We start from the raw sequence: 48228 nt of genomic DNA on the forward strand, positions 1-48228 counted from the left end.
TCATTGCAGGTAAGAAGAAGCTTGAGCAGGTTAGAGCAAACGAGCTTGTTGCAGCTCAGAAGAAGGCAGAGCAGTCAGGACTTCCTGAGGATGCACAGGCAGCTAAGGATATGGCAGCTCTCTGCGACAGATTCGAGAAGAAGATCTACGATCTTGAGCTTACACGTACAATCGCTATGCAGACAGGCCCTCAGATCCGTATGGTTCAGAGTGCTGACACAGCAATGGCTGAGAAGATCCAGTCCACAATCGTTAACACTATTCCGCTTTGGAAGAACCAGATGGTTATCGCAATCGGAATCGAGCACTCCGCACAGGCAGCTAAGGCTGAGCGCGAGGTTAACGACATGACCAACGCACTTCTTAAGAAGAACGCAGACATGCTGAAGGTTGCTACCGTTGAGGCTGCTAAGGAATCAGAGCGAGGCATAGTTGACATGGAGACACTTAAGCACACCAACGAGACACTTATCACAACTCTTGACGAAGTTATGAGAATACAGACTGAAGGTAAGGAAAAGCGTAAGAACGCAGAAGCAGAGCTTGCACAGATCGAAGGCCAGCTCCGCGAGAAGCTCCTTCAGGCAGCGAAGAACTAAAGCCATCCCCCTTGGGGGGCGCTCAACGTCCGGGGGACGTTGGTTTAGCGCGGACCGAAGCGGAGCGAAGACAGGTGGCACGAAGTGCCGGATGAGGGGCTAGGAAGGACAGAATATGGAACAGAAAATGAAAGACGCAGTACTTAAGGGATTCGAAGAGCAGTATGGCAAAAACGACAGCGTTAAAGCATACTTTGCTCCCGGCCGTGTTAATCTTATTGGTGAACACACAGATTACAACGGCGGGCACGTATTTCCCTGTGCACTGACAATAGGAACATACGGAGCTGCAGCGAAGAGAAACGACAGAAAAATGCGCTTCTTTTCAATGAATTTTGACAACGGAAAAATTATCGAGGCTTCACTTGATGATCTTGAAAAATCCAGAACAGCAGGCTGGACAGCATATCCGGTTGGTGTTGTATGGGCTTTTGAGAAAAGAGGCCTTAAGCTCGATACGGGCTTCGACATGATAATCTACGGCAATATTCCGAACGGTTCAGGCCTTTCATCTTCTGCATCCCTTGAGGTTCTGACAGGATTCATCTTAAGAGACCTCTACGGATTTGATGTTACCAATCAGGATCTTGCACTTATCGGACAGTACTCCGAGAACAATTTCAACGGATGCAACTGTGGAATTATGGATCAGTTTGCATCTGCAATGGGAAAAGAGGAGAATGCAATTTTCCTCGATACTGCGGATCTGTCCTTTGAATATGCACCCATAAAGCTTGACGGTGCGAAGATCATCATCAGTAATACAAATAAAAAGCACAAGCTTACAGATTCTGCTTACAATGCCAGAAGAAGCGCTTGTGAAAAGGCTCTTTCCGAGCTTCAGACAGTTGTTGATATTAAGACACTGGGTGATCTTACTGAAGAGGAATTTGAGGCTCATAAGGACGCCATCAAGGATGATGACAGACGCATCAAAGCTAAGCACGCCGTGTATGAGAACCAGAGAACGATCAAAGCAGTTGCTGCTTTAAAGGCAGGAGATCTTGAGAAATTCGGCGAGCTCATGAAGCAGTCTCACATTTCACTTCGAGATGACTATGATGTAACAGGTATTGAGCTTGATACTCTTGCCGAGGAAGCCTGGAAGATTCCGGGAGTTATCGGCTCCAGAATGACAGGCGGCGGCTTCGGAGGCTGCACTGTCTCAATAGTTAAGGACGAGGCAGTTGAGGAATTCAAGGAGAAGGTAGGAAAGGCTTATCGCGAAAAGATAGGCTACGACGCAACCTTCTACACAGTATCCATCGGCGGCGGCCCTGCAGTAATTTGAAATAAATAAAGCCTTCCCCCTGTGGGGAGGGTGTCGGCGAAGCCGACGGATGAGGGGATCCTTCACCCGACTATTTCACTGACATCTTCCTTCGTTGGAGGAAGGCTATTTTTTGAATTATCACCAAGCTGCGAATTCAGAATGCTGACTATATTACTCTTACTTAATGAATTCAGGCTTTCGGCGATGGGAAGAAGCTTTTCTATCTTAGAATCAGCCTCAGTCTGGGACAGCGACAGCTTGTTTTTATAAAGATCACACAGAAGCTTATAAGTTGCGGTCACGTCGGTTTTGGTAGATACTGCAAATTCAAGGACGGAGACAGCTTCCTTATATAAAGAAGCGTCATACAGCTCTTTTGCCCACTTTTGAAGGTTTGTGACCAGTGTTGTGTAGTTCTGGTCGTAGGCTGTGAGCTCCGTAATGTTGGGAGCACCGTATTCAAGCTTGAGATCGGTGTTGGTAATTCCGGTCAGATTGACGATCCTCTGCTCAGCGAGCCGACGGATGCTTTTTTCACAAAAATCGATCTCATCGTTCCCGGTTACAGCGCCAAAGGGGAGCTTGTCCATAGGGATTGTGACATAGTCCAAATGCTCGAGACTTTTTCGTCTCGTGCTGTTGGCTCGAAGCTCTTTATCCCAGAAGTCTTCTTCCTTTTTGCGTATTTTCTCATTGTTCCTGTGTATCGCTATGTTGGTCATCAGGACGAAGAGGATAAAGGTTGTCAAAAAAGGTAATTTCATTTATAATTTCCTTTCAGAAAATTTAGGAGTATAATACTATGTTGAAGTTTTTTAATTCCGGCAAAAACAGAAAAGTCATTTCTGCAATAATCATTATCGTATTGATTCTTGCACTGGTAATTCCGCTCGCAAGCAGTCTTTCCTTCTGATTATATAACACCGGTATTTGCCAGGAAAGTGGCGAAATGGAGAGATTATGAAAAAATTTATGTTCCTTTGTCTGATGGCGCTTACGCTTGCACTTGTAATTCCGGCAGGTAGCGCTAACGCCGCTTCAGATACTATTCACCAGGGAGTTTTCATTGGTGATGTTGATGTTTCGGGCATGACAACTGAGCAGGCTACAGAGGCTGTAGGCCAGTACATCGAGCAGCTTCGTGCCAAGAATGTAACACTCAGAGGTAAAGGTGAGGGACAGAGCGTAGCAGTAACAGTGGCCGATTTCGGTCTCGGTTGGGCGAATCCCGAAGTAGTTGATGAAGCTTTTGCTCTTTGCAGAAAGGGCAACATTATTCAGCGATACAAGGCGATTAAGGACCTTGAGCACAGTACACAGCGTTATAACATCGAGTATTCCTTTAATGACGATGCGATCTACCAGATTCTGGAAGTAAATTGCGCACCCTTTAATGCTTCCAAGGCTAATTACACTCTGAAGAAAACCGGTGATGGATTCACCATTTCAGAGGGACAGACAGGCTATATTCTTGACGAACAGGCTTCTCTTACCGCTATCAAGGATTATATCCAGGGAAGCTGGGATCACAATGATTGTGCAATTGATGTTGTGATTGAGGAGGATTTGCCTGAGGGTAGCTACGAGGAGCTTAGTCAAGTCAAGGATGTTCTCGGAACCTATACTACAAGCTATTCTTCATCAGGTGCTGCCAGAAGTGCCAATGTAGCAAACGGCTGTAGCCTTATCAACGGAACCACCGTATATCCCGGAGAGGAGTTCTCGGTTCTTGAGACTATAACTCCTTTTACGGAGGCTAATGGCTACTTCCCCGCAGGTTCTTACCTTAACGGAATAGTTGTTGAAAGTGTCGGCGGTGGTATCTGCCAGGTTTCAAGTACACTTTACAATGCTGTTTTGAAGGCAGAGCTTCAGGTTACCGAGCGTCACAACCACTCAATGATCATCAATTATGTTAAACCGTCTATGGATGCTGCGATTGCAGAGACCGGCGGTAAGAACTTCAAGTTTGTAAACAGCACAGAGCACCCTATTTATATAGAGGGTGTAACTACTACAGATAAGCATATAACCTTCACTATCTACGGCGTGGAGACAAGACCTTCCACACATAAGGTTGAGTACCAGAGTGAAGTTTTAGAGGAAACACCGGCAGGTGCTGACCAGATAGTTGCAGACGGCGGATCACCGATAGGTACAGTAAGTACCCAGTCTGCACACATCGGATATAAGGCACAGCTTTGGAAGATTACTTATGAAAACGGCTCCGAGACAAATCGTGAGGTAATCAATACCAGTACTTATAAGATGGTTCCCAGAATTATCACAGTAGGAACCGCAACATCAGATCCGACTGCTGCAGCACAGATTGCAACAGCAATTGCAACCGGTGACATCAACCAGATAAAAGCAGTGGCAGGCGCAATCGCCGCTGTTCAACAGGTTGCCGCACAGGGCGGTGATGTGGAGGCCGCACAGGCAGCAGCTGCAGCTCAGGCTGCATCGGCAGAAGCACAGCTTGCAGCTCAGCAGGCGGCACAGAATCCTGAAGCAGCTCCGGCAACGGAAGCAGCACCCGCGGAACAAGCAGCACCGGCAGAGCAGACAGCTCCCGCAGAACAGGCAGCTCCTACGGAGACACCTGCACCGGCAGCAGATGATACACCTGCACCTATAGATCCCGTGCAGGAGGAAGTACCACCGCCGGCTGACTGATAGATGCGGTGAATCGGAACCCGAGATATTGCCGATATTGGCAGAGTATTCACGGAGAAAATGAATAAATGAGAATCGGAAAAGTAACTGAGAGCGTTTTAAATCGCTCGGTACTTAAACTTATTAAAAGTGATTCCAATAAGAAAAGCGCAGCTGGAAGGTCAGACTGCGCTTATTCTTTAGATGAAAAAGGAAGCACAATTATGACAGCTGTGTCCACATTTACAGCTATTTCGGAGGAGGCGGCTTATTATGCTGTCCACAATGCGGCAAACAACATATTCTGCGACGGCGGAAAACCTCTGATGGCAGTACTTAACGTAATGCTTCCTGTGGATACAGAGGAAGCAGAGCTTAAGGCTATTATGAGAAGAGCCATCGCTGCCACGAATGAGCTTGGAATTGCCGTAGAAGGCGGACATACTGAGGTGACGGATGCGGTTTCAAGGCCTATGATAACCGCGGTTGTTACCGGAGAAAAAAGTAGCCAGTTTTCAGAAAAGAAATCCTACGCAGGACTCGATATTGTCATGACCAAGTGGGCTGCTGTAGAAGGAACAGCTATCCTTGCCAGTGAATGCGCAGAGAAGCTGTCTGAACGCCTTCCTGACTACATGATTCGCGAGGCAAAGGATTTCAAAAAGCTTGTTTCTGTTAGAAGGGATGCGGAGATCGCGCTGGAGAACAGATTAGAGCAACTGGGTTGCAATTCCTGTGAAGAAACGTCAGCTTGTAGGGAGACATCCGGCGTTGTATTTTTACATGATATCTCATCGGGTGGCGTCTTTGCTGCCCTCTGGGACATTGCCGCCAGAGCTCGCTGCGGCATAGAAGTGTACCTAAAAAAGATTCCTATCCGCCAGGAAACCATCGAGATTACAAATCATCTAGGGCTTAATCCATATCAGATGATCTCCGGTGGTTCACTGTTGGTTCTCGCTGACGACGGTGAGGGCCTTGTCAGAGCCTATGAAGAAGCCGGAATAAATGCTGAAATAATTGGTGTTACGACCGACAGTAATGATAAGAAGATCATCAACGACGATGAAGTCCGCTACCTCGATAAACCCCAGCCGGATGAGATCCTTAAGCTTGCAGGTATAACAAGTGCTGATTTTATGGTACAATAATGAGAATATGTGCAGGGCAAAGTATGCCATTTTGCCCGTCTATTTAAATGTTTGGAGGAGAATACCATGGTAAACAGAGATGAATTACTTCGCACAATTGATAAGAACAGCCGTATAGGCGTTGAGGAACTGGCGGTGATTCTGGCCGCGCCGGAGATCGAAGTCGCGAATGAACTCAGAGCTCTTGAGGATGAGGGAATCATCTGTGGTTATCATACAATGATTGACTGGTCCAAAACCAACATAGAGAAGGTAATGGCTCTCATCGAGGTTAAGGTTACACCTCAGAGAGGTATTGGCTTTGATTCCATTGCTGAGAGAATCTATAAATATCCGGAAGTTACAAGTGTATATCTGATGTCAGGCGGTTTTGACCTCATGGTAATGCTTGAGGGCAAGAGCCTTAAGGAAGTGGCAACCTTTGTTACAAACAAACTGTCACCGCTTGATACTGTCCTTAGCTGCTCTACGCACTTCATACTTCAGAAGTACAAAGAGCACGGAACAATTTTGACAAAAAAATATGAAGATACAAGGGAGATAGTCACACCATGAGGAATCCGCTTTCTGAGAAAATCGTTGAAATCAAGCCCTCGGGAATCCGCAAATTCTTTGATGTTGTGAAGTCTATTGACGGCGCAATATCACTTGGTGTGGGTGAACCCGATTTTGATACACCCTGGCATATCAGGGATGAGGGCATTTATTCATTGGAAAAAGGACGCACTTTCTACACGTCCAATTCCGGTTTGAGAGAACTTAAGGTAGAAGTCTGCAATTACTTAAAACGCAGACAGAACATACAATATGAGCCCGACGACCAGGTGCTTGTCACCGTCGGAGGTTCCGAAGCGATTGACCTTGCGCTCAGGGCAATGGTTGATCCGGGGGATGAGGTCTTAATACCACAGCCCAGCTACGTTTCCTATGAGCCCTGCGCAATCCTTGCGGGAGCAAAGCCGGTTATCATCGAGCTTAAGGAAGAAAATGAATTCAGACTTACAGCAGAAGAAATACTCGAGCATGTAACGGACAAGACCAAGATACTTGTTCTGCCTTTCCCCAACAACCCGACAGGGGCAATTATGGAAAAGAAGGACCTCGCGGCCATTGCAAAGGTTATAGAGGAGAAGGACCTCTTCGTAATATCCGATGAGATCTACTCAGAATTGACCTATACAGATAAACATGTGTCAATTGTAGAGATTCCAGGAATGTACGAGAGAACCGTCCTTATCAACGGTTTTTCGAAATCCTATGCGATGACCGGATGGAGACTGGGATACGCGTGCGGACCGAAGGACATCATAGCTCAGATGACCAAAATCCATCAGTTCGCTATCATGTGCGCACCCACGACCAGCCAGTATGCTGCTGTGGAGGCACTGAAAAATGGCGATGAAGACGTTGCCATGATGCGTGAGCAGTACAACCAGAGGAGAAGATATCTTGTAAAGGAGTTCAGAGACCTTGGACTTCCGTGCTTTGAGCCCTTCGGAGCTTTTTACATATTCCCGTGCATCAAGGAATTCGGGATGAGCAGCGATGAGTTTGCAACTAAGCTTCTCCAGGAGGAAAAACTGGCAGTGGTACCCGGAAACGCATTCGGAGACTGCGGCGAGGGCTTCATAAGAATATCCTATGCATATTCACTTGATGACCTTAAAAAGGCAATGGAGAGATTAAAGCGGTTCATAGATAACCACAGATAATCAAGAGGCAGTTATGGAAGATAACAGGGAAAACGTGGACGACGTAAAGCTTGATCCTGAGAAAAGCCCGATAGCCAGGGCGGATTTCCTAAGAGAAAAAATCAAGCAGCGCCCCATAAACAAGAAAAAGCTTCTTAGAAGAACTCTTATAACTATGACATTGGCGGTGGTATTTGGCGCGGTGGCGTGCCTGACCTTCGTTTTTCTGGCGCCCGTTATAAACAACAGGCTATATCCGGAGGAGACCCCCACACCCGTGGCACTCACAGAGGAGACGGTTGCGGATGAGATGCAGCCTGAGGATATGTACGCTGATGACAATGCCATTGCGGCCGAAGCTGCCAGCGTTGCCATAGACATGGCATCATCCGAGCTTTCCAAGATGAAGAGCGAGATGACTTCGCACCAGGCAGATCAGACCGATTACATGGATATGTACGCTTCTTTAAAAAGTGTTGCCACAAGTGCTGAGAAGAGCCTTGTGACAGTGACGTCAAAAACCTCGGACACCAACTGGATCAACGATCCCTACGAGAGTGAAGGACAGACCTGCGGCGTGATCGTGGCGGACAACGGGGCTGAGTACCTGATCCTGGTTCAGACTTCGGCAATCAGCGATGCTGAATCGATTCAGGTCACTTTCTGCGATGAAACCGTGGGCAGCGCATATTTGAAGCAGAGCGATGCGGTTACAGGGCTTGGTATTGTTGCGGTAAAATACAAGGATATTTCGGAAAACACCAGGGCGGCAATAGGCGTAGCGCCTCTTGGAAGCTCCAAGACCGGCGGAGTGATCGGAACCCCTGTAATTGCAGTGGGAAGACCCATGGGCACCAGAGGATCCATGTGCTACGGCTTTGTCACATCTGCTAACTCGGATCTTGATCTTGCTGATTCAAATTACAAGCTCCTTACAACGGACATGAACGGAAGCACCAACGCAAGCGGTGCCATCATTAATCTTTCCGGCTCCGTTGTGGGATTCATCGACATGAAGTACAACACGCAGGCTATGCCTAACGTCCTTTCGGCTGTGGGAATTACAGAGCTTCGGGCACTTATCGAGGATCTGTCCAACGGAAAAGGGAGAACCTTTGTGGGCATCCATGGACAGACTGTCCCAAAGGACCTTCAGGAGGGAGAGAACATCCCTGCAGGTGCCTATGTAATACGCACGGAAATGGATTCACCGGCGATGCTTTCGGGAGTTCAGAGCGGAGATATAATAACCGCAGTGAACGGAGAGGAAGTGGCAGGATTTGACACCTTCGTATCAAGAATCAGAGATGTCAAGCCCGGAACTCAGGTGACACTTACATTAATGAGACAGGCAGCCGAGGGCTACGCCGAACTCACAATTGATATATCATCGGACAACTCAACCGATAATGCGGAATAGAACATTTAGCCTTCTCCCTCTGGGAGAAGGTGGCGCGAAGCGCCGGATGAGGGACCTAGAAACAACAGGAGAACTAAATGAAATTCATCAAAGATTTAAACAACGGCGACAGGGTTGCCGACATCTACTTTTGCAAACACATGCAGGCAGCAACAACAAAAAACGGAAAGACCTACTATTCCGTTACCTTGCAGGATAAGACAGGAACTGTCGACGCAAAGGTCTGGGAGCCCAACAGCGAGGGAATTGACGACTTCGATTCCCTGGATTATATAGACGTTTTCGGTGAGGTGACAACCTTCAACAACGCGCTTCAGATCAACATCAAGAGAGCGCGCCTTTGTCATGAGGGCGAGTACGATGAGTCGCTCTATCTGCCGGTATCTTCGAAGAACAACGACGAAATGTACAAGGACCTTCTGGCCATCATTAATACTGTTGGCAACCAGTATCTGAAGGCGCTTCTTGAAACACTTTTCATTAAGGATGAGGAATTTGTGAAGGCATTTCGCAAGTCTTCTGCGGCAAAATCGGTTCACCACGGCTTTGTGGGCGGACTTTTGGAGCACACCCTGAGCGTTACCAGAATGTGCGACTATTTTTCCAAGGCATATCCTGCCATAAACAGAGATCTTCTTATAACAGCCGCAATCTGCCATGATATAGGAAAAACGAGAGAACTCTCACTTTTCCCTGAGAATGATTACACGAACGAGGGCCAGTTCCTGGGGCACATCGTCATGGGCAGTGAGATGGTTGCAGAGAAGATTAAAGACATTAATGATTTCCCTGTACTCTTAAAGCAGGAGCTTCAGCACTGCATTTTATCGCACCACGGGAAATATGAGTATGGCTCACCCAAGATGCCCGCTATCATTGAAGCCATGGCGCTTCACCTTGCGGACAACACGGATGCCAAACTCGAGACATTTACTGAGATACTTAATAACACGAATGAAGTGGGTTGGCTCGGGTACAACAAGCTTCTCGAGAGCAACCTGTTTGACACCAGGGTTGAATCATAATGAATGAAAAAGTTTTACACGTATTAGAATACGACAAAATAATTGAAGAATTGAGTAACCATGCGACCTCTGAGCCCGGAAAAAGGGCCTGCAGGGAGCTGTTACCATCCTCTGATCTTCGTGAGATTCAGAGGAATCTGAAGAAAACCGACGCCGGTATCTCCAGAATTTTCAAGAAGGGATCCGTTTCCTTCGGAAGCAACAAAGACATAAGCGGGTATCTGAAGGCTCTGAAAATAGGGAGCAGCCTTGATGCACCGCAGCTCCTTAATATTGCGAGCTTTTTGGATAATGTAAACAGAGTGAAGAGCTACGGAAGATCAGATAAGGAAGAGGATAACAGAGATGTCCTTTCTGATCTTTTTGACGGACTTGAACCGCTGACTCCGGTTGCGGGTGAGATCAGACGCTGTATTATTTCAGAGGATGAGATATCTTCGGATGCAAGCCCTGCACTTCGCCATATAAGGCGCGACATCCAGATCACAGGCGACAGAATTCACGACCAGCTTGGAAAAATGGTTAACGGATCTTTAAGATCCTACCTGCAGGAGGCTGTTGTCACCATGAGAGGCGACCGCTACTGCATCCCGATCAAGGCCGAGTACAAAAGCCAGGTAAACGGTATCGTCCATGACCAGTCCTCTACAGGTTCCACACTTTTCATAGAACCAGCGGTTATCGTTGAGCTTAACAACAAGCTTCGCGAGCTGGCTGCAATGGAGAAGGCTGAAATTGAGGTCATACTTGCAAGACTTTCCGCTGAAGTAGGCGGGTATCTTACTGCGCTTTCCGATAACGCGGCTATCATGACGGAGCTTGACTTTGTGTTTGCGAAGGCTTCACTTGCTCTTTCGCAGAATGCCATCACTCCGATTTTCAATGAGAGACACTATTTCAATATCATAAAGGGGCGGCATCCGCTTCTTGATAAGAAAAAAGCCGTGCCGATAGATGTCTATGCGGGCAAGGATTTTGACATGATCATAATCACCGGCCCCAATACCGGAGGTAAGACGGTTACGCTGAAAACCGTGGGTCTTCTTACATTAATGGGACAGGCCGGACTAGCTATTCCGGCGGCCGACAGATCGGAGCTTTCCGTATTTAATGAGATTTATGCCGACATCGGTGATGAGCAGAGTATAGAGCAGAGCTTATCCACTTTTTCCTCGCACATGACGAACACAGTGCGCATTCTTGAGAATGCTGATGAAAACTCGCTGTGCCTCTTCGATGAGCTCGGAGCGGGAACCGACCCCACTGAGGGTGCGGCCCTTGCCATATCTATTCTGGATCACCTTCATAAGCGCGGCATCAGAACCATGGCGACGACTCACTACAGTGAGCTCAAGGTTTATGCGCTCACGACTGAGGGCATACAGAATGCCAGCTGCGAGTTTGATGTGGAGTCGCTGAGACCGACCTACAGACTTTTGATCGGAGTTCCGGGAAAAAGTAATGCCTTTGCGATATCGAAAAGACTCGGGCTTTCCGATGAAATCATAGAGGCAGCAGGCGCACAAATTAGTCAGGATAACCGCAAATTCGAGGATCTTTTGACTGACCTTGAAAACAGCAGAGTTACAATCGAGAACGAGCGCATCGAGATCGAGCGTTATAAGAAGGAAGTTGAACAGCTTAAGGAAGAGCTCCAGGGCAAGCATACTAAGCTCGATGAATCAAGGGACAAGATATTAAGACAGGCCCATGAGGAAGCCAGAGAGATTCTGCAGGAAGCCAAGGATGCAGCTGATGAGACCATCAGAACCATGCGCAAAGCTGAGGCGGGAGTTCCCATGCAGGAGCTTGAGAAAGCTCGTCAGAGCGTCAACAAGAAGATCTCCGATAAGAACCAGAAGCTTTCCATAAAGAATAAGCCGCAGACTCCCGGTCACAAGAAGCTTAAACCTACACAGATTAAGCTTGGTGATTCGGTGCGAATTATTTCCATGGGGCTCAAGGGAACAATCAGCTCCAAGCCCGATAAAGATGGGAATGTCATGGTTCAATGTGGTATTATGAAATCAAGAGCGCACATTGACGACCTTGAGCTTATCAAGGAAGAGGGCGGCAAGGAGCAGATGAAGAAGTTCTACGGACAGCATAAAATGGACCTGTCCGGGGCAAAGAACATCAGAACCGAGCTCAATCTCATAGGATTAAACAGCGCGGATGCTATCGCCGAGCTCGATAAATATCTCGACAGCGCCTATGTATCGCACCTTCCTTCAGTTAGAATCGTACACGGCAAGGGCTCCGGAGTCCTCAGACAGGCCGTACACGATCACCTTAAGGCCGCACCTTACGTCAAGTCCTTTAAACTTGGCGAGTTCGGTGAGGGAGACTCAGGTGTGACAATCGTGACATTTATAAAATAAGAGCCTTTCCTGTGGAGGACGATAAAAATATAATGCCTTCTCCCGCTGGGAGAAGGTGCCCCGAAGGGGCGGATGAGGGCAAATATGGTAACGAAACAGAAAATCTTAATAGTCGACGACGACAGCAATATCGCAGAGCTTATCTCACTTTACCTCGTTAAGGAGTGTTTTGACACCCTTATCGTAGGGGATGGTGAGTCAGCTCTTGCTGCATTTGATACATTTGAGCCGAATCTCGTGCTCCTGGATCTCATGCTTCCCGGAATTGACGGATATCAGGTCTGCAGAGAGCTTAGGACCAGATCTCAGACACCGATAATCATGCTCTCCGCTAAGGGAGAAGTTTTTGATAAGGTGCTCGGACTCGAGATGGGCGCCGATGATTATATGGAAAAACCGTTTGATTCCAAGGAACTGGTTGCGAGAGTCAAGGCTGTTCTCAGAAGATACAAGCCCATCGTGACAGAGACAGAGCCTTCCGACGACAAGGTTGTAAAATATCAGGATCTTGAAATTAACATGACAAACTACTCTGTAAACTATCAGGGTGCAAGGCTGGATATGCCTCCTAAGGAGCTGGAGCTTTTATACTTCCTGGCATCCTCTCCGAACAGAGTTTTCACAAGAGAGCAGCTTCTTGATCAGATCTGGGGATACGAATATGTCGGAGACACTAGAACTGTAGATGTTCACATCAAGAGACTCAGAGAAAAGATCAAAGATCATGAGACCTGGAGAATCGCTACAATCTGGGGGATCGGTTACAAGTTTGAGGTTTCATAAACTTAAATGAAACGAACACTATATCTAAAATTCTTAATTGCATATCTTCTCTTTGCCATTTTCGGTTTCATAATGGTGGCGACCTTCGTGTCAAACATGACGCTGGAGCACTGCCGCCGGAAAAAGGCAGAGAGTCTCTATGCTGAGGCAACGCAGATTGCGAACACCTACGCTGCGGACCTTTATAACAGCGAGACCTCGCTTGAAACGGTTCAGCAGCAGCTCGTTGCTCTCTCAAAATATATGGACGGAGCGAGGATTTGGATAGTCAATCCCTCGGGACGTCTGGTTCTGGATTCTTCCAACGTCATCGAACAGGGCGAGGAGATTAAGATTGAAGGCTTTGATCCCACCGCAACAGGCGGAACCTACTACACCATAGGTGATTTCTGGGGGAATTTCCAAGAGAGCGTACTTTCCGTTTTTGCCCCTATCACAGCCAATTACAAGGTTCAGGCCTATGTTATCATCCATACGCCCATGAGCCAGCTTAGGAAAACTGCGGATGAATTCCTGAATATTTCCTACCTGATGCTCATCGTCATGTTTTTGCTGTCACTGATAATACTCATCTTTTTCACAGAGCTTGTATACATTCCGCTTCGAAGAATTACGCAGGCGACAGAGGAGTATGCTGCCGGCAACATGAACTATGAATTCTCGGTGGAGTCCGAGGACGAGATGGGCTATCTTGCGGCATCCCTGTCATATATGGCGGGCGAGATTGCAAGGCAGGAGGAGGATCAGAAAAAATTCGTGGCGAATGTCTCCCACGATTTCCGTTCACCTCTTACCTCAATTCGCGGATATATCGAAGCAATGCTGGATGGTACCATACCGCAGGAGATGCATGAAAAATACCTCGGCATAGTATTGAATGAAACCGAGCGACTTACCAAGCTTACCAACGGCCTTCTTACGCTCAACAATCTGAACGCCAAAGGAATGCTCCTTGAAAAGGCCGATTTTGACATAAACCAGGTAATACGCAACACCGCGGCCAGTTTTGAGATGACCTGCCTTGAGAAGAAAATTGCGATAGAGCTGGTGCTGACTGATGATAAGATGATAGTTAACGCCGACATGAGTAAGATTCAGCAGGTTCTCTATAACCTTCTGGACAATGCCATAAAGTTCAGCCACCACGATTCGGTTATCAAGATCGAGACCACCGAGAAAAGAAGCAAGGTATTCGTCTCGGTTAAGGATAGCGGAATCGGAATTCCCAAGGAAGACCAGAAGATGGTCTTCGAAAGATTCTATAAATCCGATGCGTCCCGCGGTAAGGACAAAAAGGGAACCGGACTCGGCCTTTCAATCGTAAAAGAAATCATCAAGGCCCATGGAGAGAATATAAATTGCATTTCAACCGTCGGAGTCGGGACAGAGTTCATATTCTCAGTACCGAAGGCCGCTTCAATGGACAGCGACGAGGAGGGACTGTAATGCACATAGTACTTCATCAGCCGGAGATTCCACAGAATACCGGCAATATCGGGAGAACCTGCGTTGCGACAGGCAGCTCCCTGCATCTTATAGAGCCCCTGGGTTTTGCGCTTCACGGAAAAGATATAAAGCGCGCGGGCATGGACTACTGGGATAAGCTCGATTACACCCGCTACATTAATTACGAAGAATTCAAGGAAAAGCACCCGGGTGCCAAGGTCTGGCTTGCGACCACAAAAGCAAAGCGCTCCTATACAGAGGTCAGCTACGGCATGGATGATTTCATCATGTTCGGCAAGGAGAGCGCCGGAATTCCAGAGGAACTCCTCGTGGATAATGAAGAGGACTGCATCAGAATCCCCATGGGACACGACATCAGGTCCCTCAATCTCTCCAATTCCGTTGCGATCGTTTTGTACGAAGCCTTAAGACAGAACGGCTTCCCCGGAATGGAAGAGGAGGGCGAACTCCACAGACTACAGTGGAATCAGTAAAGCCTTCCCATTGGGGAAAGCGAAATCTAATATGCCTTCCCCTTGGGGAAAGTGAAATCTAATATGCCTTCCCCTTGGGGGGAAGGTGTCAGCGAAGCTGACGGATGAGGGGAAAGGAGCCCGCATGACAAAGAAAATCAATTCCCCCTACAACAAGGGAGATATCCTCATGGTGAGGATTGAAGATATAGGAAACGACGGAGAGGGTATTGGCAAGGTTGACGGCTATACCCTTTTTGTAAAGGACGCAGTTATAGGCGATCTTGTAAAAGTTTCCATTATGAAAAGTAAGAAGAACTACGCCTATGCTCATCTTGATGAGATCCTCGAGCCATCAGAGTTTAGGATTAAGCCCCAGTGTCCTGTATCAAAGGCTTGCGGCGGGTGCCAGATTCAGAATCTTCATTACAAAAAGCAGCTCGAATTCAAAACCGAAAAGGTAAGAAACAATATCATAAGACTTGGAGGTTTCGAGCCTAAGTTTATAGACTCAGTCATGGAACCGATCATCGGGATGGAGGAAGATAAGGAAGGTCTTCCGGCTTATTTCAGATACAGAAACAAAGCTCAGTTCCCCATAGGAACGGACAAGAATGGAAAAACCATTGCTGGTTTTTATGCGGGAAGAACACACGCGATAATCCCTGTGGAGGACTGCCTTCTTGGAGTGGAGGAAAACCGCGAAATCTTGAATATAGTTCTTGATCACATGGAGAAAAACCGCATCCCTGCCTATGATGAAACTACCGGCAAGGGAGTAGTGCGCCATGTGCTTATCAGGAAGGGCTTTACCAGTAAAGAAATCATGGTGTGCCTTGTTATTAAGTATGGTGGGAAAAACGGCACAAACGCAAAGACAAAGCCGGACAATCATTTTTCAAATGAAGAAAAAATCGAGTATATCAGAAACCAGGAAAAACTGATTGAGAAACTTCACGCGGTAAATGGCGTTAAGAGCATAACTGTAAACATCAATAATGAAAAGACCAATGTAATTCTTGGACGTGAAATACATACCCTCTGGGGAGAGGATTCCATAAAAGACACACTCTGCGGAATTGAATTTCGAATTTCACCGCTCTCTTTTTATCAGGTGAATCCGATTCAGACAGAGAAACTCTACAACACAGCGGTTTCCTATGCCGACCTTACAGGAAATGAGACTGTCTGGGATCTCTATTGCGGAATCGGCACAATCAGCCTGTCCATGGCGAAGAAAGCAGGCCATGTCTACGGCGTGGAGGTTATACCACAGGCTATAGAAAATGCCAGGGAGAATGCACTCTCCAATAATATAGAAAATGCTACATTTTATGTTGGAAAAGCAGAGGAAGTCCTTCCTGCTTTCTATGAAGGGAAAATACCGGCTGATAGGGAGAAGGCTCTCCACCCCGATGTCATCGTTGTGGATCCGCCCCGCAAGGGCTGCGACAAAGACTGTCTTGATACCATGCTCAAGATGAGTCCCGACCGCATTGTCTATGTCAGCTGCGACTCCGCCACCCTTGCCAGAGACCTCCGAATCCTTGTGGACGGCGGCTATGAGCTAAAACGCGTCCGCCCATGCGACATGTTCCCAAATACTGTGCATGTTGAGACAGTAGTCCTTTTGACTAGGACCGCAGGGACGACGTCGAAAGGCTAACGCTGTCCATGCGATAGCTGTCCACGATTGAAAAGTATTAGGAGGATGATTCCATGGATAAAATATGGGAAGAAATGTATGATGCAGCTAAAGCTGTAATTGGTGAAGTAACAATCTCCGATTATGTAACGGCAGGAGGAGTTTCTGCGGCGGTTCGCTCAAAATCCGGAAAAATATATACTGGCGTGTGCATCGACACATGCTCAACTCTTGGCATATGTGCTGAGAGAAATGCAATTTTCAATATGATCACCAATGGAGATTATGAGATCGACAGAGTCCTTTGCATCCCGCCCAATGAAGGGAAGGGAGCACCCTGCGGAGCATGCAGGGAGCTTATGACTCAGCTCATGCCCGGAAAATATAAAGACATTGATATCATGATTGATTACTCAGCGGACAGAGTGATGAAGCTTGGTGAGCTGACACCGGAATGGTGGATTGACTAAGCTGTTAAAAATCCGGTTGAAAAAATATTTTTAATGAGTATACTTGTATACAAACGAAGGCGTTTTGAATCACACAGTGTTTCAAGGCGCCTTTTTTTCATAGGCAGATTTCTGTGGATGTCAGAAAATAGTATTGATTTAATTGTAAATGACACTTTAATGGTTTAAAATGGTAAAGAGTTCTTTAATTTTGTACTATTGTATCCAATAGTAGTTCCGCTTATGTAATTAAAAATTTAATTAGTGAGGAGGAATTAAAAATGGTAATGAAAAAGTTTCTTGCAATGGCAATGGCGGGAGTAATGGCGCTTGGTCTTGTTGCCTGCGGCTCATCTGGCGGTGGAGCAGCAAACGGCGGAGGATCATCCTCAGGCGATACCATCAAGATCGGTATCTTTGAGCCTTCAACAGGTGACTCTGCTTCCGGCGGAAAGAAAGAGATTCTTGGAATGCAGTACGCTAACTCCGAGACTCCCACAGTTGAAGTGGGTGGAAAGACCTACAACATCGAGCTTGTAATCGCTGATAATGGATCATCGGCAGACAAGGCTCCTTCAGCAGCATCCGAACTGGTTGGTAAGGATGTATCTCTTGTTCTTGGATCCTATGGTTCCGGCGTTTCAATGGCGGGCGGACCTAAATTCGAGGAGGCAGGACTTGCCGCAATCGGCGTAACCTGCACAAACCCTAACGTAACAGCAGGAAATGATTACTACTTCAGAATTTGTTTCCTTGATAACTTCCAGGCAGACGTTCTTGCAAACTTTGCTATGGATAAGTTCTCAGCTAAGAAGGCATACTGCCTCGGTGAGAACGGAAACGAGTATGATCAGGGACTTATCGCATTCTTCAAGCAGGTATTTGAGGGAGCAGGCGGTGAGGTAATTGCCGATTCTTTCCCTACAAACAACTCTGACTTTACTTCATATCTGAACAAGGCAAAGAGCGAAGGTGCAGATGTAATCTTCACACCTGTATCAATCGCTTATGCAAAGCAGATCATGGAGCAGGCAGCTTCACTTGATATCGGAATTCCTTTCCTTGGATCCGATACACTTGATGACAACATGGTTCTTGAAGCAACCAAGGGCACAAACCTTCAGCTCTTCGTATCAACCTTCTATCAGGAGGGTGGTTCCGAGACCTTCGATAAAGGTATCAAGGATTACATTAACAATAACTCAAGTGCACTTACAGCAAACGGCGGAAACGACACAATTTCAGCAGTTACAGCAATGGGCTATGATGCATACTATGTAGCTCTTGAAGCTATCAAGGCAGCAGGCTCAGGCGACAAGGCAGCCATCAAATCAGCAATCCCCGGGGTTAAGTGGGACGGCGTATCAGGCTCCATCGCTTTTGATGATATTGGAGATGCAGTTCGTGACACAGCTTACATCAAGACTGCTGATACAGCTACAGGAACATGGGCATTCGAGAAAGTACAGACAGGTTCAGCATCAAAATAAAACACAATAAGTAAAAGGAAAATAGTTTTATGGAATACGTCATTTCAGTATTGCTCTCGGGAATATCGGTTGGCGGGCAATATGCTCTTATCGCAATCGGCTATACACTTGTATACGGAATACTTCGCCTCATCAACTTTGCTCACGGCGATGTATTCATGGTGGCAGGACTTATGGGAATATACTTCACGGCAACTTTGCCGATAGGAGAGTCACTGCCCCTGGTTATACTGCTTACGGTATTCTTAGGATTTACGATTGAGAGGGCTGCGTACAAGCCTCTTAGAGATGCGCCGAGAATGTCGGTTATGATCTCTGCGATAGGTGTGAGCTATCTTCTGCAAAATACCGCAACCTATGTTACCGGTGGACAGCCGATGACTTATCCCACAATACCGTTTTTATCTGACACGGTTAACGTTGCGGGAACCCAGACAAAATGGGTAGTTATAATAACACCATTCCTGGTATTTATCCTGGTTTATGCACTCACACAGCTCATAAACCGCACAAAGGTCGGAATGGCCATGAGAGCTGTTTCAAAGGATTTTGAGACCTCAAGACTCATGGGAATCAAGATAAATAACGTTATTTCCGCAACTTTCATAATCGGTTCCGCCCTTGCGGCAATTGGTTCCATACTGTTTTTCACAAACTATCCTGCAATTACGCCTACGGCCGGTGCAATGCCCGGCCTCAAGGCGTTTGTGGCGGCAGTTTTCGGAGGCATTGGTTCAATTCCCGGAGCTGTCATCGGAGCATTCCTTATCGGAATCTGTGAGACCATCATCAAGGGACTTCCCTCAGCATGGGACGTCTCAGTGTTCTCCGATGCATTCACCTTTGCACTCCTTATCATCATTCTAGTATTCAAACCGCAGGGACTCTTTGGAGAAGCTGCCACAGACAAGGTATAAATTATGAAACAAAAACAATCTAATCTTAAAGCATACATATTCATAGCAGTACTTCTGCTGCTTGTAATACTGCTGGAGAACATAAGCGCTATGATTCCGGGACTCCCGCAGGTATTCCAGCCCACCAGTCCGCTGTTTACGGTTTTAAAAAAAGCGGCTGTCTACTCACTGGTGGCAGTATCAATGAACCTTCTTAACGGATTTACAGGACTGTTCTCACTTGGACAGGCAGGCTTCATGCTTCTTGGTGCGTACACCTACGCAATACTTACAGTTCCTGCAGACCAGAAAGAACAGGTTTACTACCTTTTCGGAGGCTGCGCATTAAAATCCTCAATAATTGACGGACTTGGTGCCATCTTCGGAACGACCGGAGCCGGCGGTGCGATCAGCATGATACTCGGATGCTTCATAGCACTTATCCTTGCTGGATGCGTTGCTGCATTCTTCGCATATCTTATAGGAATCCCGGTTCTCAGACTTAAGAGCGACTACCTCGCAATAGCTACACTTGGCTTTGCTGAGATACTTCGTGCAATATTCCAGTGGCAAAAGCTTGGAAGAATCACAAACGGAGCCAACATGATTAAGGGCTTCCCGACCTTCTCAAGCTTCAACATCACCGATGCATCGGGGAACGTACTGGTCAGACTTTCAACCTTTATCCCGTTCCTTATTTCATCCATATGCATCGCAATCATAGTTCTTCTGATCCACAGCTCCTACGGACGCGCCTTTAAATCAATTCGCGACGACGAAGTTGCTGCAGAAGCTATGGGTATCAATCTTTTCAAACACAAGATGCTCTCGTTCGTCATCTCCAGCTTCTTTGCGGGAGTGGGCGGCGCGCTGTTTGCAATGTACGTTGCAAATGCACAGGCAAAAGCGTTTACCTCAGTAATGACTTACGAGATTCTTCTTATTGTAGTTATCGGCGGAATTGGTTCAGTAAGCGGAAGCATTCTCGCAACCTTCCTTTATGTTGCGTGCTCCGAGTGGTGGCTGAGATTCCTCGACAGCGAACAGTATATTGGCGGCTTCAAAGTGCCGCTTCTTAGAAACGGTTTCAGAATGGTGGTATTTTCCATAGTAATCATGGTAATAGTGCTGTTCTTCTCACAGGGCATAATGGGAAACAACGAGCTGAGCCTCAGCGGACTCATGAAAGTATTGTCCGGAAAAAGAGAAAGGAAACACTAGGATATGGGAAATGCGTTACGACTTGAAAATGTAACAATGCAGTTCGGAGGCGTTGTTTCGGTAAATAACCTGACGCTGGAGGTTCCGGAGCATAAGATAATTGCTCTGATCGGACCTAACGGAGCAGGAAAAACCACAGCATTTAACTGTATTACCGGAGTATATCAGCCTACGAACGGCCTTATAGAATTCATGGGAAAGCCCATGGTCAGAAATCATCCGACAGGAAAAGCGGCTAAGACCTATAAGGGTGAAAATGCCGACAAATATGCAAAGGAAGCAGTGCTTGCACCCACACCCGACCAGATAACCGGACTCGGAATCGCAAGAACTTTCCAGAACATCCGTCTCTGGAAGAGCATGACAGTTTTCGACAACGTGCTCATAGCGAAGCACCAGCATGCAAAGCAGAACGTATTCTCCGCAATTTTCAGGGGAAATCTCGCAGAAGAAAAGCGCATGAGAGAAGAGACCATGGAACTGCTGGTGGAGCAGGGACTTGATGCTTACAAGGACGAGCTTGCAGTGAGCCTTCCTTACGGACTTCAGAGACGTCTTGAGATAGCAAGAGCGCTTGCCACAAAACCGAAGCTCCTTCTTCTGGATGAGCCTGCAGCGGGCATGAATCCGCAGGAGACTAACGAACTGGCTGATTTTGTGCGTCAGATCCGTGATAAATACGACCTGACAGTATTTCTTATCGAGCACCATATGGACCTCGTTATGAATATTTCGGATTACATCTATGTTATCGATTTCGGCAGCGAGATCGCGCAGGGTGTACCCGAGGAGGTTCAGAAGAATCAGCGCGTAATAGAGGCATATCTGGGAGTTGCAGACGAGGACGAGAAATGAGTGAAAAAGTTTTACAGATAGATAATTTGCAGGTAAGCTATGGGGGCATCGAGGCTGTTCGAGGTATCAGCTTTGATGTAAATGAAGGTGAGATAGTTACACTTATCGGCGCGAACGGCGCAGGTAAGAGCTCAACACTTCGAACCATATCGGGACTTGTTAAACCCAAGGGCGGAAATATAGTTTTTGAAGGTGATGACATCACCGGAAAGGATCCGACAAGCATCGTATCAAAGGGCATCATGATGGTACCTGAGGGACGAAGGATTTTCCCCAACCTTACTGTTTTAGAGAATTTAAAAATCGGGGCTTATCTTAGAAAAGATGACCTCGAGGAGGATATCGAGAGAGTTTACGGATTTTTCCCGAGACTTAAGGAGCGCTCCTGGCAGGAAGGCGGTACGCTTTCAGGAGGAGAGCAGCAGATGCTTGCTGTAGGAAGAGCCCTTATGGGTAAGCCCAAGCTCCTTATGATGGATGAGCCATCCCTGGGACTTGCACCAATCGTAGTGCAGGAGATTTTCGAGATCATCCGCCAGATACATGAGGCCGGAACAACAGTCCTGCTAATCGAGCAGAACGCTAACATGGCTCTCCACGTTGCAGACAGAGCCTACGTCATAGAAAACGGTAAAATTTCCATGGAAGGTACCGGAACCGAGCTCCTGGAAGATGAAAAGGTACGCGCAGCATACCTTGGCAGCGCTTAACTAATCTGCTACAATTCTTCGTATGGGGACACAGGAAAAAACTGATAAAACATCAGACCAACTTAATAATCAAAAGTATTTACTTATAACAACTGTGCTCTTTACCATAATGACTCTTGTGGTAGGAGCACTTGTTTTTCGCTTTTATCTGGAAGATTACAGGAAATCTTCGGATGCAGAAGAGTATGATAAATACTATGTCATGATCACCGACAACTACAAGAGCGACTTCTGGCAGGCGATTTATAAAGGCGCTTTTGACGCAGCGAAGAGACAGAATATCTATGTGGATTTGCTTGGCCAGAACATCCAGGGACAGTACACCTGCGAGCAGCTTATGGAAATTGCCATCGCATCCAGGGTTGACGGAATCATCGTCTTTGCCAGTGAAAATGAGGAGATGACACAGCTCATTAACGAAGCAAATGAAAAGAAGATTCCGGTAGTCACACTCTACAGTGACAGCACGCACTCGGACAGACTCAGCTTCGTGGGTGTCGGCAGTTACAACATTGGACGAGAGTACGGCAGACAGATTTTCAACCTTATTAAGGAAAAAAGAAGTGATGATTTTGCCAATTCTCAGGCAGCCATAAGACGCACCACCACGGACGTAGCGGTGCTTGTTAATACGGATACCAGGGATTCGGGTCAGAACATCATCATCTCTGCGCTTCAGGAGACACTTGAGCAGGAGAACGCCACAGACTCCGAGTTTTCAATATCTCTCGTACCGGTGGACAACAAAAACATATTCTCGGTCGAGGAGTCTATTCGTGATATTTTCATGAATGATGACATCCCGGACGTTATCGTGTGCCTGAACGAGCTGAACACAGTCTGCGCATATCAGGCGGTTGTCGACTTTAACAAGGTTGGAGACGTGAATATTCTGGGATATTACAACTCGGAAGAAATCATGACTGCGATTTCCAAGAATATCGTCTACGCCACAATTTCCATAGATACAGAGCAGATGGGAAGATACTGCATCGATGCGTTGTCGGATTACTACCACTTCGGCAATACCAGCCAGTATTTCACCGCTGACGTAACCCTCATCAACAATCAGAATGTTGATGCATTCATGAAGAGGGAGAAAAGCGATGAATAAATTCTATAACCTCCCCCTGCAGAAAAAAATCGTCAGCATTTACATGCTTGCAAACTTCCTGATTTTTATAGTAAACATCTTCCTGATCTTTGGCATCAACAGCATGTCCAAGGAGATGGAGATGGTCTACCAGGACAACAGACAGCTGAATGAGCTGAATGAGGCGCTGACCGGAGTTCAGGACAGCATGACCGGATATCTGAGTTCTAAGACCACGGACTCTCTGGAAAATTACTACCGAAATGCACAGACTCTGCAGACACTTTCGGAAGAGCTTGGCGGAAAAGTGACAGACCTTTCCTTTAGCAGAATGAGGCGCAACATCAAAAACATGACCGAGAACTATCTTGATCAGGTGTCTCAGACAATCGAAGCAAAGCGTGGACGAAATGTAGAAAAATACAGAAACTTCTATGAAAAATCCACCGAGCTTTACGATTATATAAGTGCGTATATTGAAAGTCTGAACAACGAACAGTTTATCAGTAACTCAGAAAACTACACCGAGCTGACCGCGGCGTTCAGAACCTTCGAGAGACTTAGCGTCCTGGTACTGTCGCTAGTGATGATGGGAAATATCATAAGTATCACCATCATCGTCGGAATGATGATAAGACCTCTCAAGAAGCTTGCCGCTTCCGCAAACGAAGTGGCGGCCGGAAATTTTGACACCAAGCTTCCCGAGACTCCATATCACGACGAAATCGGTATAGTTACAGATGCCTTCGGACAGATGGTAATCAGTATCAAGGAGTACATCATAAGGCTCCGCGACAGTATGGAAAATGAGCGAAAGATGCAGGAAAAAGAGCTCACCATGGAAGCACATCTTAAGGATGCACAGCTAAAATACCTGCAGGCTCAGATCAATCCGCACTTTTTGTTTAACACCTTAAATGCCGGTGCCCAGCTCGCAATGATGGAGGGCGCTGACAGAACCTACGAATATGTCCAGACAGTTGCCGACTTTTTCAGATATAATGTTAAAAACCACGGCACGGAGGTTACCGTAAAAGAAGAGGTAACCCTGGTTGATAACTACATACAAATTCTGAATGTTCGCTTTTCGGGAGACATACAGTACAACAAACAGATTGATGAGAGACTTCTCGGAATTCACATGCCGAATATGATACTGCAGCCGATTGTTGAAAATGCGGTAAACCATGGCATCCGGGAAATGGGGGACAAGGGCGTGATAAGCCTTCGCGTCTACCGCGAGGACGACAATGCCTGCATAAGCATAGCCGATAACGGAAAGGGAATCGAACCTGAGGACATCGACAAAATACTCAGCGGAAGCTGGCATAGAAAAGAGCATCAGTACGACAACAACGGAATCGGCATGGATAACGTAATATCCAGACTTCGCATCTTCACGGAAAATGACGACGCTTTTTCCATTAAAAGTGAGGGGAAGGACAAGGGCTGCGAGGTAATCATAAGACTACCATTAGAGAAGGTATAAAACATGTACAGAATCATGCTTGCTGACGATGAGGGTATCGTCATTGATTCAATGAAATTCATAATTGAGAAGGAATTCGGCGCAGACTGTGACATCGAGTTTGCCAAGACCGGACGCAGCGTCATAGAGCTTGCGGAGCGCTTCAGGCCCGACATCGCCGTGATGGACATCCATATGCCCGGAATCAACGGCATCGAAGCTATGAAAGAGATTAAGAAATTTTCCGCAAATACAATTTTCATAATCATGACTGCATACGATAAGTTTGATTATGCAAAAGAGGCCATAAAGCTTGGCGTTCTCGACTACATCAACAAACCCGTTGATAGGATGAAAGTCATCGAAGTTTTGAAAAAAGCGATGGCACAGATAGATCGTGAGCGCGAAAAGAGAAGCAACGATCTTCTTATTAAAGAAAAGCTCGAGACGGTCGAGCCCATCATCGAGAACGGGCTTATTTACGACATTCTGCTCCAGGAGCACTTTGACGAGGATATCGACAGCTATAAGACGATACTTGGAATTGATGAGAACTACGGATATATGCTTGCAATTGTCTGCGGTGACTCCCAGGAGGGAAACCACATGACAAACGCAATCGGAAGTTCCGTAAAGCTCTCCGGAAAATATCAGGAAATCAGAGACTGCGTAAAGGAATTTTTTGACTGCAAAATCGGAAACGTAATGGCCAACAAAATCGCAGTGCTGGTGCCGCATCCGGATAATAAACTCGAGTATGCTGAGAGAACAGAGGCGGTGGATAAGGCGAGGGACCTTGCAAGGTATCTCAGGAAGAAAACTGACATCAAGTTCCGCGTTGGAATAGGAAAAGTAAAGCCTCTGCGTGAACTCGGCGACTCCTATCACGAAGCTCTGAACGCTCTTATTGCGACCACAGGAACTGTCGCCCATGCCGATGATCTTCCTATCAGCTGCGACTATGACGAGGGATATCCCATTGATCTTGAAAAGCAGCTGTTTGAAGCTGTTTCCAAGGGAGCCGTGGATGAGGCAGTCGTTATAGCCAACAAATATGCGGACTGGATGAGCCAGGCGGTTGTAAACGGCGACGTCATGGCCATGAGACTAAAGGTCCTGGAATTTTCATTATATGCGGAACGACTCATGTACTTAAATGGTGGACAGACCTACCATTATCAGGGAAGAAATAACTACCTTCCGGAGATCATGGCTCTGGAGACACCGCAGCAACTGCGGGAATGGTTTGTTGATAAGATTTCCTCCGCCTGCAAAAATGTATTAATTAAAAAAGAGGAAAAGTCCAACGACGCGATACAAACCGCAAAGCGTTACATCGAGGACAACTACGCTAAGGACATCTCCCTTGATGATGTTTCAAGAATAGTAAATATCTCGCCCTATTACTTCAGTAAGATTTTCAAGGACGAGAGTGGGTATAACTTTATCGAATATCTGACAAACGTCAGAATGGAGAGGGCCAAGGAGCTTCTGGACAATTCCGACATGTCCATGAAGGAAATCTGCGCGATGTGCGGATACACAGACCCCAACTACTTTAGCAGAAGCTTTAAGAAAAATGTGGGAGTTACTCCTACGGAATATAAGGATGGTAAGACTCCGGTAAGAAACTGATGGCCGGGAAGACTGATTATGAAGACTACAAGATTATCTACTATATTAAGAAGAAGCTGTGCGGTGCTGCTTACGATGTGCCTTCTTGCCTGCACACTCTGCGGGTGTACCGGAGAAGAGTCCGGCGGAAACGTTACCAAGAAAAAGGACAACAATAAAATACAGATCGGAATGACCTTCGATTCCTTCGTAATCGAGAGGTGGCAGAGAGACCGTGATGTATTCGTTTCGATGGCGAAGGAACTTGGCGCCGAGGTTAACATCCAGAATGCCAACGGCGACATCTCGGAGCAGAAAAAACAGATTGAATATTTTATAAAGAAGGGAATGGACGTAATCGTTATCGTATGCATAGATTCCATGGCTGTAAAGGCTAACATCCAGAAGGCCAAAGAGTCCGGAATCAAGGTAATTGCCTACGACAGACTGATCAGCGATTCCAATGTCGATTTTTATATATCCTTCGATAATGAAAAGGTCGGGCAGATGATGGGACAAGCGCTTGTTGATCAAGGCCTTACCAATGGAAAGGTCCTCATGGTATGCGGCCCTCACAGCGACAACAACGTTCCGATGGTTGGCAAGGGCTTCAAGGAAATCATGCAGGAGAACGGAAACGAAATCATCGACACCTTCTATGCAGACGGCTGGAAAGCAGAGCTTGCAACCGATTACATGGAGAAAAACATGTCGAGTGTCATAGAGTGCGACGCGATAATGTGCGGCAACGACGACCTTGCAAGCAGGGTGGTTACAGCACTTTCGGAGAAGAGACTTGCCGGTAAGAAGCTGGTTGTAGGACAGGATGCGGACCTCGAAGCATGCCAGAGAATCGTTGAAGGAACCCAGCTCATGACAGTGTACAAGCCCATTGAGAAACTCGCTCAGGCAGCAGCCGAGATAGCGGTAAAGATGGCTAAGGGTGAGGAAGTTACCACCCAGAGCGGACAGATTAGCACAATTTCGGACGGAACCTATGAGATTCCGTGTGTGAAAATAGACCCTGTGAGCGTCACGGCGGAGAACATGGATGAAGTCATAATTAAGAGTGGCTTCCACCTCAAGGAAGACGTGTACTTAAACGTTCACGAATAGCACAAATTAAAAATGTGAGACCCGTATAGCAAAAAAATGCTAGACGGGTCTTTTTGTGCGCCTTTTTAATTATGAAAATTTGAAGAACATCGTAAATCATTGCTATTCCTTTTATGTTAGAGTAATACTCGTAAACGACGGGGAACAAATCCCCGCAAGATAATTTCTCAATAGGGAGGGAAACAAAAATGAAGAGAAAACTTGTTAGTACTTTTCTTTCAGTAGCAATGGCTGCATCACTGCTTGTTGGATGCGGCGGCGGAAACACATCTGCTCCTGCTACTACTGACACAGCTACAGAGACTGAGGCTCCTGCAGCAGAGGAGACCACAGAGGCTGAGGCTCCTGCAGAAGAGGCAACTGAGGAAGCAGCTGCTGATACAACTGCAGCAGGCGGTGGCAAGGTTGGTGTTGCAATGCCTACAAAGGATCTCCAGAGATGGAACCAGGACGGCGCAAACATGGAAGCTCAGCTCAAGGACGCTGGCTATGAAGTAGACCTTCAGTATGCTTCAAACGACATCGCAACTCAGGTTTCTCAGATCGAGAACATGATCAGCTCAGGCGCACAGGTTCTGGTTATCGCATCTATCGATGGTGATTCACTTGGAACAGTTCTTGCACAGGCTAAGGAAGCAAACATTCCTGTTATCGCTTATGACCGTCTTATCATGAACTCAGACGCTGTTAGCTACTATGCAACATTCGATAACTACATGGTAGGTACAAAGCAGGGTGAGTACATCAGAGATCAGCTTGATCTTGAAAACGCTGATGGTCCTTTCAACCTTGAGATCTTCACAGGAGATCCCGGTGACAACAACGCTAAGTTCTTCTACAACGGTGCTGTAGACGTTCTTAAGCCTTTCATCGACGAGGGTAAGCTCGTTGTTAAGTCTGGTCAGGTTGACTTCGATAACGTTGCAACAGCTAACTGGGCAACAGAGACAGCACAGTCCAGAATGGATGCTATCATCTCTGCTAACTATGCAGATGGCACAAAGCTTGACGCAGTTCTTTGCTCTAACGACTCTACAGCACTCGGTGTTACAAACTCACTCGAGGCTAACTACACAGGCGATTGGCCGATCATCACTGGTCAGGACTGTGACGTAGCAAACGTTAAGAACATGATCGCTGGTAAGCAGTCAATGTCTATCTTCAAGGATACTCGTGACCTCGCAGCTAAGACAGTTGAGATGGTTGACGCTATCATGAAGGGCACAGAAGCACCTGTTAACGATACAAAGACATACGACAACGGCACAGGAGTTATTCCTTCATACCTTTGCGAGCCTGTATTTGCAGACGTTAACAACTACAAAGAGCTTCTTATCGACTCTGGTTACTACACAGAGGACGACCTCAAGTAATTTGAACTGAATTATCTTTCGGGCGGGTTCGAACAGGACCCGCCCAAATATTGAGAAATTCACTGGCGAGCAGTTTTGGTCCGGTGAACTACTTATGTAATAAGCAAGGCAACAAACAATAGAAGAATGGAATTAGGGTGTTTTTAACAATGAAGAATATAATTTGGAAAAGGAGGGGTTAACTTGGCGAAGATATTACTGGAAATGAAAAATATCACCAAAACCTTCCCCGGTGTGAAAGCCCTGGACAATGTAAATCTCCAGGTTGAAGAAGGCGAAATTCACGCACTGGTAGGTGAAAATGGAGCAGGAAAATCTACACTGATGAATGTTCTTAGTGGCATATATCCGTACGGAACCTACGAGGGCGATATTATATATGACGGAAATGTGTGCCAGTTTAACGACATTAAGGACAGTGAAGGAAAAGGAATAGTTATTATCCATCAGGAGCTTGCACTTATTCCTTACATGACAATTGCGGAGAACATGTTCCTCGGAAACGAGAGAGGAACTAAGTTCAAGATCAATTGGAATGAGACCAGCGATCTTGCACGCAAATATCTTGATATCGTTGGATTACCGGATAGCGCACAGACACAGATTAAGGATATAGGTGTTGGTAAACAGCAGCTTGTTGAGATTGCAAAAGCACTTTCAAAGAATGCAAGACTTCTTATTCTCGACGAGCCTACATCATCACTTAATGAGACAGATTCCAAGGCTCTGCTTGATCTTATGCTTAAGCTCAAGAAGGAGCAGGGACTTACATCAATCATCATCTCACATAAGCTCAACGAGGTATCTTACGTTGCAGACAAGATCACGGTTATCCGTGACGGTTCTACAATCGAGACACTGACTAAGGGCGTTGATGACTTCTCAGAAGACAGAATCATCAAGGGCATGGTTGGTCGTGAAATAGCAGACCGTTTCCCGAAGAGAGAACACCATGTCGGCGACGAAGTCATGATGGAAGTAAAGAACTGGAATGTTTACCATCCTTTATATAGCGATAGAAAAGTTGTTAAAGATGTCAGCATTCACGTTAAGAAGGGTGAAGTACTCGGCATATCAGGACTCATGGGTGCAGGCCGTACCGAGCTTGCAATGAGCCTATTCGGAAAGAGCTATGGAGACAACATCTCCGGACAGCTTTTCATAAAAGGACAGGAAGTTCACCTCAATACAGTACAGGATGCAATAAAGCACAAGCTTGCATATGTTACTGAGGACAGAAAGGGTAACGGACTTATCCTGACAAACCCGATCAAGATTAACACAACACTTGCTAATCTCGATGCGGTAAGTAAGAAGACAGTAATTGATAAAGATAAGGAATACAGTGTAGCAGTAGACTACAAGGAGAAGCTTAAGACTAAGGCTCCTTCAGTAGAACAGAACGTAGGAAACCTCTCCGGTGGTAACCAGCAGAAGGTACTTCTTGCAAAGTGGATGTTCGCAGACCCTGATATTCTTATACTCGATGAGCCTACAAGAGGTATCGACGTAGGTGCTAAATACGAAATCTACTGCATCATCAACCAGCTGGTAGCTGAGGGCAAATCAGTAATCATGATTTCTTCAGAGCTTCCCGAGATCCTTGGTATGTGTGACAGAATTTATGTCATGAACGAAGGCAGAATGGTAGGAGAGCTTGATGGAAAAGAAGCTACTCAGGAAAAGATTATGGCTAAGATTTTACAGTCATCCGGAAATAAGGAGGTTAAATAATGAATAAGGACCAGGTTCTTGGCTTTTTAAAGAAAAATACTATGATCATCGTACTCGTCATAGTAGTTGCATTCTTCTCATGGAGAACAGGCGGAGCAATTCTGCTTCCCATGAACGTTAGTAACTTGATTTCACAAAACGCTTACGTGTTCGTACTTGCAACAGGTATGCTCCTGTGTATCTTAACCGGTGGTAACATCGATCTTTCAGTTGGATCGGTTGTCTGCTTCGTAGGTGCGGTTGGTGCGACTCTCATGGTTAACATGAACATCCCGATCCCGCTTGCAATTCTTATCATGATTGCTCTTGGTACAGCAATCGGTGCTTTCCAGGGATTCTGGATCGCATTTGTTAGAATTCCTCCTTTCATCGTAACACTTGCAGGAATGCTTGTTTTCAGAGGACTTTCAAACGTAGTACTTAACGGACTTACAGTTTCCATCAAGGATAAGACAACATTCGTTAACCTCTTCGGTGGCGGTGCTGACTGCTATATCCACGACATCTTCGGAAACGGAACACTTAACCTTACATGTCTCTTTGGCGGACTTGTTGCAACAGCAGTATTCATCGTTCTTCAGGTTTCATCACGTATTCAGAGATCCAAGAAGAACTATGACGTAGAGCACTTCGGAGCATTCGTTGGAAAGCTTGTTGTTATCTCAGCTGTAATCGTTCTCTTCGCTTACAAGCTTGCACAGCACAAGGGTATTCCTACAGTTCTCATCTGGGTTCTCATCGTAGTACTTGTTTACGGTTACATCACAAACAACACAACTGTTGGACGTTACTTCTACGCAGTAGGTGGTAACGAGAAGGCTACAAAGCTTTCAGGTATCAATACAAACAGAGTTTACTTCCTTGCATACACAAACATGGGATTCCTTGCAGCACTTGCAGGAATGATCACAATAGCTCGTCTTACATCAGCTCAGCCTACATACGGCCAGAACTACGAGATGGACGCTATCGGATCCTGCTTCATCGGTGGTGCATCTGCATACGGCGGAATTGGTACTGTTCCCGGAGTTATCGTCGGTGCGGTTCTTATGGGTGTTATCAACCTTGGTATGTCACTTATGGGTGTTGATGCCAACATGCAGAAGGTGGTTAAGGGTGTCGTTCTTCTTGCAGCCGTTATCTTCGACGTTGTATCAAAGCGTGGCGGTAAGATGATCGTTAAGAACTGATTTTGATATTGGAAAATGCCCGATTTTTCAAATAAATGAAATGAATTTCAAGGCCTCTCCCTTTAAACGGGGAGAGGCTTGTTTATGATTATTTAACTATTTCTCGTTAAAAAGTATGGTAAAATAATCATAACTACGAGGATAGGAGGTATCCTGATGAATCCGGCATGCAGCACATATGATAAGTACAAGATTATAGCTGAATCTGTTGAGAATCCGTGTGCAATTTTGGCAGTTACAAGAGACGAGGATGGAACTGCAAAGGATGTCCAGATTTTTGCTGCTAATGATAAGTTCAGCATGACCGGAGAAAACGTGGAGGGAGATTCCTATACCAAATATCTTCCCAGGGAGCCTGAATTTGAAAATATGTGCATCAAGGCTGCTTTTGAGGGAGAAAAATTCCATAATTATGTAGATACCACAAAGTCCCTGGGAGTCTGGACAGACAACATAATTTTGCCGTTAAAGCAGGAGGAGGACGGAAGCGTTGGATATTGCCAGTATATCTATGAGCTTACAAAGGAAATGGATGCCGGCAAGTTTTCATCTCTGTCGCCGATAATTGCGGGATTTGTGATAAAGAGCTGCCTTGAGCTTCGTACGGATCACGATTTTAAGACCAATCTGGGGCAGGTAATTAAGGACATTCGCGAGTTTACGGATGCTTCTTCCGCATGCGTAATTTCCCTGAATAAAGAAAAGAAAAAGGCTGAGATAATCAGTCAGGACCATAAGGAAGGAATTCTTTGGGCTGCGCAGATTTACATGAAGGTTCCTTATGACATAGCGGAATCCTGGGGTGAGATCGTCGGTGAGAGTGACTGCTTTATCATGAGAAATAAAGCGGAGATAGAAAGAATCAAAGAGATTGCTCCCGGGTGGGCGAAGGCTTTAAAGAGCGAAAACGCTGAAAGTCTCTGCCTTGTGCCTTTAAAGCAAAGGCTTGAGACCGTGGGATATATTCTTCTTACAAACTTTAACGTTGATAATGCAAACATGATAAAGGATACGCTGGAGATTCTCTCGGTTTTCCTGTCATCGGAGATGGCTAACAGCCAGTTCTTAAAGCGCCTTGAGTGGCTGACAAGCGTTGATATGCTCACGGGTGTTAGAAACAGAGCGGCTATGAATCGCACAGTGGACGAATTTGCCGAGCTCCTTAAGTGGAAAAAAGAGCCCTTTGGCGTTGCATTTTGCATGATGAACGGCCTTCAGTATCTGAATGAGAAAAACGGACATGACGCCGGAAATCAGGCTCTTGAAAAAGCTGGCCAGATACTCAGAGAGACCTTCGATGAAACAGAGGTCTTCAGATCAAGCGGCGAGGAATTTTCCATTGTCTGCGAGAACATAGATAAGACTGAATTTACAGAAAAAATTGAGAAGCTGCGTGAGAGATGCAGCGATCCGGATGGCGTCTATTTTGCCATTGGCTATGAGTATGACGACACCGAGGGAGATATCAGACGCGCTCTCCGCCATGCGAATAAACAGATGCTTCGCGAGAAGGAAGCATTCTACGAGAAGTATCCGGAGAAGAAGTATTGAACAATATGAAGCCTTCCCCTTGGGGGGCGCTCGACGTCCGGGGGACGTCGGTTCAGCGCGGACCGAAGCGGAGCGAAGACAGGTGGCACGAAGTGCCGGATGAGGGGTAAAACAGGAGGACAACAATATTATGAAAAATAAACTGGTAAGTATTATGATGGTGGCAGCACTTATGGTATCGATGATATCAGGCTGTTCTTCAGGTAATACAAACAATGAGACAGCAGGAACAGAGCAGACTTCTACTGAGAACACCACTACAACATCTACAGGCGGTAACGACGTCAAAGCAGCCAGCCTTCTTGATAAGAAGGTCGGAATTTGCATCTATCAGTTCGATGACGATTTTATGGCTCTTTTCAGAAATGAGCTCAAAAGCTACATGGTTGCACAGGGATTTTCCGCTGACAACGTAAGCATAGTTGATAGCGAGGGTAATCAGGCAGTGCAGACAGCACAGATTCAGGATTTCATAAAGGATGGAGTGGATGTACTCATCGTGAATCCGGTAAATACTTCATCAGCTTCCGATATAACTGATCTTGTAGTCGGTGCCAATATCCCGCTTGTGTACATCAACCGTGAGCCCGATAACAAAGAAGAACAGAGATGGAGAGATAACAACTGGAAGGTATGCTATGTTGGCTGCGATGCCCGCCAGTCCGGAACATATCAAGGCGAGATCATCTCAGATCTTGGTATGGATACCATTGACATGAACAAGAATGGTAAAGTCGACTATATCATGATACAGGGCGATCCTGAGAATATCGACGCACAGTATCGCACAGACTTTTCAATAAAGGCACTTCAGGACGCAGGAATGGATGTTAACTGCCTTACAAGCGGAGTCGGCAACTGGGATAAGCAGCAGGCAAAGAATCTTGTTGCTGATGCACTTGAGGCTCATCCCGAGACCGAAGTTGTATTCTGCAACAATGATGCAATGGCTCTCGGGGCCCTTGAATCCATCGAAGATGCCGGCAGAACAGTCGGAACCGACATCTATCTTGTAGGTGTGGATGCCCTTGTGGAAGCCCTCGAAGATGTTATCGACGGCAAGATGACAGGAACAGTCTTTAACGATCATTTCTCACAGGCTCACAGTGCTGCCGACGCAGCTATCAACTACATCAAAGGCCAGAGCAACGAGAACTACATCGGCTGCGACTACGTGAAGATCACAAGTGATAATGCACAGAAGATATTGGATGCAGTGAAGTGATTGGATTTGGATGATTAGTGATATGAATATTATTGAAAGGGCTGGAAAATCCAGCCCTTTCAGATTATAAATAAATGGAGCAATACAAGCATAATATGAACATAACAATTACAGATGATTTCGACCTTAAGAAAATACAGCTGAGCGGACAATGCTTCCGCGTAAAAGAAACAGCTCCCGGAGTATTCAGATTTATAACCGGGGATAATGTGGTGTACATAAAGAAACTTGATGATAAGAAGAACACCTACGAAGTTTCCTGCTCCGAAGAAGAGTGGAAATCCATCTGGGAACCATACTTTGATTTCGAAAGAAATTATGCAGACATATGCAAGAAAGAGTGTGGGAAATACGCATTTTCAGATAAGGCCATCGACTTTGGCAGAGGGCTCAGAATTCTAAAACAAGATAAGTGGGAGATGCTGATATCCTTCATAATTTCACAGAGAAAGAGCATCCCGGCTATATCGAGTGCGGTAGAGGCTGTTTCCAGAAAATTTGGAACAAGAATAACTACAGCAGTTCAGACCCAGCAAGACGATACCGAAATCTACGCCTTCCCCACCGCCTACCAGATGGCATCGGCGACTCTAGAGGACCTGAAAGAGTGTGGCCTTGGCTACAGGGCTCCCTACGTGCTCGATGCAATCAGAAAAGTCTGTAACGGCGAACTTGATCTTGACGCAATAGATGCTCTAGATGATCAAGATCTTTTTGAGAAACTCATGGAAGTTCACGGAGTAGGAAAAAAGGTGTCCAATTGCATCTGCCTTTTTGCATATGCCAGAATGGGCAGAGCCCCGGTGGATGTCTGGATTGAACGTGCTATCAATGAAGAGTTTGGCGGAGTCAATCCGTTTCCGGAATATGGTGAAAACGCCGGCATCATACAGCAGTACATATTTTATTATCAAAAAATGCATGAGAGAGGCAATAATTGAGAAGAGTTTTTATGAAAGATTTGATAAGTTTAATTAAACATATAAAAAGTGCCTTGGTAAGCATGCCGGTACGGATGGCAGCAGGTGTATTCATAGCCATTTTCATCGCAATCCCGCAGATTGCCCATGCCGGCTACGTGGTGGACATTGACTCTCCCGATGGACCAAGGGGCTATGGGGTGTACATTGGCGCGAGCGCGGAGCAGCTCCACAAGAAGCTCGACGGCGACACCAACATTGGCCTTGCGGTAATTGATGCGCAGTATCTTACGGCAGAGGATATAGGCTCTTTGAAAAAAGCCGGCAGGCGGATTTACACCTATCTGAATGTAGGCTCTATTGAAGATTTCAGGGATTACTACAAGACTTTTTCAGATATAACACTTGCTGAGTATGAAAACTGGCCCGGAGAATACTGGGTTGATGTATCAGAAGAGTCCTGGCAGGATTTTATTTGTGATACTCTTGCTGCACAGTATGTGGCAAAGGGAGTTGATGGATTTTTCATAGATAATCTGGACGTATATTATATGTATCCGCATTCCTGGATCTACAAAGGAATTGTGAAAATACTTCAGAGGCTTGACGACAAGTACCATCTTCCGATCATTGTGAACGGCGGAGATACGTTTGTGTCGCAGCTCATGGATGAGAACAAACAGGACATTATCGCCGGAATCAACCAGGAGTCGGTTTTCAGTACGATCCTGGATTATGAAAAGGGCGAGTTTGGCGAGCAGACCGCATTTGACAGAAAATATTACACGGAGTATCTGGCCCGTGCGAAAAAAGAAGGCCTCGTGGTATTCATGATCGAGTACACCAACGACATGAGGCTTGTGGATAAAATCAGTGAATTCTGCACGCAGAATGGTTACAAATGCTATGTCACGGATTCGCTGAAACTCGATGGAAACGTGGAGTGAAAAGTTGTGGGGGATTTATGAAAAGATGTGTTGTAGTTGGGGGATCACCAATTGAAAACTATGAGTTTGTCCGCGGGCGCCTCAGTGATGATGATTTTTTCATCTACTGCGACTGTGGACTTTCTCACATGGAAGGGCTTGGATTCAAGCCTTCTTTAATTGTGGGGGACTTCGATTCCCATGAAAATCCCGAATTAGATGTAGAAACCATAGTGCTGCCCACAGAAAAGGATGACACAGACACCGTTTACGCCGTAAAGGAAGCAATAAGCCGCGGCTTTACTGAGTTTGTGCTAGTTGGCGCGCTTGGAAAAAGATTTGACCATACACTTGGAAACCTCGCAATTTTGCTAATGCTGGATTCTAAGGGGCTATCGGGAATCATTTTAGATGATTACTCTGAGATCAGAGTAGTGTCGGGAAAATTCACGATATCCGAAAAATGCAAGTATTTCTCAGTGCTGGCGGCAGGCGGTGACGCCCACGGCGTAACAATAAAAAATGCAAAATACAACATTGAAGATGCTGACATTATCTCGGATTTTCCGCTGGGAGTTTCCAATGAAATTCCTGATGGCAATATCGCCGAAATCAGCGTACGAGAAGGCAGGCTGTTTGTTATTAAAATATTTAATGAATAAAGAACTGTTCGATAAAAATTGAATGGCAAAAAATAGAAAGAGTTTTCAGTACGAGGGAGGAAAGACATGATATTTCTTGAAAAAGACGGAGCACTTATTGCAAAAAGACAGGGGGAAACACTGAGAATAGAGCCCTGGGGCAAGAATTCACTGAGAGTTCGAAGCACCATGTATCCGGAGTTCACCGGAAGAAACTGGGCGCTCGCAGATGACGACGGGTGCATGGGAAAAGGCGCATCTACCGGTGGCAGCGCGGCCAAAGGCGAAATTTCTATCACAGAGCGCGAGGACGGCCCATTTGCGAGCATTGAAAACGGCAAGATCAAGGCAACCGTGAACTTTGCGGGAGTAATAACTTTTTATAAAGATGAAAAGATGTTCCTTCGCGAGTATTTTCGCTGCTACGGTGGAACCGAGTCAAAGGAATCAAGATGCCTTAAATACATTAACCGCGATTACAAGCCGCATGTGGGCGGCGACTACCGCATCACACTCAAATTCGAGAGTAACGACGGCGAGAAAATATTCGGAATGGGACAGTACCAGCAGCCCTACACGGACCTGAAGGGATGCATCCTCGACCTCGAGCAGAGAAATTCACAGGTGTCTGTACCTTTCGCAGTATCCAGCCTTGGCTACGGATTTTTATGGAACAATCCGGCCGTAGGCCGCGTAACCTTCGGAAACAACTACACCGAGTGGGTGACTGAGGCCTCAAAGGAGCTTGACTACTGGATCACAGCTGAGGACACACCAAGACAGATTATTGAAAATTACACCGAAGTGACCGGCCGTGCGCCGCAAATGCCTGACGAGCTGCTGGGACTCTGGCAGTGCAAACTCAGATACCGCACACAGGAGGAAGTCCTCACCGTAGCCCGCACCTGCAAGGAGAAGGGCGTGCCGATCGACTGCATCGTTATCGACTTCTTCCACTGGACCGTTCAGGGCGACTGGAAATTTGACGAGACCTATTGGCCTGATCCCAAGGCGATGGTGGACGAGCTCCACAGCATGGGCATCAAGGTCATGGTTTCCGTATGGCCTTCAGTCGACAAACGCAGCGAGCACTTTTACGACATGTTGGAAAAGGGCCTCCTTGTGAAAAATGAAAGAGGCGGACTTCAGAACTATGATTATCAGGGGGATTGCACAGTTTTCGATGCGACCAACCCCGATGCCAGAGACTATGTATGGCAGGTTTGCAAGAAAAATTACTATGATCTCGGCATAGACATGTTCTGGCTCGATAACTCTGAGCCTGACCTTATCAAGTATGACTTCGACGCCCTAAGGTACTACATGGGACCGGCACTGGAAGTCAGCAACATCTATCCGCAGTGCTATAGCCGCACCTTCTACGACAACATGAAAAAAGAGCAGAATACACCGGTAGTCAACCTCCTCCGCTCAGCCTGGGCCGGAAGCCAGAAGTACGGAAATGTTGTCTGGTCCGGAGATGTACCGAGTACTTTTGAAGCATTAAGGGACCAGATCGCTGCAGGCCTCAATATGGGACTTGCCGGAATTTCATGGTGGACAACCGACATCGGCGGCTTCATGACCGACGATGTGAATGATCCCGATTTCAGACAGCTCCTTATCAGATGGTTTGAATTTGCGGTATTTTCACCAATCCTCCGAATCCACGGAGACAGAGGTCCCTATGACATTCCTCCGCTTGATAACAGAGATTTCGGCGGCGGATATCTTCACACCGGCCAGGACAATGAACTCTGGAGTTACGGCGAAGACAATTTCAAGATAATGAAGGATCAGCTGAATTTAAGACATGAGCTGAAGCCCTATATAAAATCACTTTTTGAAGAAACAAGCAAAAACGGCTCACCTATAATCAGGACACTTTTCTACGAGTTCCCGAATGATGAAAAGTGCTGGGAAACCTACGATGAGTACATGTTCGGAAGTGACTACCTGGTTGCTCCGATCCTTGAACTGAATCAGTTTGAGAGGCAGGTATACCTTCCTCAAGGAAAGTGGGAAGACATAAGAGACGGCAAGATTTACGATGGCGCGCAGACAATTACTGTAAAAGCTCCGATTGAATCAATTCCTGTATTTAGAAAAAAGTAAGGAGAGACACAATGCGAGACAAGAAAAAACTATTCACAGAATGTATTGACAGAATCATAGACTCAGGAGAGTTGGTGGGTTTAAATGCTCTTGTCCTGAAGGATGGTGAGGAAAAAATGTACGCAGAGGCGGGCTTTGCGGATCTTGAAGCAAAAAAGCCGTTTAAGCGTGATACCATCGTAAGGCTCTACTCCCAGAGTAAGCCAATAACTGCGGCGGCAGCGATGCTCCTCATTCAGGACGGAATAATTGAGCCCTACGAGCCTGTCGGAAACTACATCGAGAGCTTCAAAAATCAGGAAATAGTTGAAGGCGGAGTAAGAAGGCCCGTGAGATGGGATCGCCCGATGTTCATAAAGGACCTTCTCGACATGACCTCAGGGCTTGTTTATCCCTTCGACAACACGGCGGCGGAGATCACAACAGGGCAGCTTTATAACGAGCTGATCGACAGACTTCCCACCGATAACATGATGAGCACCATGGAGTTCGCTGAGCGCTTGGGCAGACTTCCGCTTGAATTCCAACCCGGGGACCACTTCCGCTACGGCACAAGCGCCGACGTACTTGGCGCTGTAATAGAGACGGCTTCCGGAATGAAGTTCGGAGACTTCCTGAAGGAGCGCATCTTTGAGCCGCTTAACATGAAGGACACCGGATTCTATGTGCCTGAGGAAAAAATGGACCGGTTCGCAACTGCCTATGATTGCTACGGCGAAGCACCTGTCAGATACAGCGGCAACAACCTGGGTATCCGAGATGATGGAAAAAAGAATGCCTTCGAATCAGGCGGCGCGGGCATTTTCTCAACAATTGACGACTACGCGAACTTTGCAAGAATGCTCATGAACGGCGGTATTTTTGAAGGAAAAGAAATCCTCACAAAGAATACCGTGCGCTTTATGACAGGAGCTCAGCTCACAGATGAGCAGCAAAACGACATGAAAACCTGGAGCGCCCTCGGCGGATTTTCTTACGGCAATCTTATGCGCATAATGAAGAATCCCGGAAGAGCCGGAATAATCGCAGGCGAAGGCGAGTACGGCTGGGATGGCTGGCTTGGCCCCTATTTCTGCAATGATCCCGAGAGCGGAACAACCTTCCTTATGCTGACTCAGAGAGTTGATTACGGCACCGGAGTTGCCACGAGAAAACTGAGGAATATAATCTTTTCATAAACGGAAAAACGCTACTTTTTTATAGTTATTTAACGAATACTTCAGCGCCGGTGTGCTAAGATTATTATGGATAAAACCGTAATTTGTGATTATTATAATCGGAAGGGCACATTATGGAAGGAAGCATTCAAACTTTAAAATACCGCGCGGAAGAAATTTTAGAGGCGATGACCCTGGATGAAAAAATCGGGATGATCCACGGAAACGAACTCTTCAAAACGAAGGGAATACCGAGACTTGGGATACCGCCGCTTGTAATGTCCGACGGCCCCATGGGAGTTCGCGCGGAGTTTGAAAAAGACGACTGGATTCCGGTAGGAAACACTGACGATTATGTTACCTATCTTCCCTGCAACAGCGCGGTTGCAGCGACCTGGAACAGAAACCTTGCAAGCAGAACCGGAAGCGTTCTCGGCGAGGAGACCAGAGGCCGCGGTAAAGATATAATCCTTGCGCCCGGCATGAACCTCAAAAGGTCGCCGCTTTGCGGAAGAAACTTTGAATATTTCAGCGAGGATCCTTTCCTGACCTCCGAGATGGCATCGGAGTATATAAAAGGCGTCCAGAGCTGGGATGTCTCCGCATGCCCGAAGCACTTCGCCCTGAATCACCAGGAAACTGCAAGGCTTGAAGTCGATGAAGAAATCGACGACGATGTTCTTGATGAGCTGTATCTCCAGGTGTTCAAGGATGTCATAGACGCCGCAAATCCCTACAGCATAATGGCTGCCTACAACAAGCTGCGCGGTGAGTACTGCTGTGAGAGCAAGCTCCTTCTGAATGAGATTCTCAGAGAAAAATGGGGCTTCCAGGGACTCGTGATCTCCGATTGGGGTGGCATTCACAATACTAAAGAAGCTGCCGAAGCGGAAATTGACCTGGATATGTCTGTCACAAGCGATTTTGATAATTACAAATTTGCGAAGCCGCTAAAGGACATGGTTCTAAGCGGCGAAATCGACGAGGAAATAATCGACCGCAAGGTAATTCGCGTTCTGATCCTGATGCTTCGCCTCAACATGCTTGATGAGGACGTGATGATCAGGAAAGATGCGCCCTACAACTCATTTGCAGCAAGACAGGATTGCCTTGACATCGCAAGGGGAAGCATCGTACTTTTGAAAAATGAAGATAAGCACCTTCCTCTCTCACGATATGAAATAAAGAATAAGAGAATTCTTATAATTGGCGAAAATGCAAACCGCACCCATTCAAACGGCGGCGGAAGCGCAGAAATCAAGGCCCTTTACGAAATCACTCCGCTTCTTGGAATTAAGGGAAGAATAGGCGGAGCGGCAAAGGTCGACTACCTGCGGGGTTACGCCAGCGCTCAGGAAGCGATTTTCAGCTATGAGGGCACAAACTGGCAGGCTACAAGCCTTGATGACATTGAGGAAACCAAGGACTCTGCGGAAGATGCAAAAGAAAAAGAAGAGCTTTCAAAGCTTCGTAAAAAGCTAAGGGACGAAGCTCTGGCTGCCTGCAATGACTATGATTATGTACTTTTCGTAGGCGGATTAAATCACGATATCGACCTCGAGGGTAAGGACAAAGAGAATATAAAGCTCCCTTACGAGCAGGATGAACTTCTTGAAGAACTTTTGGAAAAACGTCCGGATACCATAGTTTGTATGATAGGCGGCGGCGCCGTTGATATGACAAGATGGCTTGATAAGTGTAAAGCACTTGTGTGGATGTATTATAATGGCATGGAGGGCGGAAACGCGCTCGCAGAGGTTATCCTTGGGGACATCAATCCCTGCGGACACCTGCCGGAGACTTTTTATAAATCGGAAAAAGACTGCTCAGCCCACAGTATAGGCGATTTTGGGGACACTGAGATGGTTCATTACAAAGAGCGTTTCCACATCGGATATCGCCACATTTACAAGGAAAATATTCCCGTGCAGTTCCCTTTCGGATACGGACTGACCTACTCCGATTTTGAGATATCGAAGCTGTCCTTCAACACCGGACGGCGTATGGTCTGCGGTAAGCTTACCAACAAATCCGATGAGGACGGCGCAGAGATAATCCAGGTTTACAGACTGCCCGACGAAGCGCACGACTACCTTGAACTTGTCGGCTTCGAAAAAGTATACACCAGGGCAAACGGAGAAATAGAATTTGAAATAGCTGTCCGCGACAGAGTCGGAATCGGCAAATACGCCGTCGGCTTCAACAGCGGAGAACTAACGACGATAGAATAAAACAATAATATGCCTTCTATGCCTTCCCCTTGGGGGGCGCTCGACGTCCGGGGGACGTCGGTTCAGCGCGGACCGAAGCGGAGCGAAGACAGGTGGCACGAAGTGCCGGATGAGGAGAAAATGCTAACCATAAAATGTGACCTGCACACCCACACATTATACTCGGCGCACGCCTACTCAACCATCGAGGAGAACGTGCGGGAGGCCGAGTCCATAGGACTGGAGCTTCTTGCCAGCACCGACCATTTCAGTTCCATGGTCGTTGCAGAGGACGAGGATCTGCGCTCCTACCAGTTTTTCACCAATCAGGGGTGCTGGAAACGCTTTTGGCATGGCGTTAAACTCCTTCGCGGATGCGAGGTGGACATAGTCAATCCCGAGGGCTACCTCTTCGGAATGGGACTTCCTATAAAAAGATCAATCGTAGGCGATCCCTACAAGGAAGACAAAGACCTCTTTCACAGAGCGACAGAGAACCTGGACTTTATCATAGCAAGTGTGCACGGAAAATGGGGACTTCAGGGCATCACTAAAAACCAGGCGACTCAGATGTACATCACCGTTCTGGAAGATCCGCAAATACTGATGCTCGGACACATAGGCCGCGCCGGAATACCTTTTGAAACCGACGAAGTCCTAAACCGGGCAAAAGAACTACACAAACCGATCGAGATAAATGAGCACAGTGTTATCTGGAGCGGCGACGTTATGGACAGATGCAAGGAAATCGCCATAAGATGCGCAGAGCTTGGGGTAAGCATCTGCGTCAACACCGACGCTCATATCGCGACAGATGTCGGAAGATTTCCCACAGCGATATCAATGCTTGAGGAAATCCATTTCCCGCAGGAACTCATCATGAACCGCGACAGCGAAAGCTTCCTTTCGCAGTACTACGCGGCCGGGTTCCCGGAAATCAAATTCGACGAGGAATAAATTGGGGGAAGGTATGAAAATAGTTTTAGAAAATCTAACAAAAAAATTCCCAAACAGAAACAAAAAAATTAAGGGCGACGTCATCGCCGTAAATAACTTCGACCACGAAATCCAGGACGGGAAGCTCATTGGGCTCCTCGGTCCTTCGGGCTGCGGAAAAAGTACGGTCCTTAATCTTATAAGCGGCCTTGAAAAACCGACTTCCGGCAAGATATTCTTCGGAGATGATGACGTAACAGAACTTCCTGCTGAAAATCGCGGAGTGGGGCTTGTTTTCCAGAATTATGCGCTGTATCCGCACCTTAACGTGCGAGAAAACATTCGGTTCCCGCTTGAGAACCTGCGTGGAAAGGATAAGCTTACAAAGGACGAGATGAACAGCAAAGTCCTTAAGACCGCAAAGCTTGTGCAGATTGAGAGCCTTCTTGACCGCAAGCCCTCCGAGATGTCGGGCGGACAGCAGCAGAGAGTTGCGATAGCGAGAGCACTTGTTAAGCAGCCCAGAGTCCTCCTTCTGGATGAACCCTTGTCAAATCTTGACGCAAGACTCCGCCTCCAGACAAGAGAAGAGCTCAAGAGAATTCAGATAGAGACCGGAATTACCACGATTTTCGTAACCCATGATCAGGAAGAGGCGATGAGCATCTGTGACTCCATCGTAGTTATGAAGGACGGCTGCATCATGCAGTACGGCGCGCCTCAGGATGTCTACGACTATCCGGACAACCTTTTTGTTGCGAAATTCCTGGGATCTCCCCAGATCAACGTCTTCAAGGGTGAGATCAGAGGCAGTTCACTTTTCATAGGAAAAGACTACGTGATGGATGTGAAGGACCTTTGCGGACAGGCCGGAAGAAATTGTGAGAAGGGAGAAATATCCCAAAATGCCAATGGCGCCGGAAGCTCGGAAATCAGACCGTGCTACGTTGCTATAAGACCTGAGGGCTTTGAAGCCCTGTCCGAAAATGATACTGATAATTCTTTTGGAACCCTTCGCTGCGAATTCAGAAAAATGGAAGTAATGGGGCGTGACACCAGCATTATCTGTACACACGAGGCTTTTGAAGGAACCGTGATAAGAGCGATAATCCCTTCGGAGACACGTCCCCAGTTCATCGGAGGCGAAGTCTGCTTCAGACTTAAACCCTCGAAGGTCCACATTTTTGACGCTGAAACGGAGGATGTAATCCGGTGAGCAATAAGAAACAGACCCTAACCGCCTGGCTGTGCCTTCTGCCGGCGATCATATTCCTGGGAGCATTCCTCGTCTATCCGATGATAGACGTATTTGTGTACTCCTTTGAGGAGGGCTACAACTTTGCGTCGCAGAGCTATTTCGGACTCGGAACCTACAACTATTCCTACGTGCTGCACGACCCGTATTTCATACAGGCTCTGAAAAACACCTTCATAATCGTGCTTATAACAGTGCCGCTTTCCACAGGTATTGCGCTGATTATTTCGATAGCCCTCAGCTCAATTGACAAACTGAGGGAGCTTTTCCAGACAATCTATTTTCTTCCCTACGTCACTAACACTCTGGCGGTGGGACTTGTTTTCATGATCCTTTTCCAGAAAACCGCTTACACCGATGGCATGGTGAACGTGCTCATAAATGCGTTCGGCGGCGAAAGCATCGATTTCATCGACGGCCCCTACTGGGCAAAAATGTTCGTCATGTGCTTCTACACCATCTGGTGCGTGCTGCCCTTTAAGATCCTGATTCTGACGAGCAATCTCGCTTCCGTCGATCCCATCTACTACAAAGCGGCTAAGATAGATGCAACTCCCAAGTGGAGAATTTTCACGAAAATCACGCTCCCGATGATCTCGCCCATGATCTTTTACCTGGTCATCACCGGATTTATCGGGGCTTTCAAAGCATACAGCGACGAGGTTGCGCTTTTTGGAACCGACCTCAACGCGGCAGGCATGAACACAATCGTAGGCTACATCTACGACATGCTCTACGGCAACAGCGGCGGCTACCCGTCCTATGCCTCGGCTGCAGCGATCATCCTGTTCGCCATAGTATTCACCATCACCGTCATCAACCTGCTCGTCAGCGAGAAGACGGTATATTACCAATAAAATAGAAAGAGCCTTCCCCTTGGGGGCGCTCAACGTCCGGGGGACGTTGGCTTAGCGCCGACCGAAGCGGAGCGAAGACAAGGTGGCACGAAGTGCCGGATGAGGGGTACACCCAATGAATGACCTTAATTACGAAAAAATCGAAGCCCGCGACCGGGCCGCCACAATAGCCCAGGGAATTGTGAAATACCTTTTCCTGACTTTCTGGGCCCTAATTGTACTGTTCCCTTTTTACTGGATGATTCTCACATCCTTTAAAAGCTACAGTTCCTACAACAGCGAGTACGTTCCGAGACTCATCGTTACATCGCCCACTTTCCAAAACTATGTGAGCGCGTTCACGGAAGTTTCTCTGGGAAGATACCTGATAAACACCTTCATTTTCACGGTGGTTACCACGGGCATAATGCTTGTAATCGTGGTTCTTTCCGCATTCGCATTTTCAAGACTCGAATTCCCCGGAAAAAACCTGGTATTCGCGCTGTTTTTATCACTGATGATGATTCCAAACGAACTCGTCATCATCACAAACTATGTCACAATTACCGACCTGAATATGCGCAACTCCTTCCCCGGACTGGTGCTGCCGTCCGTCATCTCGGTTTTTTACATATATCTTCTTAAGGAAAACTTCGAGCAGATTCCGGACGAACTCTACAAAGCAGCAAAGGTCGACGGGACTAGCGACATGCGCTATCTATGGCGTGTCATGATTCCGATTGCAAAGCCCACACTCATCACCATCACAATCCTGAAGGTCATCGAGTGCTGGAATTCTTACATCTGGCCGAGACTCATCACTGACGACTCCAACTATTTCCTCGTCTCCAACGGAATTCAGGAGATACGTGAAAATGGCTTTGGCCGTGAAAATATTCCCGCCATGATGGCAGCAGTGGTGGCAATTTCCGTACCGCTGATGATTTTGTTCCTTGTATTTCGAAGGAAAATCATGGCCGGAGTTGCAAGAGGAGGTACGAAGGGATGATGCCGAATTTTTGCAACAAAAAATCCATAAAGAAAATTGCGCTTGCAGCCACTATGGTACTTACGGTCGCCATAAACGGACTTGCATTATCCGCCTGCCACGGAAGTAAAGAAGCCCGCGGATTCGAGATACCGGAATCTTTTGATGAGAACAAGAAAATTGAAATCACCTTTTGGGCAAAGAATGATACCAACAAAACCCAGACAAGAATATACGAAAAAGCGATTAAGAATTTTGAGGAGCTTTATCCGAATGTGGATGTAACAATCCGCCTATACACGGATTACGGCAAAATCTATAATGACGTAATTACAAATATTGCGACAGATACCACGCCAAATGTCTGCATAACCTACCCCGATCATATCGCGACTTACATGACCGGCGCGGACACTGTTGAGCCATTGGACGATCTTTTCGCAGATGAAAAATATGGACTTGGCGGCAGCGAGCTGAAATACGACGCTCCGACCATTGACGAGATTGTTCCCGAGTTTTTATCAGAGTGCAAGATTGGAGGCAGCCACTATGCAATCCCGTACATGCGCTCGACCGAGGCCTGCTATGTAAATAAAGACTATGTTGAACAGCTTGGATTCGAGATGCCTGAAGTCCTCACCTGGGATTTTGTATGGGAAGTTTCCGAGGCAGCCCTTGCGAAAAACGAGGATGGCACCTACAAGTTAAATGACCAGAAGGTCATGATACCTTTTATATATAAATCCACCGATAACATGATGATACAGATGCTGAAACAGCAGGGGGCAGGCTACTCGAATGATAAGGGGGACATCGAACTTTTCAGTGATGATACCAAGGCTTCCCTCATGACAATAGCAGAGCATGCGAAAACCGGTGCATTCTCAACCTTCAAGATCTCCGGATATCCTGCAAACTTCCTGAATGCAGGACAGTGCATTTTTGCAGTCGACTCAACCGCCGGCTCCACCTGGATGGGCTCCAAGGCACCACTCCGCGACATCGCGGAAGACAAAGTGGTGGACTTTGAAACCGTAGTATATCCCATTCCACAGTACTACTCGAAAGATGGAGAGCTTCTGGATGACAGTATTAAGGCAGCGGGTGGCCGCTACGCAATGATTTCCCAGGGTCCCTCTATCTGCATCTTCAATAAAGAGGATCCTCAGGTTGTGCTTGCATCCTGGCTTTTTGCGCAGTACATGCTGACGAATGATGTCCAAATGGCTTATGCCGAGACCGAAGGCTATATTCCTGTCACCACTAAAGCTCAGGAATCTGCTGAATATAAGGACTACCTGAATAGAGCAGGTGAGGATAACAGCACATATTATGATGTGAAAATTGCTGCTACAAAGCTTCTTCTTGATAACCAGCGCTATACCTTTGTTACCAGTGTATTCAACGGCTCCACCTCGCTTCGCGACGCAGCAGGTGCCCTGATCGAGAATGTCACCAAGTCGGTTCGCAGAAAGAAAGAAGTGGACGACGACTTCATTGCCAAGCTCTACGATGACACCAGAAGCCTCTACCACCTTGATTCCGGCAGCGCAGTAAACGCCGGCAAAGCAGACCTCGGCGAACTTCCCGAGGAATCCAAGTGGCTCATCAGGATATTGATTGGCGCCTGGGTACTGATCGGCGCGTACTTCTTCTATTCGAGGAAAAGTGGCAAGATTTCGAAAGAATAGTTTTTTCACCAATAGAGTGATATAAT

40 protein-coding genes (1 of these 40 cut by a window edge) are annotated in these 48228 nt (G+C 46.7%); 39 read left to right on the forward strand and 1 reads right to left on the reverse strand.

The genetic code is table 11. The annotated features are described in order from the left end of the window. Nucleotides 1–599: the 3' portion of a toxic anion resistance protein gene (locus tag BMW61_RS10905; protein ID WP_022760971.1), read on the forward strand. The gene continues 556 nt to the left of window position 1, outside the view; the window shows 599 of its 1155 coding nt (coding positions 557–1155); the start codon falls outside the window, past its left edge; its stop codon occupies nt 597–599. Nucleotides 600–726: 127 nt separating this feature from the next. Then, nucleotides 727–1890, forward strand: a complete 1164-nt coding sequence (locus tag BMW61_RS10910; protein WP_091821869.1) for a galactokinase — start codon at nt 727–729, stop codon at nt 1888–1890. A 62-nt stretch (nt 1891–1952) separates the two neighbouring features. Here the strand turns inward: BMW61_RS10910 and BMW61_RS10915 are convergent, their stop codons facing one another. Beyond that, the gene (locus tag BMW61_RS10915; RefSeq protein ID WP_022760973.1) at nt 1953–2636 is read right to left on the reverse strand and encodes a hypothetical protein; all 684 of its coding nucleotides are present in this window, start codon (nt 2634–2636) and stop codon (nt 1953–1955) included. Nucleotides 2637–2832: 196 nt separating this feature from the next. On the opposite strand from BMW61_RS10915, the gene BMW61_RS10920 reads away from it, so the two are divergent. The 37 genes from BMW61_RS10920 (at nt 2833) to BMW61_RS11100 (ending at nt 48202) form a co-directional block, all read left to right on the forward strand. Further along, complete coding sequence (locus BMW61_RS10920; protein WP_091821796.1) at nt 2833–4548, forward strand: VanW family protein; 1716 nt, start codon at nt 2833–2835, stop codon at nt 4546–4548. Between the two features lie 68 nt (nt 4549–4616). Further along, nucleotides 4617–5678: an AIR synthase-related protein gene (locus BMW61_RS10925; protein ID WP_091821799.1), complete on the forward strand. Its 1062-nt coding sequence runs from the start codon at nt 4617–4619 to the stop codon at nt 5676–5678. A 66-nt stretch (nt 5679–5744) separates the two neighbouring features. Continuing rightward, nucleotides 5745–6233, forward strand: coding sequence for an Lrp/AsnC family transcriptional regulator (locus BMW61_RS10930; protein WP_091821802.1), 489 nt, complete (start codon nt 5745–5747; stop codon nt 6231–6233). Next, a complete protein-coding gene (locus tag BMW61_RS10935) occupies nt 6230–7390 on the forward strand; it encodes an aminotransferase class I/II-fold pyridoxal phosphate-dependent enzyme (RefSeq protein ID WP_091821805.1) in 1161 nt (386 codons plus the stop codon). The genes BMW61_RS10930 and BMW61_RS10935 overlap by 4 nt, the downstream gene beginning before the upstream one ends. Nucleotides 7391–7403: 13 nt before the next feature. Then, complete coding sequence (locus BMW61_RS10940) at nt 7404–8789, forward strand: S1C family serine protease (RefSeq protein WP_022760979.1); 1386 nt, start codon at nt 7404–7406, stop codon at nt 8787–8789. A 77-nt stretch (nt 8790–8866) separates the two neighbouring features. Further along, the gene (locus tag BMW61_RS10945) at nt 8867–9814 is read left to right on the forward strand and encodes a 3'-5' exoribonuclease YhaM family protein (protein WP_091821807.1); all 948 of its coding nucleotides are present in this window, start codon (nt 8867–8869) and stop codon (nt 9812–9814) included. Continuing rightward, the gene (locus BMW61_RS10950) at nt 9814–12195 is read left to right on the forward strand and encodes an endonuclease MutS2 (protein WP_091821810.1); all 2382 of its coding nucleotides are present in this window, start codon (nt 9814–9816) and stop codon (nt 12193–12195) included. The genes BMW61_RS10945 and BMW61_RS10950 overlap by 1 nt, the downstream gene beginning before the upstream one ends. Before the next feature lie 84 nt (nt 12196–12279). Further along, nucleotides 12280–12978, forward strand: a complete 699-nt coding sequence (locus BMW61_RS10955) for a response regulator transcription factor (RefSeq protein WP_022760982.1) — start codon at nt 12280–12282, stop codon at nt 12976–12978. A 6-nt stretch (nt 12979–12984) separates the two neighbouring features. Beyond that, nucleotides 12985–14424: a sensor histidine kinase gene (locus BMW61_RS10960; RefSeq protein WP_022760983.1), complete on the forward strand. Its 1440-nt coding sequence runs from the start codon at nt 12985–12987 to the stop codon at nt 14422–14424. After that, the gene (locus tag BMW61_RS10965) at nt 14424–14918 is read left to right on the forward strand and encodes a tRNA (cytidine(34)-2'-O)-methyltransferase (RefSeq protein ID WP_091821813.1); all 495 of its coding nucleotides are present in this window, start codon (nt 14424–14426) and stop codon (nt 14916–14918) included. The genes BMW61_RS10960 and BMW61_RS10965 overlap by 1 nt, the downstream gene beginning before the upstream one ends. Before the next feature lie 124 nt (nt 14919–15042). Beyond that, complete coding sequence (gene rlmD, locus BMW61_RS10970; RefSeq protein ID WP_091821871.1) at nt 15043–16563, forward strand: 23S rRNA (uracil(1939)-C(5))-methyltransferase RlmD; 1521 nt, start codon at nt 15043–15045, stop codon at nt 16561–16563. Between the two features lie 53 nt (nt 16564–16616). Then, complete coding sequence (locus BMW61_RS10975) at nt 16617–17012, forward strand: cytidine deaminase family protein (protein ID WP_091821816.1); 396 nt, start codon at nt 16617–16619, stop codon at nt 17010–17012. Nucleotides 17013–17272: 260 nt separating this feature from the next. Further along, nucleotides 17273–18481, forward strand: coding sequence for an ABC transporter substrate-binding protein (locus BMW61_RS10980; RefSeq protein WP_242829932.1), 1209 nt, complete (start codon nt 17273–17275; stop codon nt 18479–18481). 29 nt (nt 18482–18510) lie between these two features. Next, entirely contained in the window at nt 18511–19398 is an 888-nt protein-coding gene (locus BMW61_RS10985) for a branched-chain amino acid ABC transporter permease (RefSeq protein WP_091821819.1), read from the forward strand. Between the two features lie 3 nt (nt 19399–19401). Beyond that, nucleotides 19402–20598, forward strand: coding sequence for a branched-chain amino acid ABC transporter permease (locus BMW61_RS10990; protein WP_044959220.1), 1197 nt, complete (start codon nt 19402–19404; stop codon nt 20596–20598). A 3-nt stretch (nt 20599–20601) separates the two neighbouring features. Then, entirely contained in the window at nt 20602–21453 is an 852-nt protein-coding gene (locus BMW61_RS10995; RefSeq protein ID WP_022760992.1) for an ABC transporter ATP-binding protein, read from the forward strand. After that, nucleotides 21450–22163: an ABC transporter ATP-binding protein gene (locus tag BMW61_RS11000; protein WP_022760993.1), complete on the forward strand. Its 714-nt coding sequence runs from the start codon at nt 21450–21452 to the stop codon at nt 22161–22163. The genes BMW61_RS10995 and BMW61_RS11000 overlap by 4 nt, the downstream gene beginning before the upstream one ends. A gap of 22 nt (nt 22164–22185) precedes the next feature. Further along, nucleotides 22186–23277, forward strand: a complete 1092-nt coding sequence (locus tag BMW61_RS11005) for a substrate-binding domain-containing protein (RefSeq protein WP_091821822.1) — start codon at nt 22186–22188, stop codon at nt 23275–23277. Beyond that, nucleotides 23270–24745 (forward strand): histidine kinase, encoded by a 1476-nt coding sequence (locus BMW61_RS11010; protein WP_091821825.1) that lies wholly within the window; start codon nt 23270–23272, stop codon nt 24743–24745. The genes BMW61_RS11005 and BMW61_RS11010 overlap by 8 nt, the downstream gene beginning before the upstream one ends. A gap of 3 nt (nt 24746–24748) precedes the next feature. Next, entirely contained in the window at nt 24749–26359 is a 1611-nt protein-coding gene (locus tag BMW61_RS11015) for a helix-turn-helix domain-containing protein (RefSeq protein ID WP_022760996.1), read from the forward strand. 18 nt (nt 26360–26377) lie between these two features. Continuing rightward, nucleotides 26378–27454 (forward strand): sugar ABC transporter substrate-binding protein, encoded by a 1077-nt coding sequence (locus tag BMW61_RS11020; protein ID WP_242876705.1) that lies wholly within the window; start codon nt 26378–26380, stop codon nt 27452–27454. A 188-nt stretch (nt 27455–27642) separates the two neighbouring features. Beyond that, nucleotides 27643–28827 carry a multiple monosaccharide ABC transporter substrate-binding protein gene (chvE, locus tag BMW61_RS11025; RefSeq protein WP_091821827.1) on the forward strand — a complete coding sequence of 395 codons (1185 nt, stop codon included), beginning with the start codon at nt 27643–27645 and terminating at the stop codon, nt 28825–28827. A gap of 183 nt (nt 28828–29010) precedes the next feature. Beyond that, a complete protein-coding gene (gene mmsA / locus BMW61_RS11030) occupies nt 29011–30561 on the forward strand; it encodes a multiple monosaccharide ABC transporter ATP-binding protein (protein ID WP_022760999.1) in 1551 nt (516 codons plus the stop codon). Further along, entirely contained in the window at nt 30558–31751 is a 1194-nt protein-coding gene (gene mmsB / locus BMW61_RS11035) for a multiple monosaccharide ABC transporter permease (protein ID WP_091821829.1), read from the forward strand. The genes mmsA and mmsB overlap by 4 nt, the downstream gene beginning before the upstream one ends. A 156-nt stretch (nt 31752–31907) precedes the next feature. Then, entirely contained in the window at nt 31908–33302 is a 1395-nt protein-coding gene (locus BMW61_RS11040) for a GGDEF domain-containing protein (protein ID WP_091821831.1), read from the forward strand. A gap of 130 nt (nt 33303–33432) precedes the next feature. Then, a complete protein-coding gene (locus tag BMW61_RS11045) occupies nt 33433–34527 on the forward strand; it encodes a substrate-binding domain-containing protein (RefSeq protein WP_091821833.1) in 1095 nt (364 codons plus the stop codon). A gap of 95 nt (nt 34528–34622) precedes the next feature. Then, on the forward strand, nt 34623–35468 hold the full coding sequence (locus tag BMW61_RS11050) for a DNA glycosylase (RefSeq protein WP_091821836.1): 846 nt from the start codon (nt 34623–34625) through the stop codon (nt 35466–35468). An 11-nt stretch (nt 35469–35479) separates the two neighbouring features. After that, the gene (locus BMW61_RS11055; protein ID WP_139176280.1) at nt 35480–36394 is read left to right on the forward strand and encodes an endo alpha-1,4 polygalactosaminidase; all 915 of its coding nucleotides are present in this window, start codon (nt 35480–35482) and stop codon (nt 36392–36394) included. Nucleotides 36395–36411: 17 nt separating this feature from the next. Beyond that, nucleotides 36412–37035, forward strand: coding sequence for a thiamine diphosphokinase (locus BMW61_RS11060; protein ID WP_091821840.1), 624 nt, complete (start codon nt 36412–36414; stop codon nt 37033–37035). A 66-nt stretch (nt 37036–37101) separates the two neighbouring features. Next, nucleotides 37102–39129 (forward strand): glycoside hydrolase family 31 protein, encoded by a 2028-nt coding sequence (locus BMW61_RS11065; protein ID WP_091821843.1) that lies wholly within the window; start codon nt 37102–37104, stop codon nt 39127–39129. 11 nt (nt 39130–39140) lie between these two features. Then, on the forward strand, nt 39141–40307 hold the full coding sequence (locus BMW61_RS11070; protein WP_091821846.1) for a serine hydrolase domain-containing protein: 1167 nt from the start codon (nt 39141–39143) through the stop codon (nt 40305–40307). A 113-nt stretch (nt 40308–40420) separates the two neighbouring features. Next, nucleotides 40421–42517, forward strand: coding sequence for a glycoside hydrolase family 3 protein (locus tag BMW61_RS11075; protein WP_091821849.1), 2097 nt, complete (start codon nt 40421–40423; stop codon nt 42515–42517). Nucleotides 42518–42637: 120 nt separating this feature from the next. Continuing rightward, a complete protein-coding gene (locus BMW61_RS11080; protein ID WP_091821877.1) occupies nt 42638–43453 on the forward strand; it encodes a PHP domain-containing protein in 816 nt (271 codons plus the stop codon). A gap of 13 nt (nt 43454–43466) precedes the next feature. Continuing rightward, nucleotides 43467–44648, forward strand: coding sequence for an ABC transporter ATP-binding protein (locus tag BMW61_RS11085; RefSeq protein WP_091821861.1), 1182 nt, complete (start codon nt 43467–43469; stop codon nt 44646–44648). Then, on the forward strand, nt 44645–45544 hold the full coding sequence (locus tag BMW61_RS11090; RefSeq protein ID WP_022761011.1) for a carbohydrate ABC transporter permease: 900 nt from the start codon (nt 44645–44647) through the stop codon (nt 45542–45544). The genes BMW61_RS11085 and BMW61_RS11090 overlap by 4 nt, the downstream gene beginning before the upstream one ends. Nucleotides 45545–45659: 115 nt before the next feature. Further along, a complete protein-coding gene (locus BMW61_RS11095) occupies nt 45660–46532 on the forward strand; it encodes a carbohydrate ABC transporter permease (RefSeq protein WP_022761012.1) in 873 nt (290 codons plus the stop codon). Next, nucleotides 46529–48202 carry an ABC transporter substrate-binding protein gene (locus BMW61_RS11100; RefSeq protein ID WP_330388457.1) on the forward strand — a complete coding sequence of 558 codons (1674 nt, stop codon included), beginning with the start codon at nt 46529–46531 and terminating at the stop codon, nt 48200–48202. The genes BMW61_RS11095 and BMW61_RS11100 overlap by 4 nt, the downstream gene beginning before the upstream one ends. Nucleotides 48203–48228: the final 26 nt, after the last annotated feature.

The sequence above is a fragment of the Butyrivibrio sp. ob235 genome (assembly GCF_900109475.1).
Taxonomy (GTDB): domain Bacteria; phylum Bacillota; class Clostridia; order Lachnospirales; family Lachnospiraceae; genus Butyrivibrio.

Excerpts from the sequence above, each read along its gene's own strand:
- BMW61_RS10920 (WP_091821796.1), top strand. The coding sequence starts at position 2,833 with ATGAAAAAATTTATGTTCCTTTGTCTGATGGCGCTTACGCTTGCACTT.
- BMW61_RS10995 (WP_022760992.1), top strand. The coding sequence starts at position 20,602 with ATGGGAAATGCGTTACGACTTGAAAATGTAACAATGCAGTTCGGAGGC.
- BMW61_RS10955 (WP_022760982.1), top strand. The coding sequence starts at position 12,280 with ATGGTAACGAAACAGAAAATCTTAATAGTCGACGACGACAGCAATATC.
- chvE (WP_091821827.1), top strand. The coding sequence starts at position 27,643 with ATGAAGAGAAAACTTGTTAGTACTTTTCTTTCAGTAGCAATGGCTGCA.
- rlmD (WP_091821871.1), top strand. The coding sequence starts at position 15,043 with ATGACAAAGAAAATCAATTCCCCCTACAACAAGGGAGATATCCTCATG.
- BMW61_RS11075 (WP_091821849.1), top strand. The coding sequence starts at position 40,421 with ATGGAAGGAAGCATTCAAACTTTAAAATACCGCGCGGAAGAAATTTTA.
- BMW61_RS11100 (WP_330388457.1), top strand. The coding sequence starts at position 46,529 with ATGATGCCGAATTTTTGCAACAAAAAATCCATAAAGAAAATTGCGCTT.
- BMW61_RS11010 (WP_091821825.1), top strand. The coding sequence starts at position 23,270 with ATGAATAAATTCTATAACCTCCCCCTGCAGAAAAAAATCGTCAGCATT.
- BMW61_RS11085 (WP_091821861.1), top strand. The coding sequence starts at position 43,467 with ATGAAAATAGTTTTAGAAAATCTAACAAAAAAATTCCCAAACAGAAAC.
- BMW61_RS11070 (WP_091821846.1), top strand. The coding sequence starts at position 39,141 with ATGCGAGACAAGAAAAAACTATTCACAGAATGTATTGACAGAATCATA.
- BMW61_RS10930 (WP_091821802.1), top strand. The coding sequence starts at position 5,745 with ATGGTAAACAGAGATGAATTACTTCGCACAATTGATAAGAACAGCCGT.
- BMW61_RS11020 (WP_242876705.1), top strand. The coding sequence starts at position 26,378 with ATGAAGACTACAAGATTATCTACTATATTAAGAAGAAGCTGTGCGGTG.
- BMW61_RS11045 (WP_091821833.1), top strand. The coding sequence starts at position 33,433 with ATGAAAAATAAACTGGTAAGTATTATGATGGTGGCAGCACTTATGGTA.
- BMW61_RS10960 (WP_022760983.1), top strand. The coding sequence starts at position 12,985 with ATGAAACGAACACTATATCTAAAATTCTTAATTGCATATCTTCTCTTT.
- BMW61_RS11055 (WP_139176280.1), top strand. The coding sequence starts at position 35,480 with ATGAAAGATTTGATAAGTTTAATTAAACATATAAAAAGTGCCTTGGTA.
- BMW61_RS11080 (WP_091821877.1), top strand. The coding sequence starts at position 42,638 with ATGCTAACCATAAAATGTGACCTGCACACCCACACATTATACTCGGCG.
- BMW61_RS11000 (WP_022760993.1), top strand. The coding sequence starts at position 21,450 with ATGAGTGAAAAAGTTTTACAGATAGATAATTTGCAGGTAAGCTATGGG.
- BMW61_RS10915 (WP_022760973.1), bottom strand. The coding sequence starts at position 2,636 with ATGAAATTACCTTTTTTGACAACCTTTATCCTCTTCGTCCTGATGACC.
- BMW61_RS10935 (WP_091821805.1), top strand. The coding sequence starts at position 6,230 with ATGAGGAATCCGCTTTCTGAGAAAATCGTTGAAATCAAGCCCTCGGGA.
- BMW61_RS11050 (WP_091821836.1), top strand. The coding sequence starts at position 34,623 with ATGAACATAACAATTACAGATGATTTCGACCTTAAGAAAATACAGCTG.
- BMW61_RS11095 (WP_022761012.1), top strand. The coding sequence starts at position 45,660 with ATGAATGACCTTAATTACGAAAAAATCGAAGCCCGCGACCGGGCCGCC.
- BMW61_RS10990 (WP_044959220.1), top strand. The coding sequence starts at position 19,402 with ATGAAACAAAAACAATCTAATCTTAAAGCATACATATTCATAGCAGTA.
- BMW61_RS11015 (WP_022760996.1), top strand. The coding sequence starts at position 24,749 with ATGTACAGAATCATGCTTGCTGACGATGAGGGTATCGTCATTGATTCA.
- BMW61_RS10975 (WP_091821816.1), top strand. The coding sequence starts at position 16,617 with ATGGATAAAATATGGGAAGAAATGTATGATGCAGCTAAAGCTGTAATT.
- BMW61_RS10945 (WP_091821807.1), top strand. The coding sequence starts at position 8,867 with ATGAAATTCATCAAAGATTTAAACAACGGCGACAGGGTTGCCGACATC.
- BMW61_RS10910 (WP_091821869.1), top strand. The coding sequence starts at position 727 with ATGAAAGACGCAGTACTTAAGGGATTCGAAGAGCAGTATGGCAAAAAC.
- BMW61_RS10925 (WP_091821799.1), top strand. The coding sequence starts at position 4,617 with ATGAGAATCGGAAAAGTAACTGAGAGCGTTTTAAATCGCTCGGTACTT.
- BMW61_RS11065 (WP_091821843.1), top strand. The coding sequence starts at position 37,102 with ATGATATTTCTTGAAAAAGACGGAGCACTTATTGCAAAAAGACAGGGG.
- BMW61_RS10940 (WP_022760979.1), top strand. The coding sequence starts at position 7,404 with ATGGAAGATAACAGGGAAAACGTGGACGACGTAAAGCTTGATCCTGAG.
- BMW61_RS10980 (WP_242829932.1), top strand. The coding sequence starts at position 17,273 with ATGGTAATGAAAAAGTTTCTTGCAATGGCAATGGCGGGAGTAATGGCG.
- BMW61_RS10985 (WP_091821819.1), top strand. The coding sequence starts at position 18,511 with ATGGAATACGTCATTTCAGTATTGCTCTCGGGAATATCGGTTGGCGGG.
- BMW61_RS10965 (WP_091821813.1), top strand. The coding sequence starts at position 14,424 with ATGCACATAGTACTTCATCAGCCGGAGATTCCACAGAATACCGGCAAT.
- BMW61_RS10950 (WP_091821810.1), top strand. The coding sequence starts at position 9,814 with ATGAATGAAAAAGTTTTACACGTATTAGAATACGACAAAATAATTGAA.
- BMW61_RS11060 (WP_091821840.1), top strand. The coding sequence starts at position 36,412 with ATGAAAAGATGTGTTGTAGTTGGGGGATCACCAATTGAAAACTATGAG.
- BMW61_RS11005 (WP_091821822.1), top strand. The coding sequence starts at position 22,186 with ATGGGGACACAGGAAAAAACTGATAAAACATCAGACCAACTTAATAAT.
- BMW61_RS11040 (WP_091821831.1), top strand. The coding sequence starts at position 31,908 with ATGAATCCGGCATGCAGCACATATGATAAGTACAAGATTATAGCTGAA.